The 57,671-nt window shown below is 61.7% G+C and carries 29 protein-coding genes, 1 tRNA gene and 15 pseudogenes (2 of these 45 only partly in view); 21 read left to right on the top strand and 24 right to left on the bottom strand.

The window, feature by feature from the left end; translation table 11 throughout:
- Both HAP54_RS49370 and HAP54_RS49365 read left to right on the top strand, forming a co-directional pair.
- Positions 1 to 197: the final stretch of a hypothetical protein gene (locus tag HAP54_RS49370; protein WP_166298326.1), read on the top strand. 250 nt of this gene lie to the left of the window's left edge; 197 of the gene's 447 nt are visible here — the last part of the coding sequence; its start codon lies off the left edge, out of view; the stop codon is at positions 195 to 197.
- Positions 94 to 1,428: an IS1182 family transposase gene (locus HAP54_RS49365; protein ID WP_166294455.1), complete on the top strand. Its 1,335-nt coding sequence runs from the start codon at positions 94 to 96 to the stop codon at positions 1,426 to 1,428. The genes HAP54_RS49370 and HAP54_RS49365 overlap by 104 nt, the downstream gene beginning before the upstream one ends.
- 444 nt (positions 1,429 to 1,872) lie before the next feature.
- Here the strand turns inward: HAP54_RS49365 and HAP54_RS49360 are convergent, their stop codons facing one another.
- Positions 1,873 to 3,276: a TAXI family TRAP transporter solute-binding subunit gene (locus tag HAP54_RS49360; RefSeq protein WP_166298325.1), complete on the bottom strand. Its 1,404-nt coding sequence runs from the start codon at positions 3,274 to 3,276 to the stop codon at positions 1,873 to 1,875.
- A gap of 215 nt (positions 3,277 to 3,491) precedes the next feature.
- On the opposite strand from HAP54_RS49360, the gene HAP54_RS49355 reads away from it, so the two are divergent.
- The gene (locus HAP54_RS49355; protein ID WP_224741461.1) at positions 3,492 to 3,638 is read left to right on the top strand and encodes a hypothetical protein; all 147 of its coding nucleotides are present in this window, start codon (positions 3,492 to 3,494) and stop codon (positions 3,636 to 3,638) included.
- The gene (locus HAP54_RS49350) at positions 3,635 to 3,832 is read left to right on the top strand and encodes a DUF1236 domain-containing protein (RefSeq protein WP_224741462.1); all 198 of its coding nucleotides are present in this window, start codon (positions 3,635 to 3,637) and stop codon (positions 3,830 to 3,832) included. Before HAP54_RS49355 ends, HAP54_RS49350 begins: the two co-directional genes overlap by 4 nt.
- 448 nt (positions 3,833 to 4,280) lie before the next feature.
- Here HAP54_RS49350 and HAP54_RS49345 read toward each other — a convergent pair.
- Positions 4,281 to 5,227, bottom strand: a protein-coding gene (locus HAP54_RS49345) for an IS630 family transposase (protein WP_166293531.1) whose coding sequence is annotated in 2 segments (ribosomal slippage) — positions 4,281 to 4,888 and positions 4,888 to 5,227 — 948 coding nt in all. Because the reading frame shifts where the segments join, the coding sequence is not laid out codon by codon here.
- The gene (locus tag HAP54_RS49340; protein ID WP_166298324.1) at positions 5,188 to 5,712 is read right to left on the bottom strand and encodes a hypothetical protein; all 525 of its coding nucleotides are present in this window, start codon (positions 5,710 to 5,712) and stop codon (positions 5,188 to 5,190) included. The genes HAP54_RS49345 and HAP54_RS49340 overlap by 40 nt, the downstream gene beginning before the upstream one ends.
- 108 nt (positions 5,713 to 5,820) lie before the next feature.
- On the opposite strand from HAP54_RS49340, the gene HAP54_RS49335 reads away from it, so the two are divergent.
- Positions 5,821 to 7,155, top strand: a complete 1,335-nt coding sequence (locus tag HAP54_RS49335) for an IS3 family transposase (protein ID WP_166298323.1) — start codon at positions 5,821 to 5,823, stop codon at positions 7,153 to 7,155.
- Between the two features lie 149 nt (positions 7,156 to 7,304).
- Here the strand turns inward: HAP54_RS49335 and HAP54_RS49330 are convergent, their stop codons facing one another.
- A complete protein-coding gene (locus HAP54_RS49330) occupies positions 7,305 to 7,646 on the bottom strand; it encodes a hypothetical protein (RefSeq protein WP_166298322.1) in 342 nt (113 codons plus the stop codon).
- Positions 7,647 to 8,269: 623 nt separating this feature from the next.
- On the opposite strand from HAP54_RS49330, the pseudogene HAP54_RS49325 reads away from it, so the two are divergent.
- A pseudogene (locus HAP54_RS49325) lies at positions 8,270 to 9,424 on the top strand (type IV secretory system conjugative DNA transfer family protein).
- 9 nt (positions 9,425 to 9,433) lie between these two features.
- Here the strand turns inward: HAP54_RS49325 and HAP54_RS49320 are convergent.
- Together HAP54_RS49320 and HAP54_RS49315 are read right to left on the bottom strand one after the other, a co-directional pair.
- A complete protein-coding gene (locus HAP54_RS49320) occupies positions 9,434 to 9,628 on the bottom strand; it encodes a hypothetical protein (RefSeq protein ID WP_166298320.1) in 195 nt (64 codons plus the stop codon).
- A gap of 615 nt (positions 9,629 to 10,243) precedes the next feature.
- Positions 10,244 to 10,711: pseudogene (locus tag HAP54_RS49315) on the bottom strand (integrase core domain-containing protein); the annotation flags it as partial.
- An 81-nt stretch (positions 10,712 to 10,792) separates the two neighbouring features.
- On the opposite strand from HAP54_RS49315, the gene HAP54_RS49310 reads away from it, so the two are divergent.
- Positions 10,793 to 11,922 (top strand): IS3-like element ISRj2 family transposase gene (locus HAP54_RS49310; protein WP_166204126.1). Its coding sequence is split into 2 segments (ribosomal slippage): positions 10,793 to 11,045 and positions 11,045 to 11,922, totalling 1,131 coding nucleotides; the frame shifts between segments, so codons are not numbered across the junction.
- Between the two features lie 151 nt (positions 11,923 to 12,073).
- On the opposite strand, the pseudogene HAP54_RS49305 reads toward HAP54_RS49310, so the two are convergent.
- From HAP54_RS49305 to HAP54_RS49295, 3 genes and pseudogenes are all read right to left on the bottom strand, one after another.
- Positions 12,074 to 12,946: pseudogene (locus tag HAP54_RS49305) on the bottom strand (transposase); the annotation flags it as partial.
- Positions 12,947 to 12,961: 15 nt separating this feature from the next.
- Positions 12,962 to 13,423: a DUF262 domain-containing protein gene (locus HAP54_RS49300; protein WP_248114528.1), complete on the bottom strand. Its 462-nt coding sequence runs from the start codon at positions 13,421 to 13,423 to the stop codon at positions 12,962 to 12,964.
- A gap of 99 nt (positions 13,424 to 13,522) precedes the next feature.
- Positions 13,523 to 14,398 (bottom strand): annotated as a pseudogene (locus HAP54_RS49295) (IS3 family transposase); the annotation flags it as partial.
- A 229-nt stretch (positions 14,399 to 14,627) separates the two neighbouring features.
- On the opposite strand from HAP54_RS49295, the gene HAP54_RS49290 reads away from it, so the two are divergent.
- Positions 14,628 to 16,010 carry an IS110 family transposase gene (locus HAP54_RS49290; RefSeq protein ID WP_166298319.1) on the top strand — a complete coding sequence of 461 codons (1,383 nt, stop codon included), beginning with the start codon at positions 14,628 to 14,630 and terminating at the stop codon, positions 16,008 to 16,010.
- A 5-nt stretch (positions 16,011 to 16,015) separates the two neighbouring features.
- Here the strand turns inward: HAP54_RS49290 and HAP54_RS49285 are convergent.
- From HAP54_RS49285 to HAP54_RS49280, 3 genes and pseudogenes are all read right to left on the bottom strand, one after another.
- Positions 16,016 to 16,273: pseudogene (locus tag HAP54_RS49285) on the bottom strand (transposase); the annotation flags it as partial.
- Between the two features lie 94 nt (positions 16,274 to 16,367).
- A pseudogene (locus HAP54_RS52725) lies at positions 16,368 to 16,499 on the bottom strand (hypothetical protein); the annotation flags it as partial.
- A 741-nt stretch (positions 16,500 to 17,240) separates the two neighbouring features.
- Complete coding sequence (locus HAP54_RS49280; RefSeq protein ID WP_166294772.1) at positions 17,241 to 18,587, bottom strand: IS5 family transposase; 1,347 nt, start codon at positions 18,585 to 18,587, stop codon at positions 17,241 to 17,243.
- A gap of 224 nt (positions 18,588 to 18,811) precedes the next feature.
- Between HAP54_RS49280 and HAP54_RS52720 the strand changes: the two are divergent.
- From HAP54_RS52720 to HAP54_RS49270, 3 genes and pseudogenes are all read left to right on the top strand, one after another.
- A pseudogene (locus HAP54_RS52720) lies at positions 18,812 to 19,054 on the top strand (DUF3800 domain-containing protein); the annotation flags it as partial.
- 69 nt (positions 19,055 to 19,123) lie between these two features.
- Positions 19,124 to 19,924, top strand: coding sequence for a hypothetical protein (locus tag HAP54_RS49275; RefSeq protein ID WP_166298318.1), 801 nt, complete (start codon positions 19,124 to 19,126; stop codon positions 19,922 to 19,924).
- 107 nt (positions 19,925 to 20,031) lie between these two features.
- Positions 20,032 to 20,865, top strand: coding sequence for a creatininase family protein (locus HAP54_RS49270; RefSeq protein ID WP_029085172.1), 834 nt, complete (start codon positions 20,032 to 20,034; stop codon positions 20,863 to 20,865).
- 103 nt (positions 20,866 to 20,968) lie between these two features.
- On the opposite strand, the gene HAP54_RS49265 is transcribed toward HAP54_RS49270, so the two are convergent.
- The 5 genes from HAP54_RS49265 to HAP54_RS49245 all read right to left on the bottom strand — a co-directional run bounded on the left by HAP54_RS49265 (position 20,969) and on the right by HAP54_RS49245 (position 25,616).
- A tRNA-Arg gene (locus HAP54_RS49265) sits at positions 20,969 to 21,043 on the bottom strand.
- A 214-nt stretch (positions 21,044 to 21,257) separates the two neighbouring features.
- Positions 21,258 to 21,398, bottom strand: a complete 141-nt coding sequence (locus tag HAP54_RS49260; RefSeq protein WP_224741464.1) for a hypothetical protein — start codon at positions 21,396 to 21,398, stop codon at positions 21,258 to 21,260.
- Between the two features lie 181 nt (positions 21,399 to 21,579).
- A complete protein-coding gene (locus HAP54_RS49255) occupies positions 21,580 to 22,923 on the bottom strand; it encodes an IS1380-like element ISBdi2 family transposase (protein ID WP_166204320.1) in 1,344 nt (447 codons plus the stop codon).
- 361 nt (positions 22,924 to 23,284) lie between these two features.
- On the bottom strand, positions 23,285 to 24,628 hold the full coding sequence (locus tag HAP54_RS49250; protein WP_166298317.1) for an IS1380-like element ISBdi2 family transposase: 1,344 nt from the start codon (positions 24,626 to 24,628) through the stop codon (positions 23,285 to 23,287).
- 121 nt (positions 24,629 to 24,749) lie between these two features.
- Complete coding sequence (locus HAP54_RS49245; protein ID WP_166298316.1) at positions 24,750 to 25,616, bottom strand: hypothetical protein; 867 nt, start codon at positions 25,614 to 25,616, stop codon at positions 24,750 to 24,752.
- 814 nt (positions 25,617 to 26,430) lie between these two features.
- Here HAP54_RS49245 and HAP54_RS52715 point away from each other — a divergent pair.
- The 4 genes and pseudogenes from HAP54_RS52715 to HAP54_RS49225 form a co-directional block, all read left to right on the top strand.
- Positions 26,431 to 26,859, top strand: a pseudogene (locus tag HAP54_RS52715) (formyltransferase family protein); the annotation flags it as partial.
- A gap of 1,260 nt (positions 26,860 to 28,119) precedes the next feature.
- Positions 28,120 to 43,788: a non-ribosomal peptide synthetase gene (locus tag HAP54_RS49235; RefSeq protein ID WP_224741985.1), complete on the top strand. Its 15,669-nt coding sequence runs from the start codon at positions 28,120 to 28,122 to the stop codon at positions 43,786 to 43,788.
- 79 nt (positions 43,789 to 43,867) lie between these two features.
- Positions 43,868 to 44,932 (top strand): IS630 family transposase, encoded by a 1,065-nt coding sequence (locus HAP54_RS49230; protein ID WP_166204319.1) that lies wholly within the window; start codon positions 43,868 to 43,870, stop codon positions 44,930 to 44,932.
- Positions 44,933 to 44,989: 57 nt separating this feature from the next.
- Positions 44,990 to 45,247 (top strand): annotated as a pseudogene (locus tag HAP54_RS49225) (transposase); the annotation flags it as partial.
- 379 nt (positions 45,248 to 45,626) lie between these two features.
- Here HAP54_RS49225 and tnpC (HAP54_RS49220) read toward each other — a convergent pair.
- The 4 genes and pseudogenes from tnpC (HAP54_RS49220) to HAP54_RS49205 form a co-directional block, all read right to left on the bottom strand.
- Positions 45,627 to 47,300, bottom strand: coding sequence for an IS66 family transposase (gene tnpC / locus HAP54_RS49220; RefSeq protein ID WP_166205228.1), 1,674 nt, complete (start codon positions 47,298 to 47,300; stop codon positions 45,627 to 45,629).
- 46 nt (positions 47,301 to 47,346) lie between these two features.
- Positions 47,347 to 47,694, bottom strand: a complete 348-nt coding sequence (gene tnpB / locus HAP54_RS49215) for an IS66 family insertion sequence element accessory protein TnpB (RefSeq protein WP_063676425.1) — start codon at positions 47,692 to 47,694, stop codon at positions 47,347 to 47,349.
- Positions 47,691 to 48,086, bottom strand: coding sequence for an IS66-like element accessory protein TnpA (tnpA, locus tag HAP54_RS49210; RefSeq protein ID WP_166202956.1), 396 nt, complete (start codon positions 48,084 to 48,086; stop codon positions 47,691 to 47,693). The genes tnpB (HAP54_RS49215) and tnpA (HAP54_RS49210) overlap by 4 nt, the downstream gene beginning before the upstream one ends.
- Before the next feature lie 8 nt (positions 48,087 to 48,094).
- A pseudogene (locus HAP54_RS49205) lies at positions 48,095 to 48,559 on the bottom strand (IS110 family transposase); the annotation flags it as partial.
- Between the two features lie 670 nt (positions 48,560 to 49,229).
- On the opposite strand from HAP54_RS49205, the gene ltrA reads away from it, so the two are divergent.
- Positions 49,230 to 50,480 (top strand): group II intron reverse transcriptase/maturase, encoded by a 1,251-nt coding sequence (ltrA, locus tag HAP54_RS49200; protein ID WP_166208664.1) that lies wholly within the window; start codon positions 49,230 to 49,232, stop codon positions 50,478 to 50,480.
- 144 nt (positions 50,481 to 50,624) lie between these two features.
- Here the strand turns inward: ltrA and HAP54_RS49195 are convergent.
- Positions 50,625 to 51,077 (bottom strand): annotated as a pseudogene (locus HAP54_RS49195) (IS110 family transposase); the annotation flags it as partial.
- A 73-nt stretch (positions 51,078 to 51,150) separates the two neighbouring features.
- On the opposite strand from HAP54_RS49195, the pseudogene HAP54_RS49190 reads away from it, so the two are divergent.
- Positions 51,151 to 51,533, top strand: a pseudogene (locus tag HAP54_RS49190) (IS3 family transposase); the annotation flags it as partial.
- A gap of 18 nt (positions 51,534 to 51,551) precedes the next feature.
- Here HAP54_RS49190 and HAP54_RS49185 read toward each other — a convergent pair.
- Positions 51,552 to 51,911, bottom strand: a pseudogene (locus tag HAP54_RS49185) (IS110 family transposase); the annotation flags it as partial.
- A gap of 398 nt (positions 51,912 to 52,309) precedes the next feature.
- Here HAP54_RS49185 and HAP54_RS49180 point away from each other — a divergent pair.
- A protein-coding gene (locus HAP54_RS49180) for an IS3 family transposase (protein WP_166307225.1) occupies positions 52,310 to 53,499 on the top strand; the annotation gives its coding sequence in 2 pieces (ribosomal slippage) (positions 52,310 to 52,559 and positions 52,559 to 53,499; 1,191 coding nt in all).
- A 1,036-nt stretch (positions 53,500 to 54,535) separates the two neighbouring features.
- On the opposite strand, the gene HAP54_RS49175 is transcribed toward HAP54_RS49180, so the two are convergent.
- Positions 54,536 to 54,988 (bottom strand): hypothetical protein, encoded by a 453-nt coding sequence (locus HAP54_RS49175; RefSeq protein WP_175619335.1) that lies wholly within the window; start codon positions 54,986 to 54,988, stop codon positions 54,536 to 54,538.
- Positions 54,989 to 55,470: 482 nt separating this feature from the next.
- On the opposite strand from HAP54_RS49175, the pseudogene tnpA (HAP54_RS52710) reads away from it, so the two are divergent.
- The 3 genes and pseudogenes from tnpA (HAP54_RS52710) to tnpC (HAP54_RS49160) all read left to right on the top strand — a co-directional run.
- Positions 55,471 to 55,869: pseudogene (tnpA, locus tag HAP54_RS52710) on the top strand (IS66-like element accessory protein TnpA); the annotation flags it as partial.
- A 64-nt stretch (positions 55,870 to 55,933) separates the two neighbouring features.
- Entirely contained in the window at positions 55,934 to 56,287 is a 354-nt protein-coding gene (gene tnpB, locus HAP54_RS49165) for an IS66 family insertion sequence element accessory protein TnpB (protein ID WP_165128211.1), read from the top strand.
- An 83-nt stretch (positions 56,288 to 56,370) separates the two neighbouring features.
- Positions 56,371 to 57,671: pseudogene (tnpC, locus tag HAP54_RS49160) on the top strand (IS66 family transposase) (it continues 283 nt past the right edge of the window).

Raw genomic sequence — 57,671 nt, 5'->3', positions numbered from 1 at the left:
CGTTTGTGGAGCTGCGCGAAGACGCCGCGCTCCTAGGAGCTTGTCTGGATAGTCGCTGTTCAAATCTGGTCGGGTCTGATTCAACATTGGGCGATGAGCAAGTATTTTCGGCCTTGGAACATCGATCAGACGCTGCTTCTGCCGCCGAATGTGCAGGACTTCGTGCCGAAAGGCCATGTCTCGCGGTTTATGGTTGATCTGGTGCGGGAGAGCCTCGATCTCAGGGAGATCATGGGCAGCTATGTGAGCGGGCTTGGGCAGCCGCCGTTTGATCCGCGGATGATGGTGGCGCTGCTGCTGCATAGCTATGCGAGTGGGCTGTATTCGTCGCGTCGGATTGCCAAGGCCTGCCGGGAGCGGAACGATTTTGTGATGATCGTGGCGCTGGATGCGCCGGATTTTCGGACGATCAGCGACTTTCGCAAGCGACATTTGAAGGCGCTCGGCGCGCTATTCGTGCAGGTTCTGAAGTTGTGCGAGACGGCCGGGCTGGTCAAGCTCGGTCATGTCGCGCTGGATGGTACGAAGATCAAGGCGAACGCGTCGAAACACAAGGCGATGAGTTATGAGCGCATGAAGAAGCGCGAGGCGGAATTGAAGGCCGAGGTCGCTCGCATGCTGGCGGCCGCCGAGGCGGCGGATGCCTCGGAGGATAAGACTTTCGGCAACAGCGACGAACTGCCGGACTGGACCGTCGACAAGCAGAAACGGCTGGCGAAGATCCAGCAAGCGATGGCGGCGCTGGAAGCGGACGCCAAACTGGCGGCGGAGGAAGAGCGCCGCATCGAGGCCGAAAAGGAACAGCAGCGCCAGGCCGAAGGCCGCAAGAAGCCGGGCAAACCGGCGGCGCTGCCATCGGAGGAACCCAATCCCAAGGCGCAACGCAACTTCACCGATCCGGAAAGCCGCATCATGAAGTCGAAGGATGGCTTCGTTCAGGCCTATAATGCCCAGGCGGCCGTCGATGCACATGCCCAGATCATTGTCGCGCAAGAACTGACCCAGCACGGCAGCGATCAGGGCCAGTTGGTGCCCCTGATCGAGGCCATCGAGAGCAATCTTGGCCGCAAGCCGCGGCAGGCCTCAGCGGATTCCGGCTACTGCAGCGAAGCCAATCTCGAAGCGCTCGACACACGCAGCATCGATGGCTATGTCGCGCCCGGACGCGCCAAGCACCCGACAGTAGCGAACGGAAAAGTCGGCGGCCCGCTGACACAGGCCATGCGAAAGAAGATCGACGATGGCGGCTTCGAAACACCCTACCGATTGCGAAAGCAAGTGGTGGAGCCGGTGTTCGGGCAGATCAAACAGGCAAGAGGCTTCCGCCAGTTCCTGTTGCGGGGCATCGAGAAAGTGCGCGCCGAGTGGACAATGATCTGCACCGTCCATAACCTCCTCAAGCTGTTCAACCTCGCAAACGCAGCCTGAGCCTGCTACTCTACAACAAATGCCCGTCACGAAAACATATCTGGACGGGCTCCTAGCCTTCCACATCGCGCAGCTGCCGCCTCCTCGCGCCGCTCGACCTGACACGATCGATGCAAACCTGGCGGTCGGCCGTGCCAAGGTCGAAGCGAGCGACACGTTCGAGCAGGGCGTTGCGCATCTCACGTCCCGGGAGTCTTTTTCGATCCTCAACGACGGCGCTATGCTGTCAGCGTTGTTGCAAAAGCGATGAACACGCGCGGGGCGCACGGAGACCGGCCCTCGAAACAGGATAGAAAGTAGTCCGCTCCTTTTTCATTGAATTCCACCGGATCGATCGGACCCTCGACCCGTCATGGAATGAAATCAATACCCCTTCGTGGTACAACGAGCAGCTTGGCAACAGCGGCCGACTGATCCGATAGAGACTCGCATTCCCGGGTGCGCCTACCGGAGAGAGGCAAGGGTTGGACCCGAAGCTTTTGTTTGATCCGCGGGGACGCCCTGCAGCGTCGCTCGCCTTTCGGCGACGGCATGATCGTGCAGTTCAAGGACCAGACCGAATGCCGCCAGGTCCTCTTGTTCGAGCGTTCCATCATCGTAGCACTTCAGGGTCTCGCCGATGATCGCATCGACTTCGCGCTGCGACGCCAGTAGGTCATGTTCGGACTCGGCATCGCGAACCTCCCGGACTACGGCCAGAATGCGGTTGCGATGGCTGGTGGTGTCGTCCCGGTCGTCGCGGTTCAGATAGCGACGCAGCCAGGCGGCTGCCGAACCGATCCCGGAAAGAAGAAGCAAGGCAAACCAGAAGTAGTCGCTGTACTTGTCCAGAAAGGTCCGCTCGGTCCCGTTGATGACCGCCGCGGCGCCCCGGTGCACGGAGGGCTCCGCCTCCTTCTCCGTCTCGGGCTTCGTGATGTGCGCGGCGCCGGCAACGCGGTGCGCGATCGTGTCGCGGACAGCGAAAAGCTGCCGGTAGAAGGCCGCCGCCTTGGCTTCGGACAATTCTTTCCTGGCCAGGATGAGATGGTTGACGCTGATGGTGTCGACCTTGTCCTCGGGCCAGGCCGGTTTCGCGTTGAAAACACTGCCCGGAATCTCCTCGGCTTCGTAGCGGGCGTGCTTCAGAGCGATGGCCTCGGATGCTTCGACCGGAAGAAACTTCGGAACTCCGCGCGATCGCGAAGTCGCGGCGATCGCGGCCGCAGTGATCCGGCTGTCGAGCGGGCCGACGGCGAGATAGGCGTCGAGCGTGGGGTCCTGCGCAAGCTTTTCGATTTCGTCGGTCCTGAATTGGACCGTCGCAACCTTGTCCGGCTCCACGCCGGAGGCAACAAGAATAGTCCGTAGCAGTTCGAGGTTGGCCCCGGTCCTTCCGATGATGGCGACCTTGCGACCCGCCAGATCGGCGATCTCCCCGATCTTGCCGCTGGCCTTCTTCTTGGAGTCTTTGCCCGGTCGCCCGGAGGGCGACCACAGGACAACGTAGTTCTTCCGCAGGACCGCCAGTGTCTGCGCGTCGGCCGGCATGCCAAGGTCGCCGCGACCTATCGCCAGGTCGGCTTTGCCGGCGCCGAGCAGAGCCAAGGATTCGGCCGCTCCTTCGGTCGTGATCGGGGAGAGCCTAACGGTCCTGCTTTCATCGCCGAAAGCCTCGGCCATCGCTTGGACCACCTGATGATCGTCGCTCCCTGCGGGGCCGACGGCGATCGAGAGGGTCTCGGGCTGCAAGACGTAGAAGAGGGCGGCCGCAGCGGCGCCGAAAACAACAAATCCCAAAGCCAACACGAGCAATAGCCTTCGTTGTCGTCGATCGTGAGCACTCCTGACTGGATCGGACGGTGACATCAGCAGAACCTACGACGACTGCTTGGGAGCTACAAGTTCGCCGCCCGGAACTTGGGCGAACCAATGTCCGACCGGAATGTTCCGACGCGCGAGAATGAGTTCACGAAGGGCCCGGATTCGACTGCAAAAGATGACTTCCTCGGGCGCCGATTGCGGAAATTTGCCATCATTTCGAAGGTTCTCGATGGTGCCTGATATGGCGGCGGGAGAAAAACATGAACAAGCTTCTACTGACGACCGCGATGGCGATGATCTCGGTGGGCGCGATGGCGCAGTCCACGGTCGTAACCGCCACCGGCACGGGTCCTGCTGCCGCCGTGCAGATCGAGCCGGAATATCGCACGAAGATCGCTCCGACGTGACCGAACACAAGGTCCGCCCCGTGCAGACCCGCGTTAAGATCGTGGTGGGCCAACCCGTGCCGCGCGAGGTCGAGCTCGAGGCCGTGCCTGCCGATTGGGGTCCGTCGCTCACCAAGTACCGCTACGTCTACTCGGGCGAACGCGTGAGGCTGGTCGATCCGTCGACGCGCACGGTCGTACAGGAGATCGACTGAATCCGTCGAGGCGGGTCGCTGAAACACCGGCCCTCGTGCCGATCCGGCCCCGCCCTATTTCCTGATCTCTTCCTTGCCAGCGGCCGTCCATGCCGATCATCCGATACTTCGTCTTCGTCGGCGGTCTGCTGCTGGCGCTGCTCTTCGCGGCTGCGAGGACGAGGTCGGGGTGACTGCGCTGCAACCTCTGTGCCTGCAGCACGCGCCTAATAGATAGCAGCTCCCGATCTTCGGACTACCATCGTGAGGCGGCTATGAACGTCGACCTCGTAGACAAGAGCGAGCCTCGCAGGCTGTCGGTAACGAGCTGAACCCTTGTGCCAGCAACCGCAATCAGACAAGAGATTGCACACGGTGGGTGCGCCTATCTGACTGAACGCGCAATTTGGTCGATCAGGCAGAACACTGCTTCCGCGCGGCTGCGGATGCGTTCTAGAGCATTTTCCGATCACGTTGCGTCGTAACCAGCCGCGACGAGATAATTTTGGCATTCCTCGGGTGAGAAGCGCTTGAGAGCGTTGGCGATTGCTTGCCAGAGATCGGGCATGGTGCGCGCTGCGGCGGCCCGCAACAGGGCTTTCAGTTTAGAGAAGGCCATTTCGATCGGGTTGAAGTCTGGACTGTAGGGCGGAAGATAGAGCAGGCTTGCTCCGACCGCCCGGATGGCCTCTCGAACGCCATGGACCTTGTGAGCGGGCAAGTTGTCCATGATAACGGTATCGCCCGGCCGCAGCGATGGGGCGAGCAATTGCTCGACGTAGGCCAGGAAAGCGTCGCCATCCATTGGACCGTCCAGAACAAGCGGCGCGATCAGACCGTCGGAGCGCAATCCAGCGGTGAATGTCGTCGTCTTCCAATGTCCGTGTGGGATAGCTGCACGACATCGCTCGCCGCGTGGCGAGCGGCCGTAAAGCCGCGCCATTTTGGTGTTGGCGCTGGTTTCGTCGATGAAGACGAGACGCTCAGGGTCAAGATCGATTTGCCCTTCGAACCACTCCTCACGCGCGGCATTTATATCGCCGCGCCGTTGCTCGGCGGCGTGCGCTGTCTTTTTTTAAGTGTGATCTTTCTGCGCTGGAAAAAACGCCAGAGCGACGCGATGCCAGTCGATATTCCACGACGTTTCAACAGTTCTCGCAACTCGGCGAGCGTGATATCCGGCTTCGCTGTCACTGCCTCCAGAATCAATTGCGAATGCGCTTCGATGCGCTGCGATTTGCGGTCACCGCCCTGGCGTTTAGGAACGATGTCGCCAACTTCCTTGAGGCGACCGCGCCAGCGGATCGCACTGGCCGCGCTGACACCAAAGCGCTCAGCAGCCTGTCGACAGGACATGCCACCGTCAATCGCGGCTATCACCCTTTGACGAAGATCAACCGAAAGCGCCCTGGCCATACATGCTGGCCTCCCTCGCCAGCATGCAGCTTGAATCTGACTCGCGCCGTTTTGGGAATCCCCACCCGATTCATTCCGGTCGGAAAATGCTCTAGATCGCTTGTGGGCCTTGTCGCGCCCGTCTTGCTTCGCGTTGCAGACGTGGTTTGAATTCCAGGCTCCATGTATCCCCTTTCGACATAATCATTTTCAAACAGCGCGTGAATGAAGTCGTTTCTATCTTCGGCGAGTTGCTTTAGCTCTCGTTCCGCTCGCGCTACGGACGCTGCGATTTGAGGATCAGTTACTCCGCCCGTTATGGCATTCGCCCAAAGTTGACCTTGGCCACCGGCCGTCGCGTTCCTTATCTTTTTTGAGGCGACAGGGTCGACGCGCTCTGCCGATGCAATCAGGACGCTTTCGATCAAGCCCATAATCTCTACTAACTCACCGAGCAATGCATGCTCGTCCTTCGTGAGGACGAGATATAGCGTGCTTTCGGTCATTTTCTGGATCACCTTTCTCGCGGCTGTTTGCCGTCAGGGCGTGTGAGACAAATTGAAGGATTTTGCGGAGGGAGGATTTCTGGTTCATCGTAGCCACCAGGAGCGAAGATGAAGCAGAAATCCGGACCGGGCAAAGCGCCGGCAGAACAGGTACTAAGGGACATTCGGCGCCAGACCCGCCGGCAGTATTCGGCGGAAGAGAAGATCCGCATCGTGCTGGAAGGACTGCGGGGCGAGGAGAACATCTCCGAGCTCTGCCGGCGTGAGGGCATTGCCGCCTCAATGTATTACGGCTGGTCGAAGGAGTTCCTCGAAGCCGGTAAGCGCCGCCTGGCGGGCGATACGGCGCGTGCGGCGACCTCCGGCGAGGTGACGGATCTCCGTCGTGAGACGGCCGCATTGAAGGAAGTCGTGGCCGACCTCACCCTTGAGAACCGCCTGCTCAAAAAGCATGAACGGGGATGGGGAGGACGAGGTATGAGATATCCTGCGTCCGAGAAGGCCGAGATCATCCAGTTGGTCGAGCAGTCGCGCACGCTGGACAAGCTCGGGATCCCACGCGCCACGTTTTATAGATGGTATGATCGCTATCGTGATGGCGGCGTCGAGGCGCTGGCTGACCACCGGTCTCGACCTGACCGGATATGGAATCGCATCCCCGACGATGTGCGGGGCCAGATCATCGACCTGGCGCTGGAGCTGCCCGAGCTGTCGCCGCGCGAGCTGGCCGTGCGGTTCACCGACGAACGGAAGTATTTTGTCTCCGAGGCATCGGTCTATCGGCTGCTGAAGGCGCATGACCTCATCACCAGCCCCGCCTATGTGGTGATCAAGGCGGCGAACGAGTTCAAGGACAAGACCACCGCCATCAACCAGCTCTGGCAGACCGACTTTACCTACCTCAAGATCACCGGCTGGGGCTGGTACTACCTGTCGACCGTGCTCGATGACTTCTCGCGTTACATCGTCGCCTGGAGGCTTGGTCCCACGATGTGTGCCTCCGACGTCACGGCCACACTCGACCAGGCACTCGCGGCCTCCGGCCTTGACCACATCACCGTCGCGCACCGGCCGAGGCTTCTCAGCGACAATGGTTCGAGTTACGTCGCGGACGATCTGGCCAGGTGGCTCGAACACAAGGGCATGCAGCACGTGCGCGGCGCTCCGTATCATCCCCAAACCCAGGGAAAGATCGAGCGCTGGCATCAGACCCTGAAGAACCGCATTCTGCTCGAGAACTATTATCTACCTCACCACCTCGAACGGCGGATCGGCGCCTTCGTCGAGCATTACAACCACGTCCGCTATCATGAGAGCATCAAAAACCTGACCCCGGCTGACGTCTACTTCGGCAGAGCCGAGACCATCCTAACCGAACGACAGCGCATCAAGCGTGAGACCATCGCAAACCGCCGCTTGCAGCACCAACTGCAGGCCGCTTAAACTCCAACAACAGATGAGCCAGAGCCTCCCTTCTCGAAAAGCCTGATTAGTCTCAAATTATCTGACGACGGACAGCCAACAGTGCCAGGGCGCTATCGCGTCATCGCGCCGGAAAAAGCCCTGCCAGTAAGACACCGAGGTGTCTGCAGTCACCGAATTTTACTCGCCTGAACGCTCTCTTTGTCGTCCACGTTCACGATCTTGCCGTCACAAACTAGAACGTCATCAGCGGAGAGCCATAGAGAGGCCGTGACCTGATCTGCTGGGTCCACCTTCCAAAGACTGCGGTCCTCAAGCTCGATGATTTTCCCGCCAGCAAGCACCTCTTCTATCCAATGATCGCCTTCGCAAGCGCCGGTCGGTAAAGCCGCGGCGGTGGCAATAGGTCGCTGGGTACGCTTTGGCTTGATCGTGTCTTTGTGAAGATGTCTCCCCGTCACGTATGCGAGCTGAGTTGGCGATCTGCTCATCGCGGAGGCGTGCGAGTTCATTCCGGTGGTTGTTCTCTGCTTTGCGCTGCCACTCGTTCGCCATATACTCGGCGCGTTCCTTGTCTTGGCTACCATGCGGATACCCGTCTGCGTTTGACAACGGCGCGCAATACCTCATGCGGCGAAGGCCGGATGAAGGACGCGGAAGCCTTGCTAAGGCGCGGCGTCCAGCTGCAAGATCCGGATGCGATGGTGTCTCTGGCCGACAGCATAAAGACCGGGTCGATGCAGGCCCGTACCCCGGGCGAAGAGCTGGTGAATGGCGGCGAAGCTCGGCCACCAGGGCGCAAAGAGCTACGTGGACGAGACGCAGGCTGGGGTCAATTTCTTCGACCAGGCAGGTAACCAGCTGCTGCGCTCCCTTGGACGCTAGGGGCCATCCAAGCCCGCACCGCGGCTTAGCGACGGTGAGCCCAACGTCGTCGGTCAACCGGGGGCCGTCAAGGGCGGCTCGCCGCTCGTATCACCCTTGACGGGCCCGGGGTGGGGCGGCACTTACGTCCAATATCGGATGTCGGGCCGTTCCAGCGTCGTACAGATTTTCGTCAAGGTGGAAGCGCATGGGGCCCACGCCCCCGGCGAGATAGCTGGCCACTGCGCCTGCGTTGCTGCCAAGCTTTGGCATGCTGCGACTTTTGCGCTTCATTGTCTTTCTTGTTCGTCTCTTCCTGCTATTGGCATACCGACTGGGCATTGCTGTCCAGATCATCGTGAGCTGGAGCCGCGGGCATACGACCCTGGCACTCGGCACGGCGCGGTTCGCCACCTGGTGGGAAATGCTGTGGGCCGGAGTCCGAAGAGGCAGTGGTCCCATTGTCGGCCGCGTAGGCCGTTCTTTTTTGCGTTTCAACAAGGACGGGATGGTGACAGTGTTCGCGCCGATGGGCGCGGGCAAGGGCGTCGGCGTCGTCATCCCCAACCTGCTGTCCTACAAGGGCTCCATCGTTTGCACGGACATCAAGGGCGAGAACAGCGCCATCACGGAACGTCGCCGGATGAAATTCGGCAAGGTCCGTGCGCTGTATACGCTGAAGCCCCGATGCTCTGACCGGTTCAACCCGCTCGACATGGTGCGCATCGGCACCTGGCACGAGCGGGACGGCGCTGAAGCGCTTGCCAAGCTGATGGTGATGCCGGATGGCAGCGAGAGCCACTGGGACAGCAAGGCGGAAGGCATGCTGGCATGCCTCATCCTCTACACCGTGCGGTTGGAGCCAACGCGCCGCACGCTGTCTCAGATCCGCAATTTCTCGACGCTGCCGCCAGAGTCGTTCAACCAGCTGCTACAGACGATCGGCGTTGATGGACCGGTAACTGCTGCCGAATTGGCCGCCAGCTTCCTCGCGATGGAATCCAGTGAGGAGTTCAAGAGCGTGCTCTCCAACGTGGAGAAAGCCACTCGCGTTTGGTCCGCTGGCGGACCAGCGGCGCACGTCACATAAGAGCCGACATTCAGCCTGCAAGAGCTGGTCGATCAGACCACCACACTCTACCTCGTGGTAGACGAGGAGAAACTGTCGGTTTATGCGGGCTTCCTGCGCGTGATGGTCGGCTGTGCCATCAACGTGCTCACGCGTGCGAAAGGCCGCAAGCGGCCAAAGCACAAGGTCCTGCTGCTGCTGGACGAGGCGGCAGCCCTTGGCAGCCTCGAACCGCTTGAACGCGGCGTCGGCTACCTGCGCGCCTACTGCACGCCGATGCGTGCCTCGCCGCTGCTCTGGCAAGAATCGCACAGAGCTACGCAGGCGCTCCAGCCTTACGGTGGATACCTTGGATGAAGACGCGTCTCACTCGGCAGCTGTTTCTCGCTCACGGATGGTCAGTCGTCCGCCAACGGGCAGGGCAAGCAGTTCGACGTTGCACCCCTTGCCGTCATCGTGCGGCCAGACCGCACCGATCTTGGTCCAGAACGCACTCTCGCCTTCGCCGTTGACGACAAACGCCTCGTGGCTAGGCCTCTTGGCTTTCGATTTGGTAGGCACTGCCTTCTCCAGGTTGGTGATGCCGCATGCGGGCAGGACCGGCCGGAGACAAAAACGTTAAGTCGCCGGTCGTTGCCGGCAAGCGGTTGGCGTAAGTGTAGGGCACTGTCGGTGTGACGAGCTGGTTGCAACTGCGATGTCAGGAGTGCCGCAACAGCGTCTCGGTTTATCTGATCAGATCCCTCGGATCTACCAAAGGTAGCGGTTTCCCCGCGCGCCTTGTAATGGCAATCTGATGTTGCGTAACCTTCGGTGGCGCTATAGCATTACACACCCGTTATGGAGATTTGTGATGCGATCCTGGCTTTTAGCTACCTGAATGCTATTGGCGTACGCGCCGCCTTCAGTCGCAGAAGGCATCTTCGTCGACCGGGCGGCAGTCATGACCCGCGACGTGTCTGAGCAAGATGTTGCCACGCCTCCGGAAGTTCCGAAGGAAATCGCTGATGCAATCAAAGCTGCACCCAAGATCAGGACTGTCATCCCCATAACGAAGTCAGAGACGTTTACCCAGCAGGTTATAAAGGCCGATGACATAGTGTGTCCGTCGTCAGATAATTTGAGACTAATCAGGCTTTTCGAGAAGGGAGGCTCTGGCTCATCTGTTGTTGGAGTTTAAGCGGCCTGCAGTTGGTGCTGCAAGCGGCGGTTTGCGATGGTCTCACGCTTGATGCGCTGTCGTTCGGTTAGGATGGTCTCGGCTCTGCCGAAGTAGACGTCAGCCGGGGTCAGGTTTTTGATGCTCTCATGATAGCGGACGTGGTTGTAATGCTCGACGAAGGCGCCGATCCGCCGTTCGAGGTGGTGAGGTAGATAATAGTTCTCGAGCAGAATGCGGTTCTTCAGGGTCTGATGCCAGCGCTCGATCTTTCCCTGGGTTTGGGGATGATACGGAGCGCCGCGCACGTGCTGCATGCCCTTGTGTTCGAGCCACCTGGCCAGATCGTCCGCGACGTAACTCGAACCATTGTCGCTGAGAAGCCTCGGCCGGTGCGCGACGGTGATGTGGTCAAGGCCGGAGGCCGCGAGTGCCTGGTCGAGTGTGGCCGTGACGTCGGAGGCACACATCGTGGGACAGAGCTGGCTCCGCAAATTCGGACAGTAGCTTGAGTGGATTTTCTGCCTGACAGCGGCGAGGATTCTTGCCGCGAATCAGGAGCGAAGATGACGAAGAAGAGCCGCCGGATGCATTCTCCGGCATTCAAGGCGAAGGTTGCTTTGGCTGCGGTCAAAGGCGACAAGACGCTGGCGGAGCTGGCGCAACTGTTTGATGTTCATCCGAACCAGATCACGATCTGGAAAAACCAGCTCCTGGAAGGCGCCGCCGGCGTGTTTGGGCATGACAAGGCGTCGGCCGAGACGCCGGTCGATTTGAAGGCGTTACATGCCAAGATCGGCGAGCTGGCGTTGGAAAACGATTTTTTGTCCGGCGCGCTCACCAAGGCGGGCCTGCTGAGCGCAAAGCGATGATCGACCGCGGTCATGATCTTTCTATCGTGCGCCAGGCGAAGGTCCTGAAGCTGGCTCGCAGCACGGTCTACTATGAACCTCGGCCAGTTTCGGCCGAGGACCTTGCCTTGATGCGTCGGCTCGATGAGTTGCATCTCGATTATCCCTTCGCGGGAGCGCGTATGCAGCGATCGTTGCTGCGGCGGGAGGGCGTATACGCCGGTCGCCGCCACATTGCGACGCTGATGAAGCGCATGGGGATCGAGGCGGTCTATCGTCGCCCGAACACGAGTAAGCCGGCACCGGGTCACAAGATCTACCCGTACCTGTTGCGCGGATTGAAGATCGAGCGGCCCGACCAGGCGTGGGCAATGGACATCACCTACATTCCGATGCGGCGTGGCTTCGTCTATCTCGCGGCGGTCGTCGATGTGTTCAGCCGACGGGTCCTGGCCCATCGCGTCTCGATCACAATGGAGGCGGCCTTCTGCGTCGAAGCGGTCCAGGAGGCGTTGGCGAAGCACGGCAGGCCCGAGATTTTCAACACGGACCAGGGCAGCCAGTTCACCAGCCTCGAGTTCACCGATGTGCTGCTGGACGCGAAGATCGCCATCAGCATGGACGGCAAGGGCGCCTGGCGCGACAACGTGTTTGTCGAGCGGCTCTGGCGCACGGTCAAATACGAAGAAGTTTATCTCCGCGCCTACGACAGCGTGTCCGAGGCGCGAGCGTCAATTGCCAAGTATCTGGCCTTCTACAATCAGGGACGCCCTCACTCGAGCCTTGACGGGCGCACGCCCGACGAGGCTTACTTCGGCACGCAAGCTATGGTGATGGCCGCATGACCGTCGCCGACGATTTTGTCGTCGCTCTGGTCGGGCTACGCCCTCCCGACGCAACGACAAAATCGTAAGGCCCCGCGTTCAGCATAACCCGGCAGGAATCCACTTAAATCCCGCGGGGCGCTGTCCAAACAACCGGCGCCAGCTCTGGACCAAGCCTCCAGGCGACGATGTAACGCGAGAAGTCATCGAGCACGGTCGACAGGTAGTACCAGCCCCAGCCGGTGATCTTGAGGTAGGTAAAGTCGGTCTGCCAGAGCTGGTTGATGGCGGTGGTCTTGTCCTTGAACTCGTTCGCCGCCTTGATCACCACATAGGCGGGGCTGGTGATGAGGTCATGCGCCTTCAGCAGCCGATAGACCGATGCCTCGGAGACAAAATACTTCCGTTCGTCGGTGAACCGCACGGCCAGCTCGCGCGGCGACAGCTCGGGCAGCTCCAGCGCCAGGTCGATGATCTGGCCCCGCACATCGTCGGGGATGCGATTCCATATCCGGTCAGGTCGAGACCGGTGGTCAGCCAGCGCCTCGACGCCGCCATCACGATAGCGATCATACCATCTATAAAACGTGGCGCGTGGGATCCCGAGCTTGTCCAGCGTGCGCGACTGCTCGACCAACTGGATGATCTCGGCCTTCTCGGACGCAGGATATCTCATACCTCGTCCTCCCCATCCCCGTTCATGCTTTTTGAGCAGGCGGTTCTCAAGGGTGAGGTCGGCCACGACTTCCTTCAATGCGGCCGTCTCACGACGGAGATCCGTCACCTCGCCGGAGGTCGCCGCACGCGCCGTATCGCCCGCCAGGCGGCGCTTACCGGCTTCGAGGAACTCCTTCGACCAGCCGTAATACATTGAGGCGGCAATGCCCTCACGCCGGCAGAGCTCGGAGATGTTCTCCTCGCCCCGCAGTCCTTCCAGCACGATGCGGATCTTCTCTTCCGCCGAATACTGCCGGCGGGTCTGGCGCCGAATGTCCCTTAGTACCTGTTCTGCCGGCGCTTTGCCCGGTCCGGATTTCTGCTTCATCTTCGCTCCTGGTGGCTACGATGAACCAGAAATCCTCCCTCCGCAAAATCCTTCAATTTGTCTCACACGCCCTGACGGCAAACAATCCTCCCAAATGCTGGTGAAATCGTCTTGTTTGTCGACGGGCAGGGCGCCGATTATTTCCGCCTTGAGAATGTCAGCAGGAGATAGGTCCAGCCCGCGTGAATTAAGGACTGAGAAGATCCGGAAGGCTGATTCCTGGTCAGACGCGGCCACAATCACCAGATAGCAGCGTTGCGCGATATACATCGTGAGCCGTCGCCGTCGCTCATCGGACACGTCCTTTAGCTTCTCGCGGAAAAACGCGGCGTTTTCGACCATGCGCGCGCGGGCGTCCGAATACTGCGGGGGATCGGGCAGACTCTGTGTTTGCGATACAGTCTGGATCATCGAGCGGAAGAACTCAGCGTCGCGGTCCCTGGGCGTTAAACGAAAGACGTCGGCAGTTTCCTTGATCGGGTCGCCGGTCTGGCAAATGTAATTATGAATTGCCTTGAGCTGGCTCCGGTTGTCTGAACAGATTTTCCGCGTCGATAAGTGGAGCCTCTGCCATGGTTAGGCTGCCAAGCGGAGTGGCAGCGGGTTGAAGTAGGCTTGATCGGGGGTGACGCCGTCAAGGCTCGAATGCGGGCGCCGACCGTTGTAGAAGTCGAGGTATCGGCCGATCGACGCGAGGGCCTCGCTGACGCTGTCATAGGCCCGCAGATACACCTCCTCGTATTTGACGCTGCGCCATAGCCGTTCGACAAACACGTTGTCCCGCCAGGCTCCCTTGCCGTCCATGCTGATCGCAATGCCGTTGTCGGCGAGCACGCCGGTAAAAGCCTGTCCGGTGAACTGCGAGCCCTGATCCGTATTGAAGACGTCCGGCTTGCCGTGACGAGCCAGGGCATCCTGAAGCGTCGCGACACAGAACGCCGCCTCCATGGTGATCGATACGCGCCACGACAGCACGCGGCGGCTGAACCAGTCGAGCACAACCGCCAGATAGACGAAGCCTCGCGCCATCGGGATGTAGGTGATGTCCATCGCCCACACCTGGTTCGGCCGCGTGATCTCCATCCCGCGCAGCAGGTACGGGTAGATCTTGTGGCCCGGCTCGGGCTTTGTCGTGCGTGGACGGCGATAGAGCGCTTCTATCCCCATCCGCCGCATCAACGTCTTCACATGCCGACGGCCGATCTTGCACCCATCGGCAGCCAGCAGCCCTCGCAACATGCGAGAGCCGGCAAAAGGGAACTCCAGATGCAGCCGGTCGAGGCGCTGCATGATCGCAAGGTCGGCGTCCGGCACCGGCCGCGGCAGGTAGTACACGCTGCCGCGGCTGATGTTCAAAGCCTCCGCCTGCCTGGTGATCGACAGCTCGTGCTCACGGTCGATCATCGCTTTGCGCTCAGCAATCCCGCCTTGGTGAGCGCTCCTTCTAAAAAACTATGCGCGGCGATGCGCTCCCCCTGTGGGATAGAAACGGACCGGCGCTAGATTGCCGACCGGGAGGGAGCGGCCGATACGATTTTGGTGGCACGTGACCCCGTTAAAAAACCTGGTCCATGGGTTGTCGCGCACTTGAGAGTGGTGACGCCATCCGGCGATCCCGTTTAGGAATCTGACGTATAGCGCAGCCCAAGCCCTTCCGCCGCCGTCAGCAGGAGGATTAGAGATGAACCCCAAAAGATCGAAGTCGAGGAACGGAGGTAAGATGCAGATGGTGCACCCGGACGCGGCTGCCATCGACGTCGGAGCGACTATGCACATGGCTGCCGTGAGGGCAGATCGCGCACCGGAGCCAGTCCGCAGCTTCGGTACCTTCACGGCTGATCTGCATCGGCTAGTCGACTGGTTTACTGAATGCGGCGTCGAGACTGTCGTCATGGAATCGACCAGCGTCTACTGGATTCCGATCTTCGAGCTTCTCGATGCCCGGGGATTTAACGTGTTTCTTGTCAACGCGCGCGATGCCAAGCACGTGCCGGGGCGCAAGACCGATGTCAGCGATGCGCAATGGCTGCAGCGGCTCCATTCATTCGGGTTGCTGCGGGCCAGCTTTCGGCCCAAAGGGCAGATTGCCGAGCTGCGAGCCTACGTGCGTCAGCGCGAGCGTCTGCTGGAGTACGCGGCCTCACACATCCAGCATATGCAGAAGGCCTTGACGGAGATGAATCTTCAGCTGCACCACGTCGTCACCGACATCACCGGCGTGACCGGCCTGCGTATCATACGGGCGATCCTTGCCGGCGAGCGCGATCCTGAGGCGCTGGCGTGCTTGCGCCATTATAGTTGCCGCTCCAGCGCCGAGACGATCGCGAAGGCGCTCACCGGAAGCTACCGCGCCGAGCATCTGTTTGCGCTCGAGCAGGCACTTGCGCTTTACGACGCCTACCACGAGAAGGCATCTGCCTGCGACGCCCGAATTGAAGCCGTGTTGAAGGAACTGAGCTTCCATCGGGGGCATGGCCACGGATCAGCGCCGCGGGTCTCGCGGCGTCGGAATCGAACCGATCAGGCGAACGCTCCAGCTTTCGATGTCCGCGAGGCGCTGTTCGCGTTGCTCGGAAAGGACCTCACCGCGATCGACGGCCTCGGTCCTTACCTCTCGCTGAAGCTGATCGCTGAATGCGGCGACGACCTCTCCTCGTGGCCAAGTGCAAAGCATTTTACCTCCTGGCTGGGACTGGCGCCGAGCAACAAGGTCTCCGGCGGCAAAATGCTCTCGTCCCGAACGCGCCGATCCGGCGGCCGAGCGGCGGCACTTCTGCGCCTTGCTGCCGTGACCGTGGGTCGTACAGACACTGCGCTCGGCGCCTTTTATAGACGGCTCTCAGCGCGCATCGGCAAGGCCAAGGCCGTGACCGCCACGGCCCGGAAGATCGCAGTTCTGTTCTACAATGCTGTGCGATACGGAATGGACTATGTCGATCCCGGGGCCTCGTCCTACGAGACGCGTTACCGGACGCGAGTGGTCAACAATTTGCATCGGCGTGCCAAGGCATTCGGCTTTGTTCTCCATCCCTTGGAGCCGAAAGTAGATGCTGCCGTTTCTTAGGAAGCGTTCTCCAGCGTCAGTTCGCCGATCTTGGCGTGCAGCGACTTCACGTCGATGGCTGCTTGCTCCGCTCCGGAGCCGCCGCCGGGACCGAACGCATCGGCGGCCTTGCTTTCAAGCTGAGCCTTCCACGCCGTGATCTGATTGGGGTGGACGTCGAACTGCTCGGCAAGCTGAGCCAGCGTTCGATCGCCCTTCACGGCGGCGAGCGCCACCTTCGCCTTGAAGGCCGGTGTGTGGTTCCGGCGTGTTCTTCTGCTCATTGTCGCTCCTGATTCGCAGGCACAGCGTGCCCGCTGTCAGCCAGAAACTCCACTTATCGCCCTGTGCAGAATTCCGGGGCCGGCTCTTTATGTCGTCAAGGAGATCGCTGGCCTGCTCTGTAGTCCAAGCATACGGCCGCTGGTATGATGGGATGCTGAAAAGGTACTTGTCGCAAAAGATATCAAGTATCGGCTTCTCGTTTGCTTCAATCGTATGACGAATCATCTGTTCTCCTTAAATTCCTTGCCCGGTTGCCGTCTTTGCGTACCGGATATCGGCGCCAAGGATACTATTTTCGGTTGTGAATTGAAATCGCAACCGCGCGTGGCGGGGCGCAAAAGTGCAGTTTTGCAGATAATGACGAGGAAAAACTGCATGGAATAGGGAGGGAATTCGCAGCAAAGGACTACCCGTCATGGAGCGCTGCGAAAGCGCTTGACGGCCTCCGCAACGTCAATAACGTCAAGCTAGGGGAGCTGAGATCTTATCCCGCTGGGCGAGCCACGGCCCGAAACGACGGGAGAGTGGCCGCAAAGTGGAGAAGCTAGAGGTATGGCTTTGTGATTGAAGCGCAGACGATCTCAATTTGGAGACACGAGAAGGCCGACGGCGGTATACCGCCTCAGCAACTCGTCGAGGTCGCTTGCAGATCGCAAGGTTAAATGCGAACTTCGTGTTCCCCTCCTCCAAGACTGCCGCGTGCATTCGGCCGAACTGGGCCGCGCTTTGCGAACCGTCTGTCGCGCGGCGATAGAGACGGGCGACCTGGAGACCACTTCATAATTGACCAGCAGGGCGATCTTTGTCTATGCGCGCATCTGCAAGGCTCAATATGCCGACCTGCTTCAGCAGGTTGGTGGAGCTGTCGCTAAGAAAAATTATAAGGCAGCTGTGAAGCAGGTCTTCCTGCGTTCGGTTGCCGAGTATCTAGCCGCTGCGGGTCCCGCGGTCCTACTTAGTCGTCGGTTAAGAAGCCGATTTGAGTGGTGTGCGGTGGCTGGTGACTGAGAAGAAGGCAGCCAGGAAGAGGTACCAAAGAGCCCTTAGCCAGGCGAGGATGCGGCGGAAGTTGTAACCGACGGCGGAGAGGATGACGTTGGCGGCATCGCCGGCGCGGCCTTTGAGGTAGCAGCGGCCGCGGTGTCCGTCAGCCTTCAAATGGCCGATCACGGGCTCGATAGCGGAGCGGCGCCGCAGCTGGCGCTTGATAGTGCCGAAGACGCCGCGCTTCTGGCCGGAGATGAAGACGCGGCGCGGGTTCTGTGCGTCATGGCCGCGGTATCCCTTGTCGACAAAGGCGCACTGGATCGCGCAGCCGGTGAGTGTCTCGGTTCGGTCGATGACGTCCCGCAGGGTGTGACCGTCGTAAGGGTTATCGGGCAGCGCCTTGGCGTGCAGCACGAACTGGCCGCCGGGAGCAGGCCGGTTGTTGGTGACGATGGAAGCCTTCACGCCGAACTCGTAAGGCGCGCTGGCCTTGCCCTTGCCGATGCACTCCACCTCGGGGGCATGGAAGGAATACAGCTTCCAGCCGCGCTGGCGCTGCTGCTGCGAGCGGATCTGCGTGGCCCGGCTCAACGGGAGTGCGAACGCCTCTTCGAGCGCATCCTGGCCTTCGATCTTGCGGCGGATGTCGCGGATGATCCGGCCCAGGCGGCTGCGCAGGATGCGCAACTGCCGCTGGTGCCGCTTGAACTGTTTGGCATGGGCGTAGCGTCCCGCCATCATCGCGGTGGCCTTGGCGATCCGAGAATAGGATTGCCGCAGCCGCACTCCGTGCTTCCTCGCTAGGCGGTTGAGCCCCTGGATCGCCGCATGCAGCAGCTTGGCATCGGTCGGAAAGGTGATGGCCTTCGGCTGCACCGTGGTGTCGACCGTGACCCGCTCAAGGTCCTTGCCGCGTAACGCGCCGACGTCGTGCGCCACCCGCAGGCTCTCGGCCAATAGCAGTTCCAGTCTGTCGCCGAGCCGCTTGCGCCAATGGCTCAGGTCCGAGCGCTCGTGCGGGAATGCGTGCTGGAAGAACTCTTCGCCAGTGAAGTACTGGAAATACGGGTCGTGGACCCAGCGTTCGCATCCCCCCTCATCGGACAGCCCGTAAATGTGCTTGAGCAACAACAGCCCGATCACGAAGCGGGTCTCAATCCCCGGCCGGCCGTTCTCGCTGTAGAGCGGCGCGATCTCGCCGTCGATCCAGTCCCAATCGATCTTGCCGGTGAGCCGGACCAGCTCGTGCTTCAGATTGATGATCTGGTCGAGCCGCGCCCGGAAAAAATCGTTCGCTCCCGTCGTTTTGTGCTTCTTCGGCCGCATCGTGCCCTCCGATGCGGACAGGGAATCATGCTTCGCCCGTCGAGGGAATCTCGAAAACGAAATTGCAAGCTTCCGATGCACAAAACACCAAAACCTTGCAATCTCAGAACGTCATTCCAGCCAAATTACGATTCCAGATCAGTCGCCTGGAAGCTTCTTAACGGGCGACTACTTATCGATCGAGACAAAACCACGCCTGGGCCGAGCTTGGTCAAGTTCGAAGGCAGCGCCACGCTGATTGGCGGCGGTGCCATTTCTCTAACTCCGCGCACATACTGGGCCTCCAGATTGCCGATGTCGTCGCCTACGCCATCGGGCGCTTCCTGCGCCGGCGCGACGGGATAACCGCTACCGATCCCGAGCATTACGACCTGTTCGACAAGGCAATTATGGAATTTCTCGGTGATCTGGATGGCCGACTACACGAAGTGACCGGGCCCTTGCCAAGTCTCCCGCAAGCGGTGTGACGCGAGCTCGATGATGCCCGACGGGATACCCATTTCCTAGGGCAGATGGAGGCCTTATGATATTTGGCTATGAACCCACAGACCCGAAAGCTCCTGATCCAGCGCCTTATCGCGCCTATCGGCGTAATCGGCCCTGATTTCGAGCGCTTTGGGGAGCTTTTCCTTGACCATTTGCTCTCGACGCCGCTCGAGCACAGTGGCTTGAACGCGCTCGGTTTTCCGATCAGGCGCGTGCTCGATAGCAGCAGCGCAGATGGCGCGATAGTCGCGGAATATTCCGCGCACGACGACTATTTCACGAGGGGGATGCCCAAGGCCGAGCAGGATCTCGCCCATGCCTTGTCTCATCGTCCGAATGCAAAACTGGTGCTCCTCATCGCCGCACAGCCCGAACGCCCGCAGATTGTGGATGAGTTCCTCAAAGCGGCGCTAGCGAAGCCCGAGATGCAAGGCCGCTCCTTGAGGATATGGGGCGCCGAACGCATTGCCGAACAGCTTGTCGACAAGTTCACGTTCAACGACACGGCCGTCGAGGCATTGTCATTCTATCTGCCAGTGCTGACCGAGATCTGGGAGGAAGCTGCGCGCGATCGCCTGTTTCCAGCACCCGACCTGCGGCACCGGCCGCGTCCCGCAGTATCGGACGAGATCCATCGTCGCCTCGCCAGCGAGAGCTGTGTGTGCAATAGAGAGGATGGCGCCTCAGGGGAGCGACTGCACTGTCCAATTGCCCGCATCGGCGGCAAGCTAAGCTGCGGATCTTGGCTTGCGTTATCCGAGGCTTCGAGGGTCTGTGACAAGCTTCGTTTTTGGTTGCCAGCAGACAATAGAGATCGCGGCTCATTGCTGTTGGCGCGCCATAGCAGATGAAGATGGGCACTATGCTGAGCTGCTGTGCCGATCTCGAAGCTCGCCATGATATTTCTTCTCCGATCGCATGATGACCCCCTCCATCCAGATCCTTTCGGGAGATCGCTATGAGCATTGAAGTCGAATGGGCGCGTATGACCGCTCCGGACCTACGCGCGATCGCCGCACGCGAAGGCGCTCTGGCGATCTTGCCCGCCGGCTCGCTGGAGCAGCATGGCCCGCATTTGCCTGTGATTACCGATACGGCCAGCGCCAGTGCCGCCGCGATTGCGGCCGCGCGGCTGGTGGCCGCGGGTCCAGATCCGGTACCGGTCGCCGTGTTGCCCGGCCTGTGGTTGGGTTTGAGCGAGCATCATTTGCCTTTCGGTGGCACGATCAGCGTGGACTATGCCGCTTATCGCGCGATCCTAGAAAGCATCGTGCGATCTCTTCGCGCATTGGGCTTTGCCCGCTTGCTGATCGTCAACGGCCATGGCGGCAATATCGATCCGCTTGCCGTGGCATCGCGCGAACTGGCGGTGGCGTACGACTTTCCGATCGTCGCCACAACGCCATGGTTCCTGGCACCCGTGAAGATCGCGGCAATCTTCGAATCCGACACCGCACCGAAACACGCTTGCGAGGGCGAAACCTCGGTCATGATGGCGATCGCGAGGGACATTGTGAAGGAACACAAGCTGGACGAGGCGATGCAGCAGGCGCCTGCCGCGGTAGAGCCGCCGGCAGGGTTCTCGCGGTTCTACTCCTTCTCCGAACGCGCGCCGATCACAGGCTCCTGGGGGGACCCGCGGAGCGCCACGGCCGAAAAGGGCGCGCGTTTCCTTGGCGTGCAGGCAGAGGCGTTGGCCGAAGCAATCCGCAACACGGCGCTATGGTCTCGCCCGGATCCGGTCTGGCGGGTAGGCCGGGGGCAAGAGACCACGGCGGGCAAAGCAACGTGACATCGCAGGTCAGGCGGCGGCACATGCGTGCTGCTCCGGGCGCGCCCACGCGAATGTTCTTTGTGAAAGCCCGCATCGACCGCTCGCCGAACACAGGCAAAGCTGGCGCACCCGACACGATTCGAACGTGTGGGACGCCTTCGGAGGGCGACGCTCTATCCAACTGAGCTACGGGTGCATTCTGCTAACGTGCTGCTTACGTGAATTTGTTGCGAGTGTGAAGCGGCGCGCAACGTCCTCGCAAGTCTCTGAATTCCGGGCCTCTTTCGAACTCCTTTTTTGCTCCTACTGGGTTGACACATGCCTTCGGAGGGCAGCGGTCAATCTGCGCTGAAGTGTCAGATCCGGCGCGTGTAGTTGTGGCGTTTAACTAGGCGGAAAAGCGTAGAGCATTAGGCCTGCGTGCCGCGCTTTATCGGCATTACCTTCTTGGGATCGAGCCAGTGGTCGATCCGATCAGCCCAATGCTGCATCAGCTTCGTGCGCGAGCCGATTAGCGCGAGCGGTCCGTGCTTCTTGTAGAGCCCTTCCACAGTCGAATTATCTAGCCCGTCCTATTCGTGAGAGTGCTTTTTTTAGTCCGATTGATGTGGCCGCACATCTGCTCTGACGAGGCGCGCGGGATTGCCTTCGGCTTTTCACCGCCTGACGACCGGTACTTTGCAACGCGCTTGAGGTGTAGGTTGGGCGAACGGGGGGCGGACGCCCCGCCGGTCAAGGACCGAGCGGCAGCAGCGCGCCTGGCAAGCCGCGGATCAGGTCGGCTTCGGGACATGCCGCGGCAAACGCAAGGCGAATGCGGCTCGTGGTCTCGACGACACGGGCAGCGAGTTTCAAGAGCCGAAGACGCAGCGTCGCGAACTCGGCTGTGGCCAATTCCCGGGCTTTGGGAATCGCGTCGCGCACGGTCAGCATCAGCCAATAAGCGGCGGTGTGGAGAACGAGGCGGACTTGATTGGCGAGCGCCGAACGGCAGCTGGTGCGATCGGAGGCGAGCTGTGTCTTATGCAGCTTGATCAGATTCTCGGCTTGGCCGCGCGCGCAATACAGGCTGTCGTAGATCCACTCGGCCGAGCCGACATCGAGGCTGGTGACGACGAAGCGGATGTCGAGGCCGAGCATTGTCGCCTCAATACGGGCGACGGTGCGTCGTTCGCGATCCCAGGACTTTGCCTTGTGGCGCGTCTCGGTATAGCCACGCAGAACCGGCAGGTTCTCGATGGCGCGTCGCGTGCGGATGTCGTCGGCGGCCTCGTCGAGTTTTCTGGCGAGCGGCTTGGTGCCGGACAGACCGAAGATGTAGTCGATGCCGTTGGTCTCGCACCACGCCATGGCCTCCGGCCGGGCATAGTGCCCGTCGCCACGGAACGTGATTCGCGTGTTGTGCCACCGCGTCCGGATATGCCGTATCAGGCGGCGCAGATGGGCACGCACCTCGACGCCGCCCGGCGTCTTGCCGGGCCGCAGCACGACCGCCACGGGCCGGCTCTTCTCCGTGTCGTAGACGTGGATCGGCAGGAAGCAGCGTTCGTCATAATGAGCGTTGAACAGCGAGAGCTGCTGATGGCCGTGGACGACATCGCAGGTATCATCGATGTCGAGCGTGACGGATGCCGGCTCGCGCGGGTAGCTATCCATCCATGCGTCGACCAAAGTGTAGGTCAGTCGGATCACGTCGCGCAGGCGCGGAGCATTCTCCAGCCGCGACAGCGTCGGTTGGGAACACAGATCGCGACCCGTGTCCGGCAGCCGTCCGCAGGCCAGCTTGAATGCGGGATCGGACCGCAGATGATCGAGGTCGTCGGCGTCCTCGTAGCCGCAGCAGATCGCGAACATGCGCGCGCGGAACATATCGACAAGGCTGTGCACGACCCGCGTCGGATCGCGCCGATCCGGGAACACCCGGGCCAGATTGTCGGCCAAGCCGAGACGCCGCTCGGCCATCGCCAGAAGCATCACGCCCCCGTTCGAGGTCAGCCGACCGCCATCGAAGGCAGCTGTGACTTTCTTGGCGTGAACGGCTGGAAACGAGAAGGGCAGAATCGTATCGTCGGTCATGGCGGGCGTGGCGTTCGCGGTTGAGGTGATGGGGTTGGCTTTGCAACCGAATCCTACGCCGCATTAGCGCTTTACACCACGCTCGCCAGCCTCTCAGGCGCCCTCTGACGAATAAGACGGGCTAGATGTCGCCAAGGAATCCGACTTGGTCGCGCTCGCCCAATATCATCTCAACGCTAACAACAATACGCTAGCCCGTCCTATTCGTGAGAGTGCGTTTTTTTAGTCCGATTGATGTGGCCGCACATCTGCTCTGACGAGGCGCGCGGGATTGCCTTCGGCTTTTCACCGCCTGACGACCGGTACTTTGCAACGCGCTTGAGGTGTAGGTTGGGCGAACGGGGGGCGGACGCCCCGCCGGTCAAGGACCGAGCGGCAGCAGCGCGCCTGGCAAGCCGCGGATCAGGTCGGCTTCGGGACAGGCCGCGGCAAACGCAAGGCGAATGCGGCTCGTGGTCTCGACCACACGGGCAGCGAGTTTCAAGAGACGAAGACGCAGCGTCGCGAACTCGGCTGTGGCCAATTCCCGGGCTTTGGGAATCGCGTCGCGCACGGTCAGCATCAGCCAATAAGCGGCGGTGTGGAGAACGAGGCGGACTTGATTGGCGAGCGCCGAACGGCAGCTGGTGCGATCGGAGGCGAGCTGTGTCTTATGCAGCTTGATCAGATTCTCGGCTTGGCCGCGCGCGCAATACAGGCTGTCGTAGATCCACTCGGCCGAGCCGACATCGAGGCTGGTGACGACGAAACGGATGTCGAGGCCGAGCATCGTCGCCTCAATACGGGCGACGGTACGCCGTTCGCGATCCCAGGACTTGGCCTTGTGGCGCGTCTCGGTATAGCCACGCAGAACCGGCAGGTTCTCGATGGCGCGTCGCGTGCGGATGTCGTCGGCGGCCTCGTCGACTTTTCTGGCGAGCGGCTTGGTGCCGGACAGACCGAAGATGTAGTCGATGCCGTTGGTCTCGCACCACGCCATGGCCTCCGGCCGGGCATAGTGCCCGTCGCCACGGAACGTGATTCGCGTGTTGTGCCACCGCGTCCGGATATGCCGTATCAGGCGGCGCAGATGGGCACGCACCTCGACGCCGCCCGGCGTCTTGCCGGGCCGCAGCACGACCGCCACGGGCCGGCTCTTCTCCGTGTCGTAGACGTGGATCGGCAGGAAGCAGCGTTCGTCATAATGAGCGTTGAACAGCGAGAGCTGCTGATGGCCGTGGACGACATCGCAGGTATCATCGATGTCGAGCGTGACGGATGCCGGCTCGCGCGGGTAGCTATCCATCCATGCGTCGACCAAAGTGTAGGTCAGTCGGATCACGTCGCGCAGGCGCGGAGCATTCTCCAGCCGCGACAGCGTCGGTTGGGAACACAGATCGCGACCCGTGTCCGGCAGCCGTCCGCAGGCCAGCTTGAATGCGGGATCGGACCGCAGATGATCGAGGTCGTCGGCGTCCTCGTAGCCGCAGCAGATCGCGAACATGCGCGCGCGGAACATATCGACAAGGCTGTGCACGACCCGCGTCGGATCGCGCCGATCCGGGAACACCCGGGCCAAATTGTCGGCCAAGCCGAGATGCCGCTCGGCCATCGCCAGAAGCATCACGCCCCCGTTCGAGGTCAGCCGACCGCCATCGAAGGCAGCTGTGACTTTCTTGGCGTGAACGGCTGGAAACGAGAAGGGCAGAATCGTATCGTCGGTCATGGCGGGCCTGGCGTTCGCGGTTGAGGTGATGGGGGTGGCTTTGCAACCGAATCCTACGCCGCATCAGCGCTTTACACCACGCTCGCCAGCCTCTCAGGCGCACTCTGACGAATAAGACGGGCTAGGCCAATGCCACGGCTATCCTTCGAGTGCCCGGTGCCGATGTCCAATTGTTCACCGCATGCGCCCAAGTTAGGTTGTTCAGAATAACAAGGTCCCCTGGTTTTAGCTTGAGAATAATCTCGTCACAAAAAAGTTTCTCGTAATCGGCGCCTGAACACCAGCTCCGTCCTGCATTAACGGGGTCCAGTTGGTGCAACTCAAAACCGTTCGGCGGGAACTTGAGAAGTTCTCGCTCCTGCAACATCCGAACGAAAAAGTGAAGACAGCTTTGGTCAACACTACCAATGTTATCCCAAAGGACATTCACATCCCGCCCTAGGAGAAGGGAAAAGCTTCTTTTCGGCCTTGCCATAACAATCGCCAGCAAAAGGCCCGGGATCTCGGATTTCACCTCGGCTACTATTTGGTCATCTGGTACCAAATAGTCATCCGGCGAGCTCAGACGATAAAGTGCTTTTGCACGAGTGGTCATGCCCCGAGACAATGGCTTTGATCCAGGTAATATTTTTGTCGTTTTTTCTCGTAAAAGTCCCCATGCCTCACTTGTGTCGTCGATGTTCAATAGGATTGTTTCTCCTCCGTCTTTACTATTCTCGAAACAATAAAAGCACGACAACTGCATATTAGATATTCTATCTCCTTCGGAATGCGGGGTGACAAACTGATAATCATCTCGGGAATTAACGCTCATGAAGTATTTGTTGATCCGCCGTCGGTGACCAAGAAAATCGGAAAAGCCGGCCTCCAGCTCTAGCTTTTTTTGCAATCCCAGTTCACCGGCAATTTGATGTACGAGGCCGTCCGACTCGCTCGGTGAGACATTACGAATCAAAATGACACAGTCTCGACTGAGTGCCTCGATCACGCAAGTCACATCCAAGCCGCTGCACCCAAGGGTCAACAGCATGCGCCGATGTGAGAGATCAGGAGTCAGTTGTGGTTGCGACATTCGCCGTGGACCCGTTCTTCGTCGCATTCGTCGCCTCACGAGCAAGGGCCGTGCCACAGACGTCAGCGGGCATTAAGCGAAAACGCTACTTAGTGCCGAGCCCCGGCCAATCTGCGAAAACGCGATGCGTGGCGAACTTTGCAACATCGAGCGGAATCCCTGCCGCAGGACCCTCTCTCACTCGACGAGCAGACCACCTGGAGAAAGCAGCGGCGAGCATTTTGGCTCGCAAAGGCAATCCGGGCAAGGCGCGGGCGCCCGATCTTGAGTGGTCGTCGCTGTTGACGGCGCGTGCTGTTGTGTTGAGCTCTGTTCGGTTCAAGGCGTTAATGTCCCAAGCCCGACGGCATGACGGCAAAATTCTGGCAGCCCGGCGAGAAGCGAATTGTTTTCTTCAGAATGAGCTCGCAGAAGGTCATTGGCGCGTCCGTTACTTAACGTGAGCGCCAAGGAGATTCTGCTGTACGCGCGGTGATGACGGCGGCTGTTGCAGATCTTCCGACGACTTTGCGGACGCCCATGCGGTGATCGTCGCCAATGACGTCCGTATTGTTGTGCTGAGCTGTGTCTGGTTCAGGACGTCGATGTCCCAAGTCCGACGGCGGCATTCCGAGCGAGGCGCGCGTTATTTCTTCAGGAAACGCTCGCAGTACGTCATTGGTATGTCGATTGCTTGAAATGCGGGGTGATCCGTTACGGCCTTCATCGTAACCCCTGTCTAAGAGTTCAGATGAAACTTGCTACACCGGTTAACTCTTGCATCTTTGTTGGTGGTGGTACGCTAGCTGTTAGATGTGCTCAGCTAGTGATGGAGATGGGCCACGTGATCCGGGCGGCGCTGTGTGCCGACGCCATATTCCGCGATTGGGCCGCTCTCGCCGATATCTTGTGTGTGACGAGCATTGAAGAGCTATCTGCGCTGCTCAACGCCGAGCCAGTCGAGTGGATATTTTCCGTTGCCAATCCGTTCATATTGCCAGCAGATGTGTTTGGGAAAGCGCGTAGAGGCGCTTTCAATTACCACGACGGTCCGTTGCCGCGATATGCCGGAACTCATGCGACGTCTTGGGCGCTTCCTGCCCGTGAGACCGAACATGGCATCACGTGGCATCGTATCGATCACGGTGTTGGTACTGGTGAGCTGGTCGTCCAACGCCAAGTGTTGATTGCGACGAGCGATACTGCGCTGACGCTGAATCTCAAATGTTATGAGGCTGCTATCGATGGCTTCCGCGAGCTTCTAACTGGCTTAACAAATGGAGAGCTTAGTGCTCGTCCGCAAGCGCTAGCGGACCGAAGCTTTTTCCCGAAAGGTCGACGCCCAGATGCTGCGGGCTGTCTGCGATGGGATCGATCCGCACAAGATCTGGAAGCGATGACGCGCGCCTTAGACTTTGGCCCGTATCATACCAATCCATTGGGGTTGTCCAAGGCTCTCGTAGGCGATGACGTTGTCGTCGTCAAGCGCTTGGAGGTGACGGCTCGGCGCTCGGGTTTTGCTGCGGGGGCTTTAGTTGAGATCCACCCCAGCCACTGGCGTGTGGCGACAGGGACAGAGGATGTTGATGTTTGGCTTAGCAGCTTGGATGGTAAGGCTCTGGATGCGCGGGCACTCGCGAGGCGTTCTGATTCCCATGTAGGCGACCGCCTCCCGATTCTGAGCGATGACGAGGCGCGGAGCATAACGGTCGCGCATGAAATGTTGGCGCCTCGTGAGAGTTTTTGGCGACGGCGGCTTGAACAGTTCAAAACATCCCAGCTTTCCTTTTTGTCGTGTTCAGTAGCTTTGGCTGCACCTCAATGGCAGTTGAGTTCATGGCGAATTCCAGGTGCTTTGGCTGAGCTGTCTCCCAGTAATCGCACGGAATTCTTGCTAACGGCTTGGCTGATCTACCTAGCCCGCATCACGGGAGAATTAGAGCTTCAATTGGGATGGACTCCCGCGCCGAGTGGATCGCGAGCGGGCTTGAAAGCGCTCGAGGTGCTTGTCGCTTCTGTTGTGCCGATGGCAATTACCATCGATCTCGACAATGATTTTGCAGAGGCGCGCACGGTGGTGGCGGCCGAATTCGCTCAGCTGAAGGAGCAGGATAGCTTCGCGCGAGATCTTATCGCGCGCTGCCCAACGTTGCTCGGTATGGAGGCGTTACGATTGCGCCGGCCCTGGCCCGTTGGCGTTATGCTTACTGTAAGTGGCGAGTCTGCCACTGGTGACCTAGCTTCGAGCCCGACTTCTGAGGCAGCCCTGCCCGGTGAGGCGTTAACATTTGAGGTTTGCGCTCTAGATGGCAGCTTTCGATGGCACTTTGATGCAAGTCGCTTGGAGCCCAAGCATATCGACCGTATGACCCAGCATTTGCAAAATTTGCTATGTGCTGTGAAGGCAGATCCGCGGCAGCCGGTGGGGCGGATTGAACTCTTGTCATCCGCTGAGCGCGCGTATCTGCTGGAGGAGCTGAACCGGACGGCATCGGCCTATCCGTCGGACGTGTGCATCCACGAGCTGTTCGAGGCACAGGTTCGCCGTGCGCCGGACGCGGTGGCGGTGGTCCATGAGGAGGAGCGGCTAAGCTATGGCGAGCTGAATGCGCGGGCCAACCGCCTGGCGCATCATCTGATCGGGCTCGGGGTCAGGCCGGATCAGCCGGTGGCGATCTGCGTTGCGCGCAGCGTGGCGATGGTGGTGGGGCTGTTGGCGATCCTCAAGGCGGGGGGCGCCTATCTGCCGCTGGATCCGGCCTATCCGCCGGCGCGGCTGCGGCAGGTTCTCGACGATGCGGCGCCGCGAGTGCTGCTGGCCGATGCAACCGGGCGATCGGCGCTGGGCGACGATGCGCTACGCGATCTGACGGTGGTGGATCTGGCGGCGACGCCGGAATGGGCAAATCTGCCGGCGTCGGATCCGGACCCGCGTGCGCTCGGCCTGACCTCGCGCCATCTCGCCTATGTGATCTACACCTCCGGATCAACAGGCACCCCCAAGGGGGTCATGGTCGAGCATCGCGGAGTGGTGCGTCTGGTGGCGGAGAACGATATCGTCGAGATCTCGCCGCAGGACGTTTTTCTCAACGCTTCCTCGCCGACATTCGATGCGACCACGTTCGAAGTCTGGGGAGCCTTGGCGAACGGCGCCAGTGTTGTGCTCTATCCTGAACGCTATCTCTCGACGGCAACGCTGGCCCGGATCATCCAAGACCAAGGCATCACTATCGCTTGGATGACTGCGCGGTTGTTCGACGTCTATGTCGGGGAGGGGCGGAGCACCAGTGGGCTGCAGCAACTGCTGGTCGGGGGCGAAGAGGTCTCAGCCAGTTCCATCAGAGCATGTCAGACGCGACATCCGACGCTGCGAATCTCAAATGGCTACGGCCCGACCGAGAACACCACCTTCAGTCTCTCCTACCCGGTGCCTGCTGGCTTCGACGGCCAGCAGCGGGTGCCACTGGGACGACCAATCCGGAATTCGGTGGTCTATCTGCTGGACGGTCATGGTGCGCCGGTTCCGTTTGGCGCGGTCGGGGAGCTCTACGTCGGCGGGGCGGGGGTGGCGCGCGGCTACCTGAACCGGCCCGAGCTGACCGCGGAGCGGTTCATCGCCAGTCGCTTTGTGGACGGCGACCGGCTGTACCGCACCGGCGATCTGGCGCGCTACCTACCGGACGGCAATCTGGAGTTTTTGGGCCGCAACGACGACCAGGTGAAGATCCGCGGCTTCCGGATCGAGCCGGGCGAGATCGCGGCGCGGCTTTGCGAGCACCCGTTCGTGCGCGAGGCGGTGGTGGTGGCGCACGAGGGCCCCGGCGGCGAGCAGCGTCTTGTCGCCTATGTGGTGTGCGCGCCGGAAGCAGCTTCGAACGGGCTGGAGGGAAGCGAGCTTGTCGGCGCCTTGCGCGCCCACATAAGTGCACACCTGCCGGAGTACATGGTGCCATCGGCGTTCGTGCGGCTGGCGGCGCTGCCGCTGACGGTGAACGGCAAGCTGGACCGCAAGGCGCTGGCTGCGCCGGACGATGAGGCGTATGCGCATCGCGCCTATGAGCCGCCGCAAGGCGAGATCGAGATCACGCTGGCACAGATCTGGGCCGAGCTTCTGGGTGTTGAGCGGGTCGGACGCCACGACCACTTCTTTGCGCTCGGCGGGCACTCGCTGCTGGCGGTGCAACTGATCGAGCGTTTGCGGCGGCGGTCGCTGGGGGTTGAGGTGCGCACGCTGTTCGCCAGGCCGGTGCTGGCCGATCAGGCCGCAAGCCTGGGCAGTCATCAGGAGGTGGCGGTCCCGGCCAATCGGATCACCGAACAGAGTACGGCGATCACGCCAGAGATGTTGCCGCTCATCGAGCTGGCGCAGGACGAGATCGATCGGATCATCGCCACGGTACCCGGCGGGATCGGCAACATCCAGGACATTTATGGCTTGTCGCCGCTGCAGGACGGCATCCTGTTCCATCATCTGTTGGCGACAAAGGGCGATCCGTACCTGCTGGTATCGCAGATGGCGTTTGCCGAGCGTGGCGTGTTGGACCGCTATCTTGCCGCGGTCCAGCGGGTGGTGGATCGACATGACATCCTGCGTACCTCGTTTGTCTGGGAGGGATTGTCGCGGCCGGCCCAGGTGGTTTGGCGCCACGCATCGCTGGAGGTGAGCGAGGTCGAGCTGGACGGGTCTGCTGGTCCTGGCGCCGCGCAGCTTAAGGATCGGTTTGATCCGCGCCAGCACCGCATCGATCTTGGCCGAGCGCCCTTGTTGCGGTTTGTGATTGCGCGCGAGCCCGGCAGCGGGCGCTGGCTGCTGTTGGAGCTGCAGCATCATCTGATCGGGGATCACACGACACTGGAGGTGATGCGTGCCGAGGTCCAGGCTGTGCTGGAGGGACGCGAGCACGAGCTGAGCGAGCCACAGCCGTTCCGCAATCTGGTGGCGCAGGCGCATCTCGGCGCTGATGCCAAGGCGGATGAAGCGTTCTTCCGGGAGCTGCTGGCAGACATCGACGAGCCGAGCACGCCGTTCGGCTTGAGCGAGGTGCGCGGCGACGGCGGCGGGGTTCGAGAGGCGCAGCGGATGCTGCCGCAGCAGCTGAACGCGCGGCTGCGCAGCCAGGCGCGGCGGCTGGGGGTGAGCCTGGCCAGCCTGTGCCATCTGGCCTGGGGTCAGGTGGTGGCGCGCAGCAGCGGCCGCGAGCAGGTGGTGTTCGGCACGGTGCTGTTCGGCCGCATGCATGGCGGGGCGGGCGCCGACCGCGCGATGGGCCTGTTCATCAACACCCTGCCGCTGCGGCTTGATCTTGACGGCACCGCGGTCGAGGCGAGCGTGCGAACCACGCATGCCCGGCTGGTCGAGCTCTTGGCGCACGAGCATGCCTCGCTGGCGCTGGCGCAGCGCTGCAGCGCCGTTGCGGCGCCGGCGCCGCTGTTCAGCGCGCTGTTGAACTACCGCCACAACACGCCGGCGGCGGTCACCGCCTCCGCAGCCGATGATGCGCTGTCCGGCGTGGAATGGCTGGGCGAGGAGGAGCGCACCAACTATCCGCTGACCTTGTCGGTGGAGGATTTTGGCGAGGCGCTCGGGCTGACGGCGCAGGGGGGGGAGCCAATCTCGGCGGATCGGATCTGCGGCTACATGCAGCAGACGCTCGCGCAGCTGGCAGCGGCGCTGGAGCGGGCGCCGAACACGCCAGTGCGGGAGCTGGACATCCTGCCAGCGGACGAGCGCACCTATCTGCTGGAGGAGCTGAACCGGACGGCGGCGCCGTATCCTGTGGAGCAGTGCATCCATGAGCTGTTTGAGGCGCAGGTGCGCCAGGCGCCGAATGCGGTGGCGGTGGTCTATCAGGACCAGCGCGTAAGCTATGGCGAGCTCAATGCGCGGGCCAACCAGCTGGCGCATCATCTGATCGGGCTCGGGGTCAGGCCGGATCAGCCGGTGGCGATCTGCGTTGCGCGCAGCGTGGCGATGGTGGTGGGGCTGTTGGCGATCCTCAAGGCGGGGGGCGCCTATCTGCCGCTGGATCCGGCCTATCCGCCGGCGCGGCTGCGGCAGGTTCTCGACGATGCGGCGCCGCGAGTGCTGCTGGCCGATGCAACCGGGCGATCGGCGCTGGGCGACGATGCGCTACGCGATCTGACGGTGGTGGATCTGGCGGCGACGCCGGAATGGGCAAATCTGCCGGCGTCGGATCCGGACCCGCGTGCGCTCGGCCTGACCTCGCGCCATCTCGCCTATGTGATCTACACCTCCGGATCAACAGGCACCCCCAAGGGGGTCATGGTCGAGCATCGCGGCTTGGTCAATCTCAGCTTGGCTCAGATCGGGCTTTTTGGCGTTTGTTGCAACAGCCGCGTGGTGCAGTTCGCCTCCTTCGGTTTTGATGCAAGCGCCTGGGAGCTTGTTATGGCGTTTGGTTCGGGAGCCACATTGCATTTGCCTGCGGATGAGCTCCGTCAAGCGAGTAACAAGCTATCGGATTATCTGCGAAGCGAAGCCATCACGCACGCGACGCTGCCTCCAGCCTTGCTTCAGGGAAGCCAGAAGCTGGAAGGCTTGGGATCGCAAGTTCTCATTCTTGCTGGAGAGCTGCCGAAGGCAGAACTGATCCGGAGTCTAGCTCCAGCATCCATTATCAATGCTTATGGACCTACCGAAGCAACAGTTTGTGCGGCGACCTGGAGTTGCCCCGATGGGTTTGATGGGGCCATTGTCCCGATTGGCCGCCCGATTGCGAACACGCGGGTGTATCTGCTGGATGATCATGGCGGGCTGGTGCCGTTCGGGGCGGTGGGGGAGCTCTGCATTGGCGGGGCGGGGGTGGCGCGCGGCTACCTGAACCGGCCCGAGCTGACCGCGGAGCGGTTCATCGCCAGTCGCTTTGTGGACGGCGACCGGCTGTACCGCACCGGCGATCTGGCGCGCTACCTACCGGACGGCAATCTGGAGTTTTTGGGCCGCAACGACGACCAGGTGAAGATCCGCGGCTTCCGGATCGAGCCGGGCGAGATCGCGGCGCGGCTTTGCGAGCACCCGTTCGTGCGCGAGGCGGTGGTGGTGGCGCACGAGGGCCCCGGCGGCGAGCAGCGTCTTGTCGCCTATGTGGTGTGCGCGCCGGAAGCAGCTTCGAACGGGCTGGAGGGAAGCGAGCTTGTCGGCGCCTTGCGCGCCCACATAAGTGCACACCTGCCGGAGTACATGGTGCCATCGGCGTTCGTGCGGCTGGCGGCGCTGCCGCTGACGGTGAACGGCAAGCTGGACCGCAAGGCGCTGGCTGCGCCGGACGATGAGGCGTATGCGCATCGCGCCTATGAGCCGCCGCAAGGCGAGATCGAGATCACGCTGGCACAGATCTGGGCCGAGCTTCTGGGTGTTGAGCGGGTCGGACGCCACGACCACTTCTTTGCGCTCGGCGGGCACTCGCTGCTGGCGGTGCAACTGATCGAGCGTTTGCGGCGGCGGTCGCTGGGGGTTGAGGTGCGCACGCTGTTCGCCAGGCCGGTGCTGGCCGATCAGGCCGCAAGCCTGGGCAGTCATCAGGAGGTGGCGGTCCCGGCCAATCGGATCACCGAACAGAGTACGGCGATCACGCCAGAGATGTTGCCGCTCATCGAGCTGGCGCAGGACGAGATCGATCGGATCATCGCCACGGTACCCGGCGGGATCGGCAACATCCAGGACATTTATGGCTTGTCGCCGCTGCAGGACGGCATCCTGTTCCATCATCTGTTGGCGACAAAGGGCGATCCGTACCTGCTGGTATCGCAGATGGCGTTTGCCGAGCGTGGCGTGTTGGACCGCTATCTTGCCGCGGTCCAGCGGGTGGTGGATCGACATGACATCCTGCGTACCTCGTTTGTCTGGGAGGGATTGTCGCGGCCGGCCCAGGTGGTTTGGCGCCACGCATCGCTGGAGGTGAGCGAGGTCGAGCTGGACGGGTCTGCTGGTCCTGGCGCCGCGCAGCTTAAGGATCGGTTTGATCCGCGCCAGCACCGCATCGATCTTGGCCGAGCGCCCTTGTTGCGGTTTGTGATTGCGCGCGAGCCCGGCAGCGGGCGCTGGCTGCTGTTGGAGCTGCAGCATCATCTGATCGGGGATCACACGACACTGGAGGTGATGCGTGCCGAGGTCCAGGCTGTGCTGGAGGGACGCGAGCACGAGCTGAGCGAGCCACAGCCGTTCCGCAATCTGGTGGCGCAGGCGCATCTCGGCGCTGATGCCAAGGCGGATGAAGCGTTCTTCCGGGAGCTGCTGGCAGACATCGACGAGCCGAGCACGCCGTTCGGCTTGAGCGAGGTGCGCGGCGACGGCGGCGGGGTTCGAGAGGCGCAGCGGATGCTGCCGCAGCAGCTGAACGCGCGGCTGCGCAGCCAGGCGCGGCGGCTGGGGGTGAGCCTGGCCAGCCTGTGCCATCTGGCCTGGGGTCAGGTGGTGGCGCGCAGCAGCGGCCGCGAGCAGGTGGTGTTCGGCACGGTGCTGTTCGGCCGCATGCATGGCGGGGCGGGCGCCGACCGCGCGATGGGCCTGTTCATCAACACCCTGCCGCTGCGGCTTGATCTTGACGGCACCGCGGTCGAGGCGAGCGTGCGAACCACGCATGCCCGGCTGGTCGAGCTCTTGGCGCACGAGCATGCCTCGCTGGCGCTGGCGCAGCGCTGCAGCGCCGTTGCGGCGCCGGCGCCGCTGTTCAGCGCGCTGTTGAACTACCGCCACAACACGCCGGCGGCGGTCACCGCCTCCGCAGCCGATGATGCGCTGTCCGGCGTGGAATGGCTGGGCGAGGAGGAGCGCACCAACTATCCGCTGACCTTGTCGGTGGAGGATTTTGGCGAGGCGCTCGGGCTGACGGCGCAGGGGGGGGAGCCAATCTCGGCGGATCGGATCTGCGGCTACATGCAGCAGACGCTCGCGCAGCTGGCAGCGGCGCTGGAGCGGGCGCCGAACACGCCAGTGCGGGAGCTGGACATCCTGCCAGCGGACGAGCGCACCTATCTGCTGGAGGAGCTGAACCGGACGGCGGCGCCGTATCCTGTGGAGCAGTGCATCCATGAGCTGTTTGAGGCGCAGGTGCGCCAGGCGCCGAATGCGGTGGCGGTGGTCTATCAGGACCAGCGCGTAAGCTATGGCGAGCTCAATGCGCGGGCCAACCAGCTGGCGCATCATCTGATCGGGCTCGGGGTCAGGCCGGATCAGCCGGTGGCGATCTGCGTTGCGCGCAGCGTGGCGATGGTGGTGGGGCTGTTGGCGATCCTCAAGGCGGGGGGCGCCTATCTGCCGCTGGATCCGGCCTATCCGCCGGCGCGGCTGCGGCAGGTTCTCGACGATGCGGCGCCGCGAGTGCTGCTGGCCGATGCAACCGGGCGATCGGCGCTGGGCGACGATGCGCTACGCGATCTGACGGTGGTGGATCTGGCGGCGACGCCGGAATGGGCAAATCTGCCGGCGTCGGATCCGGACCCGCGTGCGCTCGGCCTGACCTCGCGCCATCTCGCCTATGTGATCTACACCTCCGGATCAACAGGCACCCCCAAGGGGGTCATGATTGAGCATGCGAGCACGGTGAACCTGCTGCATTGGAGCAGCGACGTGTTTACGGCATCAGAGATCAGCCGCACGCTGTTTGCCACCTCGATCAGTTTTGATCTGTCCGTCTATGAGTGCTTCGTTCCGCTTTCGCAAGGAAGCACGCTTTACCTTGTCGAGAATGCGCTGGCGCTGGCCGAGAGGTCTTTGGATATCTCTTTGATCAACACAGTGCCCTCTGCGATCGCCGCTCTGGTCGACAGGAAAGCAGTGCCGGCTTCGACCAGCGTCGTCAATTTGGCGGGCGAGTGGCTGACGGCGGAACTGATCGAGAAGATCTTTGCGAGCAGTCGGGTCCAGAAGATTTGTAATCTGTACGCGCCTTCTGAAACCACCACGTACTCAACCTGGATCTGCGTGCGAAGGGGGGACGTTGTCGTTGAGACGATTGGCCGCCCGATTGCGAACACGCGGGTGTATCTGCTGGATGATCATGGCGGGCTGGTGCCGTTCGGGGCGGTGGGGGAGCTCTGCATTGGCGGGGCGGGGGTGGCGCGCGGCTACCTGAACCGGCCCGAGCTGACCGCGGAGCGGTTCATCGCCAGTCGCTTTGTGGACGGCGACCGGCTGTACCGCACCGGCGATCTGGCGCGCTACCTACCGGACGGCAATCTGGAGTTTTTGGGCCGCAACGACGACCAGGTGAAGATCCGCGGCTTCCGGATCGAGCCGGGCGAGATCGCGGCGCGGCTTTGCGAGCACCCGTTCGTGCGCGAGGCGGTGGTGGTGGCGCACGAGGGCCCCGGCGGCGAGCAGCGTCTTGTCGCCTATGTGGTGTGCGCGCCGGAAGCAGCTTCGAACGGGCTGGAGGGAAGCGAGCTTGTCGGCGCCTTGCGCGCCCACATAAGTGCACACCTGCCGGAGTACATGGTGCCATCGGCGTTCGTGCGGCTGGCGGCGCTGCCGCTGACGGTGAACGGCAAGCTGGACCGCAAGGCGCTGGCTGCGCCGGACGATGAGGCGTATGCGCATCGCGCCTATGAGCCGCCGCAAGGCGAGATCGAGATCACGCTGGCACAGATCTGGGCCGAGCTTCTGGGTGTTGAGCGGGTCGGACGCCACGACCACTTCTTTGCGCTCGGCGGGCACTCGCTGCTGGCGGTGCAACTGATCGAGCGTTTGCGGCGGCGGTCGCTGGGGGTTGAGGTGCGCACGCTGTTCGCCAGGCCGGTGCTGGCCGATCAGGCCGCAAGCCTGGGCAGTCATCAGGAGGTGGCGGTCCCGGCCAATCGGATCACCGAACAGAGTACGGCGATCACGCCAGAGATGTTGCCGCTCATCGAGCTGGCGCAGGACGAGATCGATCGGATCATCGCCACGGTACCCGGCGGGATCGGCAACATCCAGGACATTTATGGCTTGTCGCCGCTGCAGGACGGCATCCTGTTCCATCATCTGTTGGCGACAAAGGGCGATCCGTACCTGCTGGTATCGCAGATGGCGTTTGCCGAGCGTGGCGTGTTGGACCGCTATCTTGCCGCGGTCCAGCGGGTGGTGGATCGACATGACATCCTGCGTACCTCGTTTGTCTGGGAGGGATTGTCGCGGCCGGCCCAGGTGGTTTGGCGCCACGCATCGCTGGAGGTGAGCGAGGTCGAGCTGGACGGGTCTGCTGGTCCTGGCGCCGCGCAGCTTAAGGATCGGTTTGATCCGCGCCAGCACCGCATCGATCTTGGCCGAGCGCCCTTGTTGCGGTTTGTGATTGCGCGCGAGCCCGGCAGCGGGCGCTGGCTGCTGTTGGAGCTGCAGCATCATCTGATCGGGGATCACACGACACTGGAGGTGATGCGTGCCGAGGTCCAGGCTGTGCTGGAGGGACGCGAGCACGAGCTGAGCGAGCCACAGCCGTTCCGCAATCTGGTGGCGCAGGCGCATCTCGGCGCTGATGCCAAGGCGGATGAAGCGTTCTTCCGGGAGCTGCTGGCAGACATCGACGAGCCGAGCACGCCGTTCGGCTTGAGCGAGGTGCGCGGCGACGGCGGCGGGGTTCGAGAGGCGCAGCGGATGCTGCCGCAGCAGCTGAACGCGCGGCTGCGCAGCCAGGCGCGGCGGCTGGGGGTGAGCCTGGCCAGCCTGTGCCATCTGGCCTGGGGTCAGGTGGTGGCGCGCAGCAGCGGCCGCGAGCAGGTGGTGTTCGGCACGGTGCTGTTCGGCCGCATGCATGGCGGGGCGGGCGCCGACCGCGCGATGGGCCTGTTCATCAACACCCTGCCGCTGCGGCTTGATCTTGACGGCACCGCGGTCGAGGCGAGCGTGCGAACCACGCATGCCCGGCTGGTCGAGCTCTTGGCGCACGAGCATGCCTCGCTGGCGCTGGCGCAGCGCTGCAGCGCCGTTGCGGCGCCGGCGCCGCTGTTCAGCGCGCTGTTGAACTACCGCCACAACACGCCGGCGGCGGTCACCGCCTCCGCAGCCGATGATGCGCTGTCCGGCGTGGAATGGCTGGGCGAGGAGGAGCGCACCAACTATCCGCTGACCTTGTCGGTGGAGGATTTTGGCGAGGCGCTCGGGCTGACGGCGCAGGGGGGGGAGCCAATCTCGGCGGATCGGATCTGCGGCTACATGCAGCAGACGCTCGCGCAGCTGGCAGCGGCGCTGGAGCGGGCGCCGAACACGCCAGTGCGGGAGCTGGACATCCTGCCAGCGGACGAGCGCACCTATCTGCTGGAGGAGCTGAACCGGACGGCGGCGCCGTATCCTGTGGAGCAGTGCATCCATGAGCTGTTTGAGGCGCAGGTGCGCCAGGCGCCGAATGCGGTGGCGGTGGTCTATCAGGACCAGCGCGTAAGCTATGGCGAGCTCAATGCGCGGGCCAACCAGCTGGCGCATCATCTGATCGGGCTCGGGGTCAGGCCGGATCAGCCGGTGGCGATCTGCGTTGCGCGCAGCGTGGCGATGGTGGTGGGGCTGTTGGCGATCCTCAAGGCGGGGGGCGCCTATCTGCCGCTGGATCCGGCCTATCCGCCGGCGCGGCTGCGGCAGGTTCTCGACGATGCGGCGCCGCGAGTGCTGCTGGCCGATGCAACCGGGCGATCGGCGCTGGGCGACGATGCGCTACGCGATCTGACGGTGGTGGATCTGGCGGCGACGCCGGAATGGGCAAATCTGCCGGCGTCGGATCCGGACACGCGTGCGCTCGGCCTGACCTCGCGCCATCTCGCCTATGTAATCTACACCTCGGGATCAACCGGTTCGCCCAAGGGGGCACAGAATGAGCATCGGGCTATCGTTAATCGCCTGATCTGGATGCAAAACGCCTATGGTCTCAACGCAACTGATGTCGTGTTGCAGAAGACGCCATTTAGCTTCGATGTCTCGGCCTGGGAGTTCTTCTGGACCTTGCTTGAAGGGGCAACCCTGGTGCTGGCGCCGCCCGGTGCGCACAGAGATCCCGACGCATTGGTCGACTTGATCATCAACCAGCGAATTACGACGGTTCACTTCGTGCCATCCATGCTGGTCAGCTTTATGGATGCGAAGAGTGTTGACCGCTGCACATCGCTGGGACGAGTTTTATGCAGCGGCGAGGCGCTTCCTGCCGCCAGTGTGCATAAGGTTCGGCGCCTCTTGCCTTGGACGGCCCTGCACAATCTGTACGGTCCGACGGAAGCTGCGATCGACGTGACAGCGTGGAGTTGTCCGGCTGAGTTTGATGGCGCCATTGTCCCGATTGGCCGTCCGATTGCGAACACGCGGGTGTATCTGCTGGATGGTCATGGGGCACCGGTGCCGTTCGGGGCGGTGGGGGAGCTCTACATTGGCGGGGCGGGGGTGGCGCGCGGCTATCTGAACCGCCCTGAGCTGACAGCGGAGCGGTTCATCGCCAGTCCCTTTGTCGAGGGCGACCGGCTGTACCGCACCGGCGACCTGGCACGCTACCTGCCGGACGGCAATCTGGAGTTTTTGGGCCGCAACGACGAGCAGGTGAAGATCCGCGGCTTCCGGATCGAGCCGGGCGAGATCGCGGCGCGGCTCCTCGAGCATCCGGCGGTGGGTGATGCAGTGGTGGTGGCGCGCGAGGATGGCTGCGGCGACAAGCACCTTGTCGGCTATGTGGTGTCTGCGCCCGAGGCAGCTTCGAACGGACAGGATGGCGGCGACCTTGCCGGCACCTTGCGCGCGCACATAAGTGCGCACCTGCCGGAGTACATGGTGCCATCGGCGTTCGTGCGGCTGGTGGCGCTGCCGCTGACGGTGAACGGCAAGCTGGACCGCAAGGCGCTGGCTGCGCCGGACGATGAGGCGTATGCGCGCGCCGCCTATGAGGCGCCGCAAGGCGAGGTCGAGACCACGCTGGCACAGATCTGGGCCGAGCTTCTGGGTGTTGAGCGGGTCGGACGCCACGACCACTTCTTTGCGCTCGGCGGGCACTCGCTGGCGGCGGTGCAGCTGTTGAGCCGGGTCTCGCAGGCCATTGGCTTCACACTGCCGCTGACCACGCTGTTTGCCAAACCGGTGCTGGCCGATCTGGCCGCGAGTATCATGGATGAGTTGAGCCGCTCCGGCGCGCAAGACCTGCCAGCCATTGCGCCGGTGTCGCGTGACGCGCCGCTTGTGCTGTCGTTTGCGCAGCAGCGGCTGTGGTTTTTGGCGCAGCTGGATCAGAGCAGCACGAACTATCACATTCCGCTCGGGTGGCGGCTCAAGGGTGGGCTCGACCGCAGCGCCTGGCAGCGTAGCCTGGACCGTGTGTTGGCGCGCCATGAGGCGCTGCGCAGCGTGTTTGTCGCGCCGGAGGGCAAGCCCTGGGTGGAGCTGCTGCCGGAGGATGCGGGGCTGCCGGTTGTGGAGCACGATCTGCGGGACAGGCCGGATGCGGACGAGGCGCTATTGGGTCTGTGCAGGGAAGAGGCGTGCACGCCGTTCGATCTGGCGCGTGGCCCGCTGATCCGTGGCCGGCTGATCCGGATCTCGGATGAGGAGCACGTCTTGCTGCTGACGCAGCATCACATTGTCTCGGATGGTTGGTCGCTGGGCGTGTTGGCGCATGAACTCAGTCAGCTGTACCGGGCGTTCGTGGCCGGAGAAGGCGATCCGCTGCCGCCGCTTGCAATCCAGTATCCGGACTATGCCGCCTGGCAACGGCAGTGGCTGTCGGGCGCGCGGCTGCAGCGCCAGGCGCAGTATTGGCGCAACAATCTGTCTGGCGCGCCGGCCCGTCTGGCGCTGCCGACGGACCGGCCGCGGCCGGCGCAGCAGTCGTTTGCGGGGGCGACGGTCCCGATCGTTATTGATGCGGAGCTGACGCGGGAGCTGAAGCGGCTGGGCCTGCAGCAAGGCACGACGTTGTTCATGACGGTGCTGGCGGGGTGGGCTGCGGTGCTGTCGTGTCTGTCGGGACAGGACGATCTTGCGATTGGCGTGCCGAGCGCTAATCGCGGTCGCCGCGAAATCGAAGAGCTGATCGGCTTCTTCGTCAACACCCTGGCGCTGCGGCTGGACCTGTCGGGCGAGCCGAGCGTGTCGGAGCTGTTGGAGCGGACGCGGCGCACGGCCTTGGGAGCGCAGGAGCACCAGGACCTGCCGTTCGAGCAGGTGGTGGAGATCGTGCAGCCGCCCCGGGCTCTTGATCACACGCCGTTGTTCCAGGTGATGCTGGCCTGGCAGAACAACGCCGCTGGGACGTTCGACCTTCCTGGGCTGATGGTGGAGGCGGCGGCAGACGGCTTCGATCAGGTCAAGTTCGATCTGGAGCTGAGCCTTGGCGAGCAGGGTGAGGTGATTGCTGGCACGCTGGGTTATGCCACGGCGCTGTTCGATCGCGCGACCATCGAGCGGCAGCGTGGTTATCTGCTGGCGCTGCTGCGGGCGATGGTTGCCGATGCGCAGCAAGCGGTCGGGCGGATTGAGCTGCTGCCAGCCGACGAGCGCGCATATCTGCTGGAGGAACTGAACCGGACGGCGGTGACGTATCCTGAGCAGCAGTGCATCCATGAGCTGTTTGAGGCGCAGGTGCAAAAAGCGCCGGAGGCGGTGGCGGTGGTCTATCAGGACCAGCGCGTAAGCTATGGCGAGCTCAATGCGCATGCCAACCAGCTGGCGCATCATCTGATCGGGCTCGGGGTCAGGCCGGATCAGCCGGTGGCGATCTGCGTTGCGCGCAGCGTGGCGATGGTGGTCGGGCTTTTGGCGATCCTCAAGGCGGGCGGGGCGTACCTGCCGCTGGACCCGGCCTATCCGCCGGCGCGGCTGCGGCAGGTTCTCGACGATGCGGCGCCGCGAGTGCTGCTGGCCGATGCAGCGGGGCGATCGGCGCTGGGCGACGATGCGCTACGCGATCTGACGGTGGTGGATCTGGCGGCGACGCCGGAATGGGCAAATCTGCCGGCGTCGGATCCGGACCCGCGTGCGCTCGGCCTGACCTCGCGCCATCTCGCCTATGTGATCTACACCTCCGGATCAACAGGCACCCCCAAGGGGGTCATGGTCGAGCATCGCGGCTTGGTCAATCTCAGCTTGGCTCAGATCGGGCTTTTTGGCGTTTGTTGCAACAGCCGCGTGGTGCAGTTCGCCTCCTTCGGTTTTGATGCAAGCGCCTCGGAGCTTGTTATGGCGTTTGGTTCGGGAGCCGCATTGCATTTGCCTGCGGATGAGCTCCGTCAATCGAGTAACAAGCTATCGGATTATCTGCGAAGCGAAGCCATCACGCACGCGACGCTGCCTCCAGCCTTGCTTCAGGGAAGCCAGAAGCTGGAAGGCTTGGGATCGCAAGTTCTCATTCTTGCTGGAGAGCTGCCGAAGGCAGAACTGATCCGGAGTCTAGCTCCAGCATCCATTATCAATGCTTATGGACCTACCGAAGCAACAGTTTGTGCGGCGACCTGGAGTTGCCCCGATGGGTTTGATGGGGCCATTGTCCCGATTGGCCGCCCGATTGCGAACACGCGGGTGTATCTGCTGGATGATCATGGCGGGCCGGTGCCGTTTGGCGCGGTCGGGGAGCTCTGCATTGGCGGGGCGGGGGTGGCGCGCGGCTACCTGAACCGGCCCGAGCTGACCGCGGAGCGGTTCATCGCCAGTCCCTTTGTGGACGGCGACCGGCTGTACCGCACCGGCGATCTGGCGCGCTACCTACCGGACGGCAATCTGGAGTTTTTGGGCCGCAACGACGACCAGGTGAAGATCCGCGGCTTCCGGATCGAGCCGGGCGAGATCGCGGCGCGGCTTTGCGAGCACCCGTTCGTGCGCGAGGCGGTGGTGGTGGCGCACGAGAGCCCCGGCGGCGAGCAGCGTCTTGTCGCCTATGTGGTGTGCGCGCCGGAAGCAGCTTCGAACGGGCTGGAGGGAAGCGAGCTTGCCGGCGCCTTGCGCGCGCACATAAGTGCGCACCTGCCGGAGTACATGGTGCCATCGGCGTTCGTGCGGCTGGCGGCGCTGCCGCTGACGGTGAACGGCAAGCTGGACCGCAAGGCGCTGGCTGCGCCGGACGATGAGGCGTATGCGCGCGCCGCCTATGAGGCGCCGCAAGGCGAGATCGAGCCCGCGCTGGCACAGATCTGGGCCGAGCTGCTCGGTGTTGAGCGGGTCGGACGCCACGACGACTTCTTCGAACTGGGCGGGCACTCACTGCTAGCGGTGCGGCTTCTCAGTCGAGCGCTCGATGCAGGGTTCAAGTTTACCGCCGCCGATCTCTTCCAAGCTCCTGTTCTGAAGGAACTTGCATTGAAGGTTCATTTGGAGCCACAGCCCAGTAGTCCGGGAGTGATTTGTGTTCGCGCAACCGGATCGCAGCCGCCGCTGTTCTTGGTTCCCACAGGCTTAGGAGATTGTTCCTATATCCTCAACTTGGTGGAGGAAATGGACGCGGACTGTCCAATCTATGGTCTACCGTGGCCTTCTTTCAGTGAAGTTTGTTCACCAGCTCTTGAAGCGATAGCCTCGCAAGTTATTCCGGCGATCAGGGAGATACGGTCCCGGGGTCCATATCGATTTGCTGGATACTCATCAGGCGGAATATTGGCTTACGCCATAGCCGAGCAGTTACTGAGCCTCAATGAAACTGTCTCATTTATGGCGTTCATTGATGTTACGCTACCCGCAAAGCCAGCCGGCATGACGCCCACCCAGATGGTATGCGAAGTGGTGCTAGAAACTCTTGAACCCCTTGAGGACGAGCACTTTAAACTATTAAAGCGCTTTGCACGGCACAGTTCAATTGCTCAACTACTTGAGAAGGCTCATCAAATAGGAGCTATACCTCCGGATCACAATGATGCTTTGATGTACGAGAGAATTGAGCAGTTTCAAAGGGCGCTGCAGCTATATCGGGCTCCGTCGCTGCCAATTGAGGTACATCAGTTTTACGCGACGGATTCTTCCGTAAGTTGTCGCGCACGAATAGACAAGAGCTCAATAGCTCCAGAGATGAGCTCGCCGATGCGAGGCTGGGACAGGGTTTTGAGTGCAGCGGCCATTGATACCACACCGATTCCAGGCAATCACGCGACGATGATGAACACTCCAGAAAACCGCAAAGTCCTGGCACGCTCGTTATCAAGAGCCTTAAATAGCTCACCGACGTGATGATCTGAGGCCGGCAAACTGGACCATTTTTGGCTAGTACCTACTGTTCTTAAAGCGTGAGTCGTGATTCAAGGTCGGGATGATACCCGAAGCAAGAGAAGTCCACCTTTCGAGGAAAGATCGCAAGGTGCTTGAGGCGTGTTGCCGCTCCCCGGTGACGTTGCAGCGCGATTTGAAGCGGGCGCGGATAGTTCTGTTGGCGGCGGATGGACGCAGCACTCGGTCGATCGCCAAGGAAGTTGGGGTCCAGCCGCGGATTGTCAGCCTTTGGCGGCATCGCTATGCCGACCAAGGCCTTGAAGGGCTGCAAGACAAGCCGCGACCGGGCAAGCAGCCAATCTATACGAAGGCCACCGACAAGCGGATTCTGAAGCTGCTGGACAAGCCGCCGCCGGACGGGTTCGCACGCTGGACCGGGCCCCTGCTGGCCGGGGCGCTGGGCGATGTTGACGTCCAATATGTCTGGCGGTTCCTGCGCAGCCACAAGATTGACCTCGCGGCTCGTAAGTCCTGGTGTGAGAGCAACGACCCGAACTTTACGGCCAAAGCCGCCGATGTTGTCGGCCTCTATGTCGCCCCGCCCGCGAAGGCCATTGTGCTGTGCGTGGACGAGAAGCCCTCGATCCAGGCTTTGGAGCGAGCGCAGGGTTATCTGAAGTTGCCCAATGGCCGCGCCTTGACCGGCCAGAGCCACGATTACAAGCGGCATGGCACCACAACATTGTTTGCGGCGCTCGAAGTCGCCACCGGAAAGATCATCGCGGCGCATTCAAAACGCCGACGCCGCGTCGAGTTTCTCGACTTCATGAACAGCGTCACCGCGGCTTTTCCGAACCGGAAGCTTCACGTCATCCTCGACAACCTCAACACCCACAAGAAGAACGAGCATTGGCTCAAGGCCCACCCCAACGTGCAATTTCATTTCACGCCGACAAGTGCGTCTTGGCTCAATCAGGTCGAGGTATGGTTTTCGATCTTGCAGGGGCAGTCGCTCAGCGGCACCTCCTTCACAAGCCTCACGCAGCTTCAGGAGCACATCGATGCCTACGTCAACGCATACAACGACAGAGCCGAGCCCTTCGTCTGGACCAAGAAAAAGGTCCGTCAACGCCGTTTCAAAGGCCGCCGTATCACTCAGCTCTGATTCTGGGTACTAGAGTTTGCGCTGCGTAAATCCACCCGGCTGGGAGGAGCGACGACGATGAAGGCCTCGAAGTTTTCGGACGCCCAGAAGGCGTTCATCCTGAAGCAGGGCAGCGACGGGGGTGCGGTGGCGGAGATCTGCCGCAGGGCCGGGATCAGCCAGGCGACCTACTTCAATTGGGAGAAGAAGTATGACGGGCTGCTGCCGAACGAGATGCGACGGTTAAAGCAGCTCGAGGAGGAGAATGGCAAGCTGAAGAAGCTGGTCGCCGATCTGTCGCTCGACAAGGAGATGCTGCAGGACGTGATCCGCCGAAATGTATGGTCTGCCCCGCCCGTGCAAGGCTCTTGAGCGATCCGACTTCGACAGTCTGCGTAAATGTATCCGGCCTCTCGCGAGTGGGCTGCGGTTGCAGCCAGGCCATGATGAGATCAGCACGCCGCGTTCCCAGATAGTTTAGTTAATCGGGCATGTTTTCGGCGAAGGGCTTACGCGGCGCCGATCAACTGTCTCGTCATCAGGACTCGAACCTCGCAGTCTGCTGCCCGGGCTTGCGGGAATGCGGGAAGGCGCCGCTCGTAGGTCGAGCCGGGCCGCGTAAAGGATGACCGTACGCATACGACGGAGGCCGCCTGATTGACGCATGCGCGCGGGCACGGCGAGGTCTATGATGGCATTGGGTGAAGGGTGAAGGTCAGGCGGCCTGCTGATTGGCTGGCTTGTCGGCCTGGCGCAGGAGCTTCCATTCCCAGGGCAAGAGCTCGTGCAGACGCGATGCGGGATGATCGGCGATACGGGCCAGGACGTCGGCGAGCCAGGCCTTGGGATCGACGTCGTTGAGGCGACAGGTCGTGATCATCGTCAGCATGATGGCGGCACGGTCGGCGCCGCGCTGGCTGCCGGCGAAGGTCCAGTTGCGCCTTCCCAAGGCGATGCCCCTCAATGCGCGCTCAGCGCAATTGTTGGTCAAGCAGATCCTGCCGTCGTCGAGGAAGCGGGCGAAGCCGTCCCAGCGCCTGAGCATGTAGTTAATCGGCTTCAGGACCTCGGAGGAACGCGAGAGGGTTTCGCGCTCGCGGAGCAGCCAGGCATGCATGTCCTCGAGAAGTGACTTACTCTGTTCCTGGCGAGCGGCACGCCGCTCGCCGGCACCGCGGCCGTTGATGGCGCGCTCGATCTCGAACAACGTATCGAGGCGTCTGACAGCCTCCAGCGCGATCGGGGAGACCGGTTTGCCTTTCTTGCCTTCCCGAGCATTTTTCTCGATATCAGCCAGCTCGAAGAAGCCCCGCCGCGCATGGGCCACGCAAAACGCCGGCGTAATCGGCAGCGCCTTCTTCTGCGGGTCGAACAGCGGCTCGAAGCCGCTGTAGCAATCCGCCTGCAAGATGCCGGCGAAGGCGGCCAGATGTCTCTGTGGATGCTCGCCTCGTCGGTCGCTCGAGGCGTAATAGACCGCTGCCGGCGGCGCAGGCCCGGCGAACGGCCGGTCATCCCGCACATAAGTCCAGATCCGCCCGGTCGTGCACTTGCCCTTCGCCAGAATACGGATGGTGGTGTCGTCGCCATGAAGGCGCTCGGCAGCGAGCACGTGGCGTTCGATCAAGTGGAAGAGCGGCATGACGGCGAAGGTCCCGTGGCCGACCTGGTCGGCCAGCGTCGACAACGGCAGGTCGATCCCCTCGGCCTTAAAGCGCGCACTCTGGCGGTTGAGCGGGATATGCATGCCGAACTTGTCGAACAGGATCGTCGCCAGCAATTGTGGGCCGATGAAGCCGCGCGGCGTGGCATGGAACGGCGCGGGCGGCTGGCTGATCTTCTCGCAATCGCGGCAGGTGAACTTCTCGCGTACCGTCTCGATCAGCTTGAAGCGGCGCGGGATCTCCTCCAGCGTCTTGGTCACATCCTCACCGATCTTCGCCAGCCGCGATCCACCGCAGCAGGCGCAGGTCGTTGGAGTCTCAATGACGACGCGCTCGCGTTCGATATCGTCAGGCCATGGCTTGCGCACCGGCCGCTTGCGCATGAAGGGGCGGACGTTCTGCGTCTTCGCCGCTGCGGCCTGTGCGGCAAGCTCATCCTCGCTCGCCGTGGTGACGAGTTCTTCGAGCTCCAACTCCAACTGCTCGAGCAGCCGTGCCGAGCGCTCGGATCGCTGCCCGTGCAGTTCGCGTTTCAGCTTCTCGATGCGCAACTCGAGATGAGCGATCAGCGCCTCGGTATCCGACAGTTTCGCCTGCGCATTCGCGGCTTGCGCCTGCCAGTTGGCGGCCTTCGCCTCGGCTTTCTGTCGCGCCTCACGCTCGGCCTGCAGCGCCGCCAGGGCACTGACAAGGTCCGATGGAAGATCATCCGGCTTCGATATCATGGAGCCATTGAATCAGATCGAGCAGCAGATTCAAACCGTAAAACGACTATCCGACCCGCGTCGGACGCTGGGTTTCTTGAGGGTTGCGCCAATCGATCCCGGACAACAGATAGCTCAACTGCGCCGGAGAGATCGTTACCGATTCACCAGCAACCGATGGCCAGATGAACCTGCCTCTCTCGAGTCTTTTGGTGAACAAGCAGGCGCCCTGGCCATCGTGCCAAATGACCTTCAATAGATCACCGCGTTTGCCCCGGAAGCAGAAAAGACCGCCGCCCATGGCGTCGCGCTTGAGCACTTCCTGCACGCGCAGAGCCAGGCTCGGAAAGCCGCACCGCATGTCGGTATGGCCCGTCGCCAGCCACACCCGCACGCCCGTCGGGATCGGGATCATCGGCGCGCCAGGCCCCGAGCAATTCGAACGACCGCCTCGATATCCGCACCGGGGCCGAAGACCACGCGCAGCCCCTGAGGGCTCACGATTTCGATCTGACCTGTCTCGACAGCTTCCGTCGTTGGCGGCGTACTTGCCGCAACTATCGCAGGGACGAATGTCGGGCCGATCGAATCCTCTTCGGCCGGATCATGACAGGTCCAAGCCTTGCGCCAGCTCAGCAGAAGCTGACGTGATATCCCATACCGGCGAGCCGTCGCCGACACCAGTCGTGGCCCCGAGAAGCTCTCCTCTACGATTCTGAGCTTCTCCGCACGCGTCCAGCGTCGCCGCCGACCGGTCTCCACCAAATCCATGCGGCTCAGCACCGCACTGTCCTTATGTCCGTCCATAAGGACAGTCAGCTACAGATCGGAAAAACTCGCAAGACGGCCGCCCTCGGACGGATACGGATGACCCAGGCCACCCGCGCAATCTTTGCAGCCAGGGCCACGGTGACCTTGTTGGTATGCATGCGCTTTTCGAGGCCGGTCAGCCACGAACCCAGGCGATTGGAAGTACGGTTCAGATGCATGACGCATGACCTTGCGCCGTAAATCAGCAGCCGTCTGAGGTAGTGATTGCCTCTTTTGCTGATCCCGAGGAGGGTCGTCTTACCACCCGTTGAGTGTTCGCGAGGGACCAACCCAAGCCACGCGGCGAGGTCCTTGGCCCTTCGGAACTGACTAGCATTGCCGGCGCTCGCGACGAATGCCGTCGCCACCAGTGGGCCTATCCCGGGAACAGTCATGAGCCGGCGCGTTCGTTCGTCACTCGCCGCCAAAGCCTCGATTTCACGAGTGATCTCGGCGATGCGGTGTTCGATGTGACCTGCCACTGAATTTTCATCCGGCAGCAGTTAGAGTCTCGGGGCTTTGTACGCCAAGTGGCGCGGGTGGAGCAACGGACGATCGGCGGAGCTGGTCGGGGTTGGTGCGCCACGACGGCGCGAAGAAGGAGGTAGATCAATTGACCTAAAGCCTTCAAGCAGCCTTGCTGTGCAAGAGATGAGGGTAGGCCCCTCGGGCTCGGATTGCAGGATCAGAGTCCAAACCACCACAAGCTGCTTCGACACAACGGTCGAGGTGGTGAGCGTTGTTGGAAAAGGCGGGCGCAAGCCCGTCAGGTAAGCCTCAGGAAGGCGAGCGGAAGCGAACCGCCGATGAAGCATCGAAAACCAGTACAGACGTTGTCGAAACCAAGGGTTCAACCCTTCCTTGGGAGCAAGCCTATCGGGAGCCTGGTTACTGGATGGGTGACGACCGGTGTAGAGGCGGCGCGATCCTGATGGCAGGCTCTTACACGGAACGTGGGAACCTGTGTCGTGATGCCAAGGGAGAACCTGAAAGCGGCAGCACCGCTGAGGGGAGAGTACCGATGCACGGCGCAGGGGCGGACGGGTTCGCAGTAGTGATGAAGCCTGGTAATGCAGGTGGAGCGAAGGGACCCGATCATCTGGCCAACGACAACAGCCAACCCGCAATGGGGATGAACTGATGTCCGAGGCAAAGCCGTATGATATCTCCAAGCACCTTGTTTGGCAGGCTTGGAAACAGGTCAAAGCAAACCAAGGGGCCGCGGGCGTGGATGGCGTCTCCGTCGCGGCGTTCGAAAAGGACCTGAAGAGGAATCTCTACAAGGTCTGGAATCGCATGTCGTCGGGGACGTATTTTCCACCGCCTGTTCGTCTCGTGGAAATCCCCAAATCCGATGGCAAGAGTGTCAGGAAACTCGGCATTCCCGCCGTCGGAGACCGAGTGGCCCAGACGGTCGCAAAGATGGTCATAGAAAAGGAAGTGGAGCCAGTCTTCCACCCCGACTCTTACGGCTATCGGCCCGGACGCTCTGCGCTCGATGCGGTGGGGAAGGCGCGCGAGCGCTGCTGGAAATTCGATTGGGTCATAGACTTGGACATCAAGTCGTTCTTCGATACGATTCCATGGGACCTGATGGAAAAAGCTGTAGCCCACCATGTGGAATTGGGCTGGGTTCGTCTCTACGTCAGACGGTGGCTGCAAGCCACCGTGGAGCGGAAAGACGGGACCCGCGACGAGCGAACACGAGGAACCCCTCAGGGTTCTGTCGTCTCGCCCGTACTCTCCAATCTCTTCATGCATTATTGTTTCGATGCATGGATGCAACGGACCTTCTCACACCTGCGCTTCGAAAGATTCGCTGATGATGCGATCGTCCATTGCTGGAGTGAGGAGGAGGCCAAAGCCGTACTGGGAGCGATCCGTAATCGCCTTGCCGAGTGCGGTCTGGAACTCCACCCGGAGAAAACCCGGATCGTCTACTGCAAGGACAACAATCGGAGCGGAGGGTACGAGCAAATCACGTTCGACTTCCTCGGCTACACGTTCCGGCCGCGCAAAGCTCGGGACAGCAAGGGTGAGAAGTTTGTCAGCTTCGCACCGGCCATCAGCCGCAAGGCAGCCAAGGGAATCCGGCAGGCTATCCGCGAATGGCGGGTGACAAGCAGGAGCAACCAAACGCTGGAAGACCTAGCCAAACTGATCGACCCTGTCGCGAGAGGATGGCTGAACTACTACGGGCGGTTTTACCGCTCGGAGTGCGTCAACGTCCTTCGTCACGTCAACATGGTGCTCACCCGGTGGGTGATGGGGAAATATAAAAGGTTCAAGCGCCGGAAAACTGCGGCCATATCCTGGCTAGGACGTCTCGCAAAACGAGCGCCAAGCCTGCTGTATCTGTGGAAAGTCGGCATCAGACCAACGGCTGGATGATAGAAGCCGGATGAAGCGCGAGCTTCACGTCCGGATTCGTGAGCGCCTGGGGGTGAAATTCCCCCGGGCGACTCGACCGCAGCCGATCGTCCGTTGCGGTGAGGTGGGCGGCATAGGCCGCGGGGGTCAGGTATCTCAGCGACGATCGAGGCAAAATGCCCGCATTTGGCAGACGAGCTGAGTTCGCAGGCCAACCTTCTGATCTCGGATGCGGTGCAGCGCCTGGATGTCGACCTGGGCTTCCGATTTGATCTCAACAAAGCGCATCGCGGGTCGGGTGGCGGCCTCGGCGATCGCTTCCGCATCGATGATATCGTTCTTGTTGGACTTCACGTAGGGCTTCACGAACTGCGCAGGTATCACTCGGACCACGTGCCCAAGCTCTTGTAACTTGCGCGCCAGCCATTGGGAGCCTGGGCAAGCCTCCATCGCGACGGCCGTACGCTGCGCGGCGTCGAAGAACTGCAAAAGTGTGTCGCGGCGGAGCTTTACTTTTTGAATGACTCTACCGCGTGCGTCTGTTGCTACGACATGGAAAACATTCTTTCCGATATCGATGCCGAAGACAGCGGCAGGCTGAGGCTTGTTGCGCAACATTTTTCTGGTCCTTTCTCGGTCGAAAACTCGCCGCGCAGTATGCGCGGGTTCGGCGGGGCAGACCATCGCATTAGCTATGAAGCCTGGCCGGAAGCGCAAGCTGTCGACGAGGTCCGCAGCGAATGGCAGGTCTCGATCCGCAGGGCCTGTGACGCTCTCGAATTTGACCGCTCGATCCATCACTACAAGTCCCGTCGCTCCGGCCAGGCTGACCTCGAACAGAAGATCAAGGAAATCTGCCATATTCGCATCCGCTACGGCTACCGCCGTGTTCACGTCCTGCTGCGTCGTGAAGGCTGGCGCCATGGCCAGAACAAGACGCGGCGCATCTATCGCGAATTGGGCCTGCAATTGCGCAACAGAACGCCCAAGCGCCGGGTCAAGGCCAAGCTGCGCGATGATCGCAGGCCGGCGACACGATCGAACGAGACCTGGGCGATGGATTTCGTCCACGATCCTGGCGACCGGACACAAGTACTCCTTCTCGGCGGATTCCACGCGTGCTCGTTCCTCAGCTCTCTTCCCGGGGATGTTGTAATCATAGGCCGATCCACGCTTGGCATGGCTGGTGGGTAATCCAGCGCGCAGTTCGATGCTCCGGAACTTGCGTGCCAGCAGGGCCGGCCTGGTCCAGATGTAGTCAGTGCTCTTAGTCAGCATATGCCAGATGATCATCGTCAGCTTCCGCGCCGTCGCGACTGCCGCGATGTGCTTGCCGCGTCGTGAAGCCACGCCCTGGAAGAATGCACGCAGCGGTCCCGGCGAACGGGCTACAGCCCATGCTGCTTCGACGAGCATTCCGCGAGCTTGGCCGCGGCCCTGCTTGGTGATCCTGTCCGATCATGATCGAGCTGATTCGGATAATGGCGGCAATCGGCATCGCGCTGGTCGAATCAATCGTCGCCTGGTTCGAGACCAAGGCCGTGCTTGAGCGAGGGCAACTCTCAGGCCAGTCAGCACGGCCTGACTCGTCACCGGACAGCGGATCATAATTTCTGACATATCGAACTCGGCTGCAACTGAGCGTTGCTATATATTCATGACAGCGCGCAGTGTGAGGCTCAGAGATGAGAAAGAGCGACGTAATATGTTCCTGCTGCGGCGCCGGTTTTCGTCGCCTCGAATTATCATCACAGCCCGGGAAGAAAGGCGAGTATCGCTGCCCGGCTGACCTTGCCCCGCGGGTTTAATCCAGTTTGAAGTTCGTTCTGGCCCACGACAAGGACCAGAGCATGAAGCGCAGCCGCTTTTCGGAAGAGCAGATCATCGGGATCTTGAAGGAGCATGAGGCCGGCGTGTCGGTCGCCGATCTGTGCCGCAAGCATGGCGTCAGCGACGCCAGCATCTACAAATGGAAGGCCAAGTTCGGCGGGCTGGAGGTTTCGGAGGCCAAGCGGCTGAAGACGCTGGAGGATGAGAACACGCGGCTGAAACGGTTGCTGGCCGACGCCATGCTGGACAACGCAGCCTTGAAGGACCTCGTGGGAAAGAAATGGTGACGCCCGCGGCCAAGCGGAAAGCTGTCGCCCATCTCCGAGACGCCTTCGGGATGAGCGAACGGCGGGCGTGTAAAGCCATCGGCTGCTGTCGCATGACCATGAGATACCAGACGACCCGGGCGGACGATGCCGGTCTTCGCCAACGCATGAGGGCGATCGCCCACGAGCGCCGCCGCTTTGGCTATCGGCGCCTCCACGTTCTGCTCAAGCGGGAGGGCTATGTGATCAACCACAAGAAGCTGTTCCGGCTCTACCGGGAAGAGAAGCTTGCGGTGCGTCGCCGTGGCGGCCGCAGGCGGGCGATCGGGACCCGGGCGCCGATGACGGTGCCGATGGCGCCGAACGACCGCTGGTCGCTCGACTTCGTATCGGATCAGCTCACCGATGGTCGCCGTTTCCGTATCCTCACCGTGGTCGACGACTGCACCCGCGAGTGCCTGGCGCTGGTGGCCGACACCTCGCTCTCGGGCACCCGGGTGGCGCGGGAGCTGGACCGGCTGATGATTGAGCGCGGCAAGCCGAAGATGGTGGTCAGCGACAACGGCAGCGAGCTCACCGGCAACGCCATCCTGACATGGGCTGATCAGAGCCGCGTGGCATGGCACTACATCGCGCCGGGCAAGCCCATGCAGAATGCCTTCATTGAAAGCTTCAACGGCCGGCTGCGCGATGAACTGTTGAACGAGACGCTGTTCATGTCGTTGGCCCAGGCCCGTGTCGCGCTCGGATGCTGGCGGGTCGATTACAACGAGGCACGACCACACTCGCAGCTCGGATGGAAGACGCCGTCCGAGTTCGCCTTCACCTGCCACCTGCGGCGGGAGCTGGCGCTGCGCTATGCCGAGGGCTCCGCGCCAGCTCCCGCCGCTGCCACCGCCCAACCGGGCAAATCCAACAGCCGGGGCGAACTCAGGACTGGATAAAACTTGGGGGCAAGGTCATACAAGATCGTGCGCGATAGCGGCGCTGACCTCGTCGAACAGCATCTCGAGCATCATCCGCAGGCCTGCCGCACCTTCGCGCGGGGATTGGCACTCGCACGCTTCCAGCCGGACGCAGCATCGCCAATCCGAAGGATGCCGAAAATCTCCAATTGCTCCACGCCATCTCTACTTTCGCCGCGCACCACAAGAACAAGGCGCTGGTCCGGCATCCTTTCGAAGAAACTCACGATGGCGAGACCGTCAAGTTTTATGCCGAAGAGGAGGACATTCTGATCATCTGCCGAAGCTTGGTGTCCCGATGATCATGCGTCGGATCCAAAATGCGCGTCGATCGCTGCTGCACTTAGAAGCGACGCCTTTGCGACCAAAGTGCCATTTGAAGCCGGTGTTCGACAGCTTCTTCCGCGTTTTCCGCGAAACCTGAATCCAGGTTTGAGCGGCTTGCCCGTCCGCAATCGCAGGAACCGCTCGAGGGCCACGCCCGGCGCGCACCGCAATCCTTAGAAGGCGGCTTGCTTGTCGCGTGCGGCCCGGCGAACCGACTGTACCAGGTCGGCGATGTCGCGACGGATCGGCCACATCGCATCGAACGAGTTCCTAATAAGATGGGACCTGCTCTTCATTGATCAGACTAGCAGGCTCGTAAAGAATGATTCGGTGACCTCACTGACTGACGGCTCCTTCTCGTTAGAAGTGGCGACGGTGACGAATTGGTTTTTGCAGTTCCAGCAGTGCCAAAGATCCTGGACTTCCTGCGCGTTGGCGCGTTCATACCATTCGAGATGGACTAACCCAGAACCACACCGAGGACACTGTGGTTTTGAGATCGATGTCATGTGGAACCTCCTTCGTTTCGCATTGTGCAGCGTGCCATTCCTGGTAGTTTCGGAAATGATCTGTATCAAGATTGCTCGTGAGAGATGAGCCGCGCGGTAATTGCCGCGTACTTAAAGATCGGCGACGATCCGGGATCGAAAGCCTTCGCTTGTGCAGTCAAGTCGGCATTTGCCTTAGATCAAGAGTTTACGATTGCGGCTGGCTGTTCCCGCAGCTTCGCCTTCTCAAGCGTAACGAGATCACGGCAGCCCTCGCAGGCAAGTTGTGGTTCGTCGTGAGGCCCCGGCATAGCGTACTCATATCCATAGCCGGAAGCAGGACCGGGAGGATTGGAGCCGAAAAGCCCGTGGCCTTGCCCCGGATCGTCCTTAAGGACGCAGCGAGGACAGTACCGGTCGGCGGCCTTGCCGAGTTGGCATCCAAATTCTTTCCGAAGGGCGTCTCCCTGCCACGTCGTGCCATCGCGCCTGACGAGCTTTCTGGCGCGCGCGAAAGCATGGCGTTCAGCCGCGTCGTCGCCAATACGGATCGTCTGGTCCAAGTGGAAAGGGCAAACCGCTATGGCATGGGTCGTTTCCAGCGCGTAGTGTACGGCTGAACCGAGATCATCCGCGTAATAGGTTCCGGACATGCGCGCCTCCTGCTCGGACGTAGCGGGCTCGGAGTACCTGTTGGTCCGAGCCCATAGCCTAAACAGCTTTAGACAGGCAGGTTGTTCGGCTACACCGCTTGTCTAGCGCGATACAGCAACCGTGTTTTTGATGTAGCGCAAAGAAGCTCCGCTCTTGGTCAGAGAAGTGCCAGCTGCGTATGCCGCCCGGGTGTTGCCGTTGCGGCAAGCGTGCCCCCGGCGTGTAGAGGATGCCCATTCACCCGGACCCACAGCAGCAGGATTAGGGACAGATTCGCGTGGCCGAAAGCATCGCGGATAAGTTTCACGCATCTATGATCGGCGTTTCTGCGTCCGCCATCGATCCTCCCTTTGTCGCCGAGGGGTGATCATCGATCAGACTACTGAAGAGGATATCAGTAAGCGCGGCCTTCTACGCACCTTTTTATGTTGAGAGAGCTGATGCATGAGGTGTCCACCAAATGTGAGGTGGACACTACGTGATGGAAGAAGGACAGAAGCTGCGGGTGACGGTTGTGCACCCGAGCGGACGACGAACATTTGATCCGGTAGCTAAGGAGCATCTTATCGCCGCCTGCCTTGAGCTGGGCGCTTCGGTTGCCAAGCTGGCGCTCGAACATGGGGTCAATGCGAACCTTGTGTGGAAGTGGATACGCCAGCACCGGTTCGCAAAGAAGGAAACGGTGGCGATCGCGCCGCCTTCGACGCCGGCGTTTATTCCGGTTCAGATCGAAGGCTCCCCGGATCGGGCTATGTCGAGGCAGGACAGTGCTGCTGTGCAGGACCTGCGACCCAATGATCCTGGGGTGCAGCTCTCGGAACTTGAGCGGACAAGCCCTCTTTCCTCTCCGGCCAAGGTGAACGCATCACTGCCGAATGGACTGCAGCTGACGCTGGAATGCGGTGATGTACGAGCGGTGACGGCGATAGTCGGAGCGTTGTGCGATGTTCAGACTGGCCGCGGACGTTCAGGTCTACCTGCACCGCGAGCCGATCGACTTCCGGGCCGGCATCAACAGCCTCGCGGTGCTGGTTCAGGAGACGATGGCACTCGATCCATTTGCCTCTGCTGTGTTTGCTTTCTGCAACCGTCGTCGCGACCGGATGAAGCTCCTGTTCTTCGATCGGTCAGGGTTTGTGATGGTGTTGAAGCGGTTGACCGAGGATAAGTTCCGTTGGCCTCGGCGCCAGGAAACGGTGGTACGACTTACGAGCGAACAATTGCATTGGATCCTCGACGGGATCGACATCGATGCGATGGTCCGCCATCCGGTGCGACAATATCGGGTTGCTGGCTGACAGATTGCCGGTCTACGGCTTGCAAATATCCCGGGCGGCTGAACTATCTTGACGCCACGGCATGCTTCCGATTCAAGAATCCGATGAATCGAACGGGCGAACCGAGCGTCACAGAGCTGATGGCGCAAATAACCGCGCTGCAAGTGGAGAACCGCCAGCTCACCGAGTGCGTCTCCAGACTTGAGGAGGAACTGGCGCTGGCGCGACTGCATCGCTATGCGGCGCGCAGTGAAAAGCACATTGATCGCGTCTTTAACGAGGCCGAAGAGGCTGGGGTTGGCGATAAAATCTTTGACGAAATCGATGCTGCCGTCGATCTGCCCGATACCGGATTGTCGCCTACTGGAAAGTCGGTGGGGAAGAAGCGAGGGCGCAAGCCGTTACCTTCGAGCCTGCCACGGGAACGCGTCGAATATGACATCCCCGACGATCAGAAGGTCTGTCCATGCTGCACCGGCCGGATGCATCGGATGGGGGAGAGCCTTACCGAGCAGACCCATATCGAGGCGAAGGCCAAGGTCGTGCAGAACGTACGGTTCAAATACGCATGCCGAAACTGCGAACGCACCGGGATCAACACGCCGATTGTCATCGCGCCGATGCCGGTGCAGCCCTTGCCGGGCAGCATCGCCACGCCTTCGACGTTGGCCTTCGTACTCGCTCACAAATACGTCGACGGCACACCGCTCTACCGTCTGGCACAAGCCGTCGAGCGCGCCGGCGCCACGATCACCCGCGGCGCTCTGGGGCATTGGGTGATCGGTGCGAGTGAGCGACATCTGCTCCGCATCTACGATGTACTGAAACTGCGGCTCGGGTGCCAGGCCCTCATCCACGGCGACGAAACAACGGTTCAGGTATTGAAGGAAAAGGACAAGGAAGCCTCCAGCACCTCGTACATGTGAGCCTATCGCAGCGGCGAGGACAGTGAGCAGCCGATTGTGCTGTTCGATTATCAGCCTGTTCGTGGGCAGGAACACCCGCAGACCTTCCTTGGCGACTACCGCGGCATCTTGATGAGTGATGGTTACTCGGCCTGGCGCACGTTGAAAGGCGCCACGCATATCGGATGCGTGGCCCACGCCAGGCGGCGCTTTGTCGACGCCCTCAAGGCGAGGAAGAAACCCGGCGGGCCGCCGGCGCAAGCCCTCAAGTTCTTCGACCAACTCTACCGGATTGAAAGACAGGTGCGCGACGAAAAACCGGATGACGGCGAAACGCGGGCCAATTACAGGCGCCGCTTCCGCCAGCAACACAGCATTCCTGTCCTGAACGCTCTCAAGGCATGGCTCGAAGCAATCGCCCCAAAGGTCGTGCCCGACACCAAGCTCGGCGAGGCTGTCTCCTATACGCTCAATCAGTGGGAATATCTGACGTGCTACAC

This window comes from Bradyrhizobium sp. 2S1 (assembly GCF_011516625.5).
GTDB classification, from domain to species: domain Bacteria; phylum Pseudomonadota; class Alphaproteobacteria; order Rhizobiales; family Xanthobacteraceae; genus Bradyrhizobium; species Bradyrhizobium septentrionale.
The sequence above is the reverse complement of the archived record's forward strand: the minus strand, read 5'-3'. Positions and strand labels throughout refer to the sequence as shown.

Bases quoted from the DNA above. Each gene is read 5' to 3' on its own strand.
- HAP54_RS49250 (WP_166298317.1), bottom strand. From the start codon at position 24,628: ATGACCGACGATACGATTCTGCCCTTCTCGTTTCCAGCCGTTCACGCC.
- HAP54_RS49270 (WP_029085172.1), top strand. From the start codon at position 20,032: ATGAGCATTGAAGTCGAATGGGCGCGTATGACCGCTCCGGACCTACGC.
- HAP54_RS49365 (WP_166294455.1), top strand. From the start codon at position 94: ATGAGCAAGTATTTTCGGCCTTGGAACATCGATCAGACGCTGCTTCTG.
- HAP54_RS49335 (WP_166298323.1), top strand. From the start codon at position 5,821: ATGAAGCAGAAATCCGGACCGGGCAAAGCGCCGGCAGAACAGGTACTA.
- HAP54_RS49280 (WP_166294772.1), bottom strand. From the start codon at position 18,587: ATGCGGCCGAAGAAGCACAAAACGACGGGAGCGAACGATTTTTTCCGG.
- HAP54_RS49355 (WP_224741461.1), top strand. From the start codon at position 3,492: ATGAACAAGCTTCTACTGACGACCGCGATGGCGATGATCTCGGTGGGC.
- HAP54_RS49290 (WP_166298319.1), top strand. From the start codon at position 14,628: ATGAACCCCAAAAGATCGAAGTCGAGGAACGGAGGTAAGATGCAGATG.
- HAP54_RS49340 (WP_166298324.1), bottom strand. From the start codon at position 5,712: ATGACCGAAAGCACGCTATATCTCGTCCTCACGAAGGACGAGCATGCA.
- HAP54_RS49330 (WP_166298322.1), bottom strand. From the start codon at position 7,646: ATGAACTCGCACGCCTCCGCGATGAGCAGATCGCCAACTCAGCTCGCA.
- HAP54_RS49275 (WP_166298318.1), top strand. From the start codon at position 19,124: ATGAACCCACAGACCCGAAAGCTCCTGATCCAGCGCCTTATCGCGCCT.
- tnpB (WP_165128211.1), top strand. From the start codon at position 55,934: ATGTTCAGACTGGCCGCGGACGTTCAGGTCTACCTGCACCGCGAGCCG.
- tnpA (WP_166202956.1), bottom strand. From the start codon at position 48,086: ATGGACGGACATAAGGACAGTGCGGTGCTGAGCCGCATGGATTTGGTG.
- ltrA (WP_166208664.1), top strand. From the start codon at position 49,230: ATGTCCGAGGCAAAGCCGTATGATATCTCCAAGCACCTTGTTTGGCAG.
- HAP54_RS49175 (WP_175619335.1), bottom strand. From the start codon at position 54,988: ATGTCCGGAACCTATTACGCGGATGATCTCGGTTCAGCCGTACACTAC.
- tnpB (WP_063676425.1), bottom strand. From the start codon at position 47,694: ATGATCCCGATCCCGACGGGCGTGCGGGTGTGGCTGGCGACGGGCCAT.
- tnpC (WP_166205228.1), bottom strand. From the start codon at position 47,300: ATGATATCGAAGCCGGATGATCTTCCATCGGACCTTGTCAGTGCCCTG.
- HAP54_RS49255 (WP_166204320.1), bottom strand. From the start codon at position 22,923: ATGACCGACGATACGATTCTGCCCTTCTCGTTTCCAGCCGTTCACGCC.
- HAP54_RS49230 (WP_166204319.1), top strand. From the start codon at position 43,868: ATGATACCCGAAGCAAGAGAAGTCCACCTTTCGAGGAAAGATCGCAAG.
- HAP54_RS49360 (WP_166298325.1), bottom strand. From the start codon at position 3,276: ATGTCACCGTCCGATCCAGTCAGGAGTGCTCACGATCGACGACAACGA.